Annotated in this window: 63 protein-coding genes and 4 tRNA genes; 8 read left to right on the forward strand and 59 right to left on the reverse strand. The window is 55.9% G+C overall.

From position 1 onward, the window contains the following. Positions 1-48: 48 nt before the first annotated feature. Genes K5D32_RS01640 through K5D32_RS01655 form a run of 4 tightly spaced genes read right to left on the reverse strand, consistent with a single transcriptional unit; the run spans position 49 to position 2864 of the window. Positions 49-396: a hypothetical protein gene (locus K5D32_RS01640; protein ID WP_221599065.1), complete on the reverse strand. Its 348-nt coding sequence runs from the start codon at positions 394-396 to the stop codon at positions 49-51. Between the two features lie 42 nt (positions 397-438). Further along, positions 439-855: a nuclear transport factor 2 family protein gene (locus tag K5D32_RS01645; RefSeq protein WP_221599066.1), complete on the reverse strand. Its 417-nt coding sequence runs from the start codon at positions 853-855 to the stop codon at positions 439-441. A gap of 12 nt (positions 856-867) precedes the next feature. After that, on the reverse strand, positions 868-1806 hold the full coding sequence (locus K5D32_RS01650) for an aldo/keto reductase (RefSeq protein ID WP_221599067.1): 939 nt from the start codon (positions 1804-1806) through the stop codon (positions 868-870). After that, positions 1803-2864 (reverse strand): type III polyketide synthase, encoded by a 1062-nt coding sequence (locus K5D32_RS01655; protein ID WP_221576671.1) that lies wholly within the window; start codon positions 2862-2864, stop codon positions 1803-1805. The genes K5D32_RS01650 and K5D32_RS01655 overlap by 4 nt, the downstream gene beginning before the upstream one ends. A 209-nt stretch (positions 2865-3073) precedes the next feature. Between K5D32_RS01655 and K5D32_RS01660 the strand changes: the two genes are divergently transcribed. From K5D32_RS01660 to K5D32_RS01680, 5 genes are all read left to right on the forward strand, one after another. Then, positions 3074-3661, forward strand: a complete 588-nt coding sequence (locus K5D32_RS01660) for a DUF2796 domain-containing protein (protein WP_198728191.1) — start codon at positions 3074-3076, stop codon at positions 3659-3661. Positions 3662-3741: 80 nt separating this feature from the next. Beyond that, complete coding sequence (locus K5D32_RS01665; RefSeq protein WP_221599068.1) at positions 3742-4452, forward strand: ABC transporter ATP-binding protein; 711 nt, start codon at positions 3742-3744, stop codon at positions 4450-4452. Position 4453: 1 nt separating this feature from the next. Next, positions 4454-5719: an FtsX-like permease family protein gene (locus K5D32_RS01670; RefSeq protein WP_221576673.1), complete on the forward strand. Its 1266-nt coding sequence runs from the start codon at positions 4454-4456 to the stop codon at positions 5717-5719. Positions 5720-5730: 11 nt separating this feature from the next. Beyond that, positions 5731-6252 (forward strand): DUF3299 domain-containing protein, encoded by a 522-nt coding sequence (locus K5D32_RS01675; protein ID WP_025262029.1) that lies wholly within the window; start codon positions 5731-5733, stop codon positions 6250-6252. Between the two features lie 104 nt (positions 6253-6356). Further along, the gene (locus tag K5D32_RS01680; RefSeq protein WP_221576674.1) at positions 6357-7043 is read left to right on the forward strand and encodes an OmpW family protein; all 687 of its coding nucleotides are present in this window, start codon (positions 6357-6359) and stop codon (positions 7041-7043) included. A gap of 59 nt (positions 7044-7102) precedes the next feature. On the opposite strand, the gene K5D32_RS01685 is transcribed toward K5D32_RS01680, so the two are convergent. The 4 genes from K5D32_RS01685 to K5D32_RS01700 form a co-directional block, all read right to left on the reverse strand. Beyond that, positions 7103-7585, reverse strand: a complete 483-nt coding sequence (locus K5D32_RS01685; RefSeq protein WP_221599069.1) for a hypothetical protein — start codon at positions 7583-7585, stop codon at positions 7103-7105. A gap of 178 nt (positions 7586-7763) precedes the next feature. Next, the gene (locus K5D32_RS01690; protein WP_221576676.1) at positions 7764-8693 is read right to left on the reverse strand and encodes an NAD-dependent epimerase/dehydratase family protein; all 930 of its coding nucleotides are present in this window, start codon (positions 8691-8693) and stop codon (positions 7764-7766) included. After that, the gene (locus K5D32_RS01695) at positions 8686-9570 is read right to left on the reverse strand and encodes a sugar nucleotide-binding protein (RefSeq protein WP_095067798.1); all 885 of its coding nucleotides are present in this window, start codon (positions 9568-9570) and stop codon (positions 8686-8688) included. Before K5D32_RS01695 ends, K5D32_RS01690 begins: the two co-directional genes overlap by 8 nt. Before the next feature lie 122 nt (positions 9571-9692). Then, the gene (locus K5D32_RS01700) at positions 9693-11861 is read right to left on the reverse strand and encodes a mechanosensitive ion channel family protein (RefSeq protein WP_409372851.1); all 2169 of its coding nucleotides are present in this window, start codon (positions 11859-11861) and stop codon (positions 9693-9695) included. 161 nt (positions 11862-12022) lie between these two features. On the opposite strand from K5D32_RS01700, the gene K5D32_RS01705 reads away from it, so the two are divergent. Both K5D32_RS01705 and K5D32_RS01710 read left to right on the forward strand, forming a co-directional pair. Next, entirely contained in the window at positions 12023-12604 is a 582-nt protein-coding gene (locus K5D32_RS01705) for a TetR/AcrR family transcriptional regulator (RefSeq protein WP_221599071.1), read from the forward strand. A 24-nt stretch (positions 12605-12628) separates the two neighbouring features. Beyond that, positions 12629-13108, forward strand: coding sequence for a nuclear transport factor 2 family protein (locus K5D32_RS01710; RefSeq protein ID WP_221599072.1), 480 nt, complete (start codon positions 12629-12631; stop codon positions 13106-13108). 136 nt (positions 13109-13244) lie between these two features. Here K5D32_RS01710 and K5D32_RS01715 read toward each other — a convergent pair whose 3' ends face one another. Next, positions 13245-13790, reverse strand: coding sequence for a single-stranded DNA-binding protein (locus K5D32_RS01715; protein ID WP_198728184.1), 546 nt, complete (start codon positions 13788-13790; stop codon positions 13245-13247). Positions 13791-13799: 9 nt separating this feature from the next. Further along, a complete protein-coding gene (locus tag K5D32_RS01720) occupies positions 13800-15194 on the reverse strand; it encodes an MFS transporter (RefSeq protein WP_221599073.1) in 1395 nt (464 codons plus the stop codon). Between the two features lie 140 nt (positions 15195-15334). On the opposite strand from K5D32_RS01720, the gene uvrA reads away from it, so the two are divergent. After that, entirely contained in the window at positions 15335-18169 is a 2835-nt protein-coding gene (gene uvrA / locus K5D32_RS01725; RefSeq protein ID WP_221593343.1) for an excinuclease ABC subunit UvrA, read from the forward strand. An 84-nt stretch (positions 18170-18253) separates the two neighbouring features. On the opposite strand, the gene bfr is transcribed toward uvrA, so the two are convergent. From bfr to birA, 49 genes are all read right to left on the reverse strand, one after another. Further along, positions 18254-18718, reverse strand: a complete 465-nt coding sequence (bfr, locus tag K5D32_RS01730) for a bacterioferritin (RefSeq protein ID WP_221576681.1) — start codon at positions 18716-18718, stop codon at positions 18254-18256. 155 nt (positions 18719-18873) lie between these two features. After that, the gene (locus K5D32_RS01735; protein WP_221599074.1) at positions 18874-20322 is read right to left on the reverse strand and encodes a catalase; all 1449 of its coding nucleotides are present in this window, start codon (positions 20320-20322) and stop codon (positions 18874-18876) included. Between the two features lie 164 nt (positions 20323-20486). Continuing rightward, the gene (rplQ, locus tag K5D32_RS01740; RefSeq protein WP_025262043.1) at positions 20487-20873 is read right to left on the reverse strand and encodes a 50S ribosomal protein L17; all 387 of its coding nucleotides are present in this window, start codon (positions 20871-20873) and stop codon (positions 20487-20489) included. A gap of 42 nt (positions 20874-20915) precedes the next feature. Beyond that, positions 20916-21917, reverse strand: coding sequence for a DNA-directed RNA polymerase subunit alpha (locus K5D32_RS01745; protein ID WP_025262044.1), 1002 nt, complete (start codon positions 21915-21917; stop codon positions 20916-20918). 22 nt (positions 21918-21939) lie between these two features. Further along, the gene (gene rpsD / locus K5D32_RS01750; RefSeq protein WP_025262045.1) at positions 21940-22560 is read right to left on the reverse strand and encodes a 30S ribosomal protein S4; all 621 of its coding nucleotides are present in this window, start codon (positions 22558-22560) and stop codon (positions 21940-21942) included. A gap of 18 nt (positions 22561-22578) precedes the next feature. Beyond that, entirely contained in the window at positions 22579-22968 is a 390-nt protein-coding gene (rpsK, locus tag K5D32_RS01755; protein WP_002555466.1) for a 30S ribosomal protein S11, read from the reverse strand. A gap of 30 nt (positions 22969-22998) precedes the next feature. Continuing rightward, complete coding sequence (gene rpsM / locus K5D32_RS01760) at positions 22999-23355, reverse strand: 30S ribosomal protein S13 (RefSeq protein ID WP_004883692.1); 357 nt, start codon at positions 23353-23355, stop codon at positions 22999-23001. 130 nt (positions 23356-23485) lie between these two features. Continuing rightward, a complete protein-coding gene (rpmJ, locus tag K5D32_RS01765; RefSeq protein ID WP_002555468.1) occupies positions 23486-23602 on the reverse strand; it encodes a 50S ribosomal protein L36 in 117 nt (38 codons plus the stop codon). 28 nt (positions 23603-23630) lie between these two features. Then, positions 23631-24965 (reverse strand): preprotein translocase subunit SecY, encoded by a 1335-nt coding sequence (secY, locus tag K5D32_RS01770; RefSeq protein ID WP_025262046.1) that lies wholly within the window; start codon positions 24963-24965, stop codon positions 23631-23633. Beyond that, positions 24966-25400, reverse strand: coding sequence for a 50S ribosomal protein L15 (rplO, locus tag K5D32_RS01775; protein ID WP_007924183.1), 435 nt, complete (start codon positions 25398-25400; stop codon positions 24966-24968). 3 nt (positions 25401-25403) lie between these two features. Then, a complete protein-coding gene (gene rpmD / locus K5D32_RS01780; RefSeq protein ID WP_010220317.1) occupies positions 25404-25580 on the reverse strand; it encodes a 50S ribosomal protein L30 in 177 nt (58 codons plus the stop codon). A 2-nt stretch (positions 25581-25582) separates the two neighbouring features. Next, a complete protein-coding gene (gene rpsE, locus K5D32_RS01785; protein WP_024687031.1) occupies positions 25583-26083 on the reverse strand; it encodes a 30S ribosomal protein S5 in 501 nt (166 codons plus the stop codon). A 3-nt stretch (positions 26084-26086) separates the two neighbouring features. Continuing rightward, entirely contained in the window at positions 26087-26437 is a 351-nt protein-coding gene (gene rplR / locus K5D32_RS01790) for a 50S ribosomal protein L18 (protein ID WP_002555473.1), read from the reverse strand. Between the two features lie 10 nt (positions 26438-26447). After that, positions 26448-26981, reverse strand: coding sequence for a 50S ribosomal protein L6 (gene rplF / locus K5D32_RS01795; RefSeq protein ID WP_200994439.1), 534 nt, complete (start codon positions 26979-26981; stop codon positions 26448-26450). Positions 26982-26993: 12 nt separating this feature from the next. Beyond that, positions 26994-27386 (reverse strand): 30S ribosomal protein S8, encoded by a 393-nt coding sequence (gene rpsH / locus K5D32_RS01800; RefSeq protein WP_025262048.1) that lies wholly within the window; start codon positions 27384-27386, stop codon positions 26994-26996. A gap of 213 nt (positions 27387-27599) precedes the next feature. After that, the gene (rpsN, locus tag K5D32_RS01805; RefSeq protein ID WP_025262049.1) at positions 27600-27905 is read right to left on the reverse strand and encodes a 30S ribosomal protein S14; all 306 of its coding nucleotides are present in this window, start codon (positions 27903-27905) and stop codon (positions 27600-27602) included. Between the two features lie 13 nt (positions 27906-27918). Then, positions 27919-28458, reverse strand: a complete 540-nt coding sequence (gene rplE / locus K5D32_RS01810; protein WP_004883677.1) for a 50S ribosomal protein L5 — start codon at positions 28456-28458, stop codon at positions 27919-27921. 20 nt (positions 28459-28478) lie between these two features. After that, entirely contained in the window at positions 28479-28793 is a 315-nt protein-coding gene (rplX, locus tag K5D32_RS01815) for a 50S ribosomal protein L24 (protein WP_002555478.1), read from the reverse strand. Between the two features lie 11 nt (positions 28794-28804). Then, positions 28805-29173 carry a 50S ribosomal protein L14 gene (gene rplN / locus K5D32_RS01820; RefSeq protein ID WP_002555479.1) on the reverse strand — a complete coding sequence of 123 codons (369 nt, stop codon included), beginning with the start codon at positions 29171-29173 and terminating at the stop codon, positions 28805-28807. A 23-nt stretch (positions 29174-29196) separates the two neighbouring features. Continuing rightward, a complete protein-coding gene (rpsQ, locus tag K5D32_RS01825) occupies positions 29197-29463 on the reverse strand; it encodes a 30S ribosomal protein S17 (RefSeq protein ID WP_002555480.1) in 267 nt (88 codons plus the stop codon). 2 nt (positions 29464-29465) lie between these two features. Then, on the reverse strand, positions 29466-29657 hold the full coding sequence (gene rpmC / locus K5D32_RS01830; RefSeq protein ID WP_002555481.1) for a 50S ribosomal protein L29: 192 nt from the start codon (positions 29655-29657) through the stop codon (positions 29466-29468). Further along, complete coding sequence (gene rplP, locus K5D32_RS01835; RefSeq protein WP_025262050.1) at positions 29657-30070, reverse strand: 50S ribosomal protein L16; 414 nt, start codon at positions 30068-30070, stop codon at positions 29657-29659. Before rplP ends, rpmC begins: the two co-directional genes overlap by 1 nt. Positions 30071-30082: 12 nt before the next feature. Then, entirely contained in the window at positions 30083-30769 is a 687-nt protein-coding gene (gene rpsC / locus K5D32_RS01840; protein WP_025262051.1) for a 30S ribosomal protein S3, read from the reverse strand. Positions 30770-30782: 13 nt separating this feature from the next. Then, a complete protein-coding gene (rplV, locus tag K5D32_RS01845; protein ID WP_002555485.1) occupies positions 30783-31115 on the reverse strand; it encodes a 50S ribosomal protein L22 in 333 nt (110 codons plus the stop codon). A gap of 13 nt (positions 31116-31128) precedes the next feature. Beyond that, entirely contained in the window at positions 31129-31404 is a 276-nt protein-coding gene (gene rpsS / locus K5D32_RS01850; protein ID WP_004883670.1) for a 30S ribosomal protein S19, read from the reverse strand. A 16-nt stretch (positions 31405-31420) separates the two neighbouring features. Next, positions 31421-32245, reverse strand: a complete 825-nt coding sequence (gene rplB, locus K5D32_RS01855; protein ID WP_007924198.1) for a 50S ribosomal protein L2 — start codon at positions 32243-32245, stop codon at positions 31421-31423. 14 nt (positions 32246-32259) lie between these two features. Then, complete coding sequence (gene rplW, locus K5D32_RS01860; protein WP_002555488.1) at positions 32260-32559, reverse strand: 50S ribosomal protein L23; 300 nt, start codon at positions 32557-32559, stop codon at positions 32260-32262. Then, positions 32556-33158 carry a 50S ribosomal protein L4 gene (gene rplD / locus K5D32_RS01865; RefSeq protein WP_025262052.1) on the reverse strand — a complete coding sequence of 201 codons (603 nt, stop codon included), beginning with the start codon at positions 33156-33158 and terminating at the stop codon, positions 32556-32558. Before rplD ends, rplW begins: the two co-directional genes overlap by 4 nt. A gap of 12 nt (positions 33159-33170) precedes the next feature. Next, positions 33171-33806 carry a 50S ribosomal protein L3 gene (rplC, locus tag K5D32_RS01870; RefSeq protein WP_025262053.1) on the reverse strand — a complete coding sequence of 212 codons (636 nt, stop codon included), beginning with the start codon at positions 33804-33806 and terminating at the stop codon, positions 33171-33173. Positions 33807-33887: 81 nt separating this feature from the next. Further along, positions 33888-34199, reverse strand: a complete 312-nt coding sequence (gene rpsJ / locus K5D32_RS01875) for a 30S ribosomal protein S10 (RefSeq protein WP_003186070.1) — start codon at positions 34197-34199, stop codon at positions 33888-33890. Positions 34200-34339: 140 nt separating this feature from the next. Next, positions 34340-35533: an elongation factor Tu gene (gene tuf, locus K5D32_RS01880; protein WP_221576683.1), complete on the reverse strand. Its 1194-nt coding sequence runs from the start codon at positions 35531-35533 to the stop codon at positions 34340-34342. A gap of 31 nt (positions 35534-35564) precedes the next feature. Continuing rightward, positions 35565-37667: an elongation factor G gene (fusA, locus tag K5D32_RS01885; RefSeq protein WP_095067809.1), complete on the reverse strand. Its 2103-nt coding sequence runs from the start codon at positions 37665-37667 to the stop codon at positions 35565-35567. Positions 37668-37697: 30 nt separating this feature from the next. Next, the gene (gene rpsG / locus K5D32_RS01890; RefSeq protein WP_010490886.1) at positions 37698-38168 is read right to left on the reverse strand and encodes a 30S ribosomal protein S7; all 471 of its coding nucleotides are present in this window, start codon (positions 38166-38168) and stop codon (positions 37698-37700) included. Positions 38169-38290: 122 nt separating this feature from the next. Continuing rightward, a complete protein-coding gene (rpsL, locus tag K5D32_RS01895; protein WP_002555494.1) occupies positions 38291-38662 on the reverse strand; it encodes a 30S ribosomal protein S12 in 372 nt (123 codons plus the stop codon). A 197-nt stretch (positions 38663-38859) separates the two neighbouring features. Continuing rightward, positions 38860-43059: a DNA-directed RNA polymerase subunit beta' gene (gene rpoC / locus K5D32_RS01900; RefSeq protein ID WP_025262056.1), complete on the reverse strand. Its 4200-nt coding sequence runs from the start codon at positions 43057-43059 to the stop codon at positions 38860-38862. 64 nt (positions 43060-43123) lie between these two features. Next, positions 43124-47197, reverse strand: a complete 4074-nt coding sequence (gene rpoB, locus K5D32_RS01905) for a DNA-directed RNA polymerase subunit beta (RefSeq protein ID WP_221576684.1) — start codon at positions 47195-47197, stop codon at positions 43124-43126. 219 nt (positions 47198-47416) lie between these two features. Beyond that, positions 47417-47782 carry a 50S ribosomal protein L7/L12 gene (gene rplL / locus K5D32_RS01910; RefSeq protein ID WP_025262058.1) on the reverse strand — a complete coding sequence of 122 codons (366 nt, stop codon included), beginning with the start codon at positions 47780-47782 and terminating at the stop codon, positions 47417-47419. 78 nt (positions 47783-47860) lie between these two features. Then, positions 47861-48361: a 50S ribosomal protein L10 gene (rplJ, locus tag K5D32_RS01915; protein WP_025262059.1), complete on the reverse strand. Its 501-nt coding sequence runs from the start codon at positions 48359-48361 to the stop codon at positions 47861-47863. A gap of 194 nt (positions 48362-48555) precedes the next feature. After that, positions 48556-49251, reverse strand: a complete 696-nt coding sequence (gene rplA, locus K5D32_RS01920) for a 50S ribosomal protein L1 (RefSeq protein ID WP_025262060.1) — start codon at positions 49249-49251, stop codon at positions 48556-48558. Further along, a complete protein-coding gene (rplK, locus tag K5D32_RS01925; RefSeq protein ID WP_025262061.1) occupies positions 49251-49682 on the reverse strand; it encodes a 50S ribosomal protein L11 in 432 nt (143 codons plus the stop codon). The genes rplA and rplK overlap by 1 nt, the downstream gene beginning before the upstream one ends. A gap of 118 nt (positions 49683-49800) precedes the next feature. Next, the gene (gene nusG / locus K5D32_RS01930; RefSeq protein WP_025262062.1) at positions 49801-50334 is read right to left on the reverse strand and encodes a transcription termination/antitermination protein NusG; all 534 of its coding nucleotides are present in this window, start codon (positions 50332-50334) and stop codon (positions 49801-49803) included. Positions 50335-50343: 9 nt separating this feature from the next. After that, the gene (gene secE / locus K5D32_RS01935) at positions 50344-50712 is read right to left on the reverse strand and encodes a preprotein translocase subunit SecE (RefSeq protein WP_025262063.1); all 369 of its coding nucleotides are present in this window, start codon (positions 50710-50712) and stop codon (positions 50344-50346) included. 46 nt (positions 50713-50758) lie between these two features. Then, positions 50759-50834, reverse strand: a tRNA-Trp gene (locus K5D32_RS01940). Positions 50835-51005: 171 nt separating this feature from the next. Further along, positions 51006-51081, reverse strand: a tRNA-Thr gene (locus tag K5D32_RS01945). 26 nt (positions 51082-51107) lie between these two features. Then, positions 51108-51181 (reverse strand) — tRNA-Gly (locus tag K5D32_RS01950). A 24-nt stretch (positions 51182-51205) separates the two neighbouring features. Continuing rightward, positions 51206-51290: transfer RNA gene (locus tag K5D32_RS01955), tRNA-Tyr, on the reverse strand. Positions 51291-51432: 142 nt separating this feature from the next. Further along, positions 51433-51861 (reverse strand): hypothetical protein, encoded by a 429-nt coding sequence (locus tag K5D32_RS01960; RefSeq protein ID WP_221576685.1) that lies wholly within the window; start codon positions 51859-51861, stop codon positions 51433-51435. Between the two features lie 7 nt (positions 51862-51868). After that, positions 51869-52618, reverse strand: a complete 750-nt coding sequence (locus K5D32_RS01965) for a pantothenate kinase (RefSeq protein ID WP_198728175.1) — start codon at positions 52616-52618, stop codon at positions 51869-51871. Beyond that, positions 52608-53567: a bifunctional biotin--[acetyl-CoA-carboxylase] ligase/biotin operon repressor BirA gene (birA, locus tag K5D32_RS01970; protein WP_221599075.1), complete on the reverse strand. Its 960-nt coding sequence runs from the start codon at positions 53565-53567 to the stop codon at positions 52608-52610. The genes K5D32_RS01965 and birA overlap by 11 nt, the downstream gene beginning before the upstream one ends. Positions 53568-53769: the final 202 nt, after the last annotated feature.

Genomic DNA, 53769 nt, shown 5'->3' on the forward strand with positions numbered 1-53769 from the left:
GGACGCGACTTCAGTCCGTCGCGGCCAAGGCCCCTCCCACATGATTCTTCAAACGTCGACCCAGCTATAAAGCGGTGCATCCGCGCCGCTTTCGACTTTCACATTGGCGCTATGGCGCAGACGCACCAGCAGGCGCTTGCCAGCGGCGGTGCTGCCGGTCAGCCCTTCCAGTTTCCCCAGCAGATCCGGCCCGCTGAGTTGTCCGGCCTTTTGCAGCAGATCCCTGGCGGCCTGCCAGGTCCTGTCGTCCTGATTGATCGGTCTGTTTTCCACGACGCTGCTCACCTCGGGGGCGGCAGCCTTGAGCTGGGCACCCAGTTGCGCCCAGTCTCCGTCGTCCAGTTCCAGCGTCAAATCCACAGGCCATTGCCCGATGGTTCCACGAATACGCAACATGCTCTGTCTCCTCGCTTGGCTGGAGTACATGCTCCCACAGCATCAGACACAGAGCCAGCGAGCGGCCCGCGCATCATCTCCCATCAGAAAGCCAGCAAAAGCCCCGACGTCATAGGCGTTTTCCCAATGCTCGATGACCTTTCCCTCACGAAAACGCCACAGCCCGCAAAACGGTATACAGATGCTCTTGTCGGCGGACGTTGCGCGCAGGTTGCCGAGAACCGTACCGAAATACTCATTGGCGATGATTTCCTGCACATCCATATGAAGCGAAGAGTGCGTCATAGCGATGAGTTCGACTTCATGACTGCGCACCGCCTGCTTGCCAATGGCAGTGGGCGGACGGGCATTGCGGTCAGCCTTGTGCAGCACAATGTCATCGTCCGCAAATTCGGCAATGCGGGTCAGGTCTTCGTAGATAGCTCGCAGGGTTTCGATATTTCGCTGGCAGGTGCTCATGATAATTCCCCCTCAACGCTCGGGACGCCAGACCGGCAGCGAGAGCTGATCGAGTTCCCGGGCAATCGCTGACAATTGGTTTTCATCCAGCTGAACACTGGCAGCCTTGGCGTTTTCGTCCAGATGAACGAGAGAGGTGGTTCCGGGAATCAATACCGTGTTCGGGGCATGATTGAGCAACCACGCCAGAGCCAGTTGTGAAGGTGTCAGGCCATATTGGCTCGCAAGCGGCTGCAACGCACTGCCCGGACTGACAAGAGCGCCATGACCAAGCGGGAACCATGGAATGAACGCGATATTCAATGCCTGGGCCCGCTGCAATACCGGTTCATCGGTGCGATCGGCAATGTTGTAGAGGTTCTCGATGGCGGCAATGTTCGCCACACGATGGGCCTGCTCCAGTTGCTCCAGAGTCACGCCTGGCTGGTTGGATAATCCGATGTGGCGGATCTTGCCCTGCTCGCGCAAACGGACAAGCTCGCCCAAGGATTCGGCAAGCGGCACTTGCGGGTCGATGCTGTGCAATTGATACAAGTCGAGACGCTCGACCTGAAGGCGGCGCAGGCTCATTTCAACCTGCTGGCGCAGATACTCGGGCCGCCCCAAGGGCACGATATACGGAGCGCCCGGCGCGCCATGAATCCAGTCGTTGGGGCCGGACCTCAGCATTCCGCCCTTGGTGGAAATGACCAGATTCTCAGGATAGGGGTAAAGCGCATCGCGAATGATGTCTTCGTTATTGCCCGGCCCGTAGGAGTCTGCCGTGTCGATAAAGGTGACACCCAGGTCATGAACGGCATGGCGCAATACCGCCTTGGCCTGCTCAGTATTCTCCGCAGGCCCCCACATGCCATAACCGGTCAGGTGCATGGCTCCATAACCCATGCGTTTGATGGGCGTGTCGCCTCCCAGCAAAAAAGTATCTGGCACTAAAGCTGCTGTGGCAGTCATGGTAAAACCTCCCTGTTGTTCCATGTACCCAAGGTTATTTCCGCAGTGATACCGGGACCGAACCCGGCAATGATTCCGCGTGCGCCCTGATGAGCACCGCCAGTCTCGAAAAGCCGGCGCAATGCATCCAGCACAACGGCCGATGCAATGTTGCCGTACTCGGTTAATGTGGCCCGGCTGTGCATGAACAGAGCGCCGTCCACGCCCAGGTAATGCGACAGGTCATCAAGAATCCGCGGGCCACCGGCATGAATGATGTAGAAGTCCAGATCGTCGGCCTGCCAGCCATGATCTGCGGCTACCGAACGAAGCTCCGGCGCCAGTTGCTCCATGGTTCCGGGCACACGTCGGTCAAGGCAGAAATGAAAGCCGGTGGCTTTGACGGCGTAGCTGATCCAGTCTTCGGTGCCCAGCACCAGACGCGAGCCATTACCCACCAACTGGATGCCCTCACCGCCCTGACCTCGCACCACCGCAGCCGCCAGCGCATCGCCGAACAGGCCATTGGACAGCAGATTGCCGACCGTCATGTCCGTGGGCTGATAACACAGCGAACAGAACTCGCAGGCCACAATCAACACGTTGGCATCCCGATAAGCCAGGCAGAAATCATGGGCACGATTGATGGCCGAGCCGCCCGCCGCACACCCCAGTTGGGCGATGGGTATCTGCCGTGTATCGGTGCGAAATTCCAGCTCATTGATCATCCAGGCCGTCAGCGAAGGCATCATGAAACCGGTACAGGACACATAAATGATCGCGTCGATCTGCCGGGGAAGCAGTTGGGCATTGGCCAGCGCCCGGCTCACGACATCGGGAATGCGGGCCTTGGCTTCACGTTCATGGATCCGGTTACGCACCTCGAAACCCGGATGCTCCAGGGTCTGCGCTATCGGTTGCACCAGATGGCGTTTTTTTACTCTGGTATTGCGGATAAGACGCCTTGCAAGCGCCAGTTGAGGATGATGCGGATGCAGACTGGAAACGAGTGCCAGAGTCTCTTCAAGGCTGATCGTGAACGCCGGAACACCGACAGCCGGGCAACAAAGCGTTGGCATGGCTCTCTCCCTGAGACTCGGTAACGGACCGATGAAATGCCTTCTTCATTTGACGTTAGGAGGAATTTCAGGCGCCATGAGATTGCTTCGTCATAACTTGAGTACCGCGTATGCCAAATCGAAGACCCGGAGAAAAAACAGGTCACTCGCGCCATCAATTGTTATAAGATCACATAACAGATTTTTTCAAATCATGTCCGGAGTCCTTCATGCGCCGTCTGCTTCTCGCCCTACCCTTCGCGTTGCTGCCACTGGCCGTTGCCAATGCTGCCGAACCACACGATCACGAACACGAACATGGCAGCCTGGGTGCGCATGAGCACGGCGTGGGTCGTCTGGATGTGGTCCTGTCGGGCAAGACACTGGAACTGGAGTTCGAGAGCCCGGCGATGAACATCGTGGGCTTCGAACATGAAGCGACTTCCGCCGAAGACAAGGCCAAGCTGGCCAAGGCTCGCGAGCAACTGCTCAAGCCCAATGCACTGTTCAGCATCTCGGATGCGGCCAACTGCTCGGCCACTTCGGTGAAGCTCGAAAGCCCGCTGTTCGGCGACAAGGATGACGATCACGACGAAGACGACCACGCCAAGGGCGGTGATGAACATCATCACGAACACAGCGAAATCAAGGGCCATTACAAGTTCGTCTGCGACGCTCCGGCCATTCTGAAAAAGCTGGACCTGAGCCAGATTTTCCTGACCTTCCCCGATACCAAGAAACTCCAGGTACAGCTGATCTCACCAAGCGGCCAGTCTGGCGCAGAAGTGATTGCATCGAACCCGTCGATCAAGTTCTGATTGCCGCACGCTGCAGAACGACCGGGCCTGGCCCGGTCTTTTACTTTTCATGTACACCTCAACACACCGCGAGTCAGGCTATGACCCAAGCACTTATCGAGCTGTCGGACCTGAGCTTCAACTGGCCGGGACATCCGCAATTGCTGGATATCCCGGCCTTTCGCCTGGAGCCTGGAGAAACACTGTTCCTCAAAGGCCCGAGCGGCAGTGGCAAGACCACCTTGCTGGGCCTGCTGGGTGGCGTACAGAAACCGGGGAGCGGCAGCATCCGGTTGCTGGGACAGGACCTGTCGCAATTGTCGGCTGGAGCACGGGACCGCTTTCGGGTCGATCACACCGGTTACATCTTCCAGCAGTTCAACCTGCTGCCGTTTCTTTCGGTGCGGGAGAACGTCGAGTTGCCCTGTCACTTCTCCAGCGTCCGTGCCGCACGCGCCAAGCAGCGCCATGGCAGCGTCGAACAAGCCACCAGCACGCTGCTTGCGCACCTGGGCCTGAAAGATCCGGCCTTGCTGAGCCGCCGTGCCGGTTCCCTGTCCATCGGCCAGCAACAGCGGGTGGCGGCAGCTCGCGCCTTGATCGGCCAGCCGGAACTGGTGATCGCCGACGAACCCACCTCGGCTCTGGATGCCGATACCCGGGAATCCTTCATTCGCCTGTTGTTCGCCGAATGCCGCGAAGCCGGTTCCAGCCTGTTGTTCGTGAGCCATGACCAGAGCCTGGCGCCGCTGTTCGACCGCAACCTGTCGCTGTCCGAACTCAATCGCGCTGCCGTCGACGTGGAGATTTGAGATGTATCTGTTTCGTCTGGCAATGGCCAGCCTGGCCAACCGCCGCTTCACCGCCTTCCTCACTGTTTTCGCCATTGCCCTGTCGGTCTGTCTGTTGCTGGCCGTCGAGCGGGTGCGCACCGAAGCCCGCGCCAGCTTCGCGAGCACCATCAGCGGCACGGACCTGATCGTCGGCGCCCGCTCCGGCTCGATCAACCTGCTGCTCTACTCGGTGTTCCGCATCGGCAACGCCACCAACAACATTCGCTGGGACAGCTTCGAGCATCTGGCCAATCATAAGCAGGTCAAATGGGCGATTCCGATTTCACTGGGCGACTCCCATCGCGGCTATCGGGTAATGGGCACCAACGAATCCTATTTCGAGAATTATCAGTACGGCCGCCAGCAACACCTGACACTGGCCGATGGTCGTGCCTTCCAGACCGACCCGTTTGAAGTGGTCCTGGGCTCGGAAGTCGCCAAGGCCCTGCATTACAAGCTGGGCGACAAACTGGTCCTGGCACACGGCGTGGCCGCGATCAGCCTGGTCAAGCACGACGACAAGCCATTCACGGTGGTGGGCATTCTGAAACCCACCGGCACACCGGTCGACCGCACGCTGCATATAAGCCTGGGCGGTATGGAGGCCATTCACATTGACTGGCACAACGGCGCACCAGCCCGAGGCAATGAGCGCATCTCCGCCGATCAGGCGCGCAACATGGACCTGACGCCGACGGCAATCACAGCCGTCATGCTGGGCCTGAACAGCAAGATTGCAACGTTCAGCCTGCAACGCGAGATCAATGAGTTCCGCGGCGAGCCATTGCTGGCAATATTGCCGGGTGTTGCCTTGCAGGAGTTGTGGAGCCTGATGGGCACGGCCGAAAAAGCCCTGTTCGTGATATCACTGTTCGTGGTGCTCACCGGCCTGATCGGTATGCTGACGGCTATTCTGACCAGCCTGAACGAACGTCGTCGTGAAATGGCGATCCTCAGATCAGTTGGCGCAAGACCCTGGCACATCGCAAGCCTGTTGATCTTCGAAGCCTTTGCCCTGGCACTGGCGGGCGTCATCAGCGGCCTTGCACTGCTCTATCTCGGCATCGCGCTGGCCCAGGATCATGTACAAAACAGTTACGGTTTATACCTGTCGACTATGCCACCTGGCCAATATGAATGGAAATTGCTCGGTGGCATCCTTGCTGCCGCGCTGTTGATGGGGACTATCCCGGCATGGCGAGCCTACAGGCAATCGCTGGCCGATGGCCTGTCGATTCGCTTATGAGGAGCTTCACCATGCGGCGCCTGCTGATAACCCTGCTGTTCTCGGCCAGCACTTCGGTGTGGGCCGTCGAGCCGCGCGAGCTGACCTGGAACGACATGATTCCACCCGATGCACCTGTCGTGGCGCCGATTACAGCGCCGATGCACGACATGTCGAAGCTGTCCGATGCACTGGCCATGGAGTCAGCACCGGCAGCCAGACAACTGGCTCCCCATGCACCTGTCGTCAAGGCACTGGATGGCAAGCTGGTACGCCTGCCGGGTTACATCGTGCCGCTCGAGGTCAGCGAGGAAGGTCGAGTGACGGAGTTCTTGCTGGTGCCGTATTTCGGTGCCTGCATCCATGTTCCGCCACCGCCCGCAAACCAGATCGTACATGTCACCAGTGAACTGGGCGTGAAGGTCGATGAGCTGTATCAGCCTTACTGGATTGAAGGGCCGATGCAGGCAAAATCATCGACCAGCGAGCTGGCCGAGGCGGGTTATCAAATGCAGGCAGACAAGATTTTTGTCTATGAATTGCCGGATTCGTGAGGTTCCAGAGGGCTCTCAACCGTTTCATTGAGCTGTATCAAAGTCGCCTCAAAACAGCGCTTTAACATTAGCCCATAAAACTTATTGACCCCTTGGAGCCACTCATGAAAACGTCCTTGCTTCGCGCTTCTCTGATAGCCCTGGCCATCGCTGCTCCCACTGCCGCACAAGCCTATGAAGCGGGTGACTTCATCGTCCGCGCCGGTGCCGCACATGTTGACCCTCAAGAAGAGAGTGGTGAGCTGAAGTTCGATGGCAACAAAGTCTCCGGCACCAAGGCAAGCCTCAATGGCGATACTCAGCTCGGCCTGACCTTTGCCTACATGCTGACTAACCATATCGGTATCGAGCTGCTGGCAGCGACCCCTTTCAACCACACCGTTTCGGTCAGCGGCCTGGGCCCAGGACTCGACGGCAAGCTGGCCGATGTAAAGCATTTGCCACCGACCCTGTCCCTGCAGTACTACCCAATGGCGCCTTCGTCGAAGTTCCAGCCTTATGCGGGCATCGGCATCAACTACACCACATTCTTTGACAACGACCTGACCAGCAACCGCAAGGATCAGGGCTTCAGCAACCTCAAGCTCAAGGACTCGGTTGGCCTGGCCGGACAGCTGGGCATGGACTACCTGATCACTGACAACGTTCTGCTCAACGCCTCGGTCTGGTATGTCGACATCGACACCGAAGCCACCGTAGACGGCCCGGCCGGGCTGGGCTTCAACAAGACCAAGGTCAGCGTGGACATCGACCCATGGGTCTACATGGTCGGCGTGGGCTACAAGTTCTGATACCTGCGACACGCATCGAGCAATACACAAAGGCACCCGAAACGGGTGCCTTTGTCGTTTCAGGACGGATCGCTGGCCATCAGGAACAAGTCGCCGCCTGCGTACACAATGGAGAGTCCGCTCAGGTCCTCCCGGCCGTCAGGCAATTGCAACTCATAGAACGCCAGCAGAAAAAGCTCGGGACGCAGCAGGTCACCAGACTTCCCCGAGTCAAAAAACTGCCCTGCGATCAGCAGCAAAAAACCTACCGAGACAATAGGACCGGGATACAGCTGGATAAACTGGAAAAAAGTCGGCCCGCACCCGATGCTATACGTGACGCTATCAGGACCGAAGAGCAGCGTCAGGCCACCGACCACGAGCATCAGCCAGGCAACGATACCAAGCAGGAGAGGAAGTATTGAAGCCGAGGGCTGGGCAGTACCGGCGTGGCGCCCCAGGTATCTGGAATATTCATCCACAAAACCATCCACGACCAGCTCACACGGCAATGAGCTTACTACGATCGTTTTAACAACACCGACGCCACTGTCATCCTGCATACCATACGCTCCATGTGAGAAGGCGCTGGATGCTAAAGGCTATTCGGACGTTTTAAAATTTCAAAAATACCAATTACAAAAAACTCGGAAACGTCCTACTACCACCGAGGAAATACCGCCACTCGAAGTGGCGGTTAGTCGTAGTAGCAATCTGAAAAGAGTCATCAATCCAAGCGAATTAACGCCCCAGCAAACGCGCCAGTCCGACACTCAGCGGTGTCGTCTCTTCCAGCGTGAAACGCTCCAGCAGACGCCGGTTATCCGCCCGCGAATGACGAATGTCACCGGAACGCGGAGCCTGATGGCTGACCGGCGGCAAACTCCCGACTACATCTGACAGAGCCGCCAACAGCTCATTGAGCGAAGTGGCCTTGTTCAAGCCGACGTTGATAGCGCCTTCAGCCGGGCTGGTCTGCTCCAGAGCCTGGGTCAGCAGTTTGGCCAGATCGCCGATGTAGAAAAAGTCCCGGGTCTGCTCGCCATCACCAAACACCGTGATCGGCAACCCTTTCTCGGCACGCTCGGCAAAGATACTGATCACACCGGAATAGGGTGACGATGGATCCTGACGCGGGCCGAAGATATTGAAAAAGCGGAAGATGACCGGCTCGAAACCGTGCTGACGGCGGTAGAAGTCCAGGTATTGCTCGCTGGCCAGCTTGTCCGAAGCGTAAGGCGTCAACGGCGACTTGGGCGTATCTTCAGTGATTGACTCACCTTCGCCATTGTTGCCGTACACCGCAGCACTGGAAGCGAACAGCACGCGTTTGATGCCCGCCTCACGCATGGCTTCGCAGACATTCAAGGTGCCGATGAAGTTGCTCTGGTGGGTTTTGACCGGGTCTTCTACCGAGGCCTGGACCGAAGCGACTGCCGCCAGATGCACGACGGCCTGACACCCCCGGGCTGCACGAGTGACCAGGGCACTGTCGGCGACATCGCCTTCGATCAGCTCGATACGAGCATTATCCAGCGGCAGATTGCTGCGCTTGCCGGTCGAGAGGTCGTCGAGGATGCGTACCGCATACCCTTGGGCCAGCAAGGCATCAGCCAGATGGGAGCCAATGAAGCCAGCACCGCCGGTAATCAGGATTGGAGCGTCAGACATGTCGATAGTACCGATCCAGCAGGCTTGGCAACCCCGCACGCCAGGCGCGGGGCTTGATGCCGAAGGTATGGAGAATTTTCTTGCAGGCCAGCACGCCATGCTGCGGCTCTTGCGCGGCATCGGGCCGTGCAGCGTGGGCCTGGGCAGTAGGCGATTCGATGGCCAGAGGATGCAGCAGGCGTGCCTCGGTGAGAACAGCCTGCCCCAACGCCAATGGCGTCGTGGCCTCGTGACCGGCGTAGTGGTAGGTCCCCCACAACGGCGCCTCGCAGTCGAGCTGCTTGAGAACCGAAATGATGACCCGGGCAGCATCGTCGACCGGCGTCGGATTGCCGCGCCGATCATCGGCCAGCAGCAATTCTTCGGGCTGTTCGGCGCGGGTCAGGAAGCGGCCCAGCACACCATCGGCGCTGTCATCCAGCAACCAGCCAAAGCGTACCAGCAGATGTTGCGGGCAGGCCGCACGCACGCTCTGCTCGATACGCCACAAGGCCTGACCACGCAGCCCCAAAGGCACGGGATCGTCCTTTTCGCTGTAGGCAGTCGCCCGCGAGCCATCGAACACTCGGTAGCTGGAAGGCTGAACAAGAATGATGTTGTGGTGCTGACACAATTCGGCCAGGCGCTCCACGGAGCGTTCCTGGTGGGTCAGACGCGCTTCACTCACTGTCTCCGCCTGAAACCAGTCGAAGTAGTAAGCAAGGTTGATCAAGGCATCGGGACGGGTGTCATCGAGCAGTTGCGTCAGGCTCGCTGCGTCCCAACCGTCTTGCGGTGGACGCGGCGCGAGGAAACCAATGTCTTCCTCGGCACCCAGACGAATCAGCGCTTGCCCGAGGGCATTCCCGCCGCCCAATAGCATAAGGCGCATTCGCATAGAGTCAGCAGGCTCGGTAAATCATCAAGTAATCAGGTGAAAAACGCCTGCAAACATATCACGTTGACCGCTAACCCCCAACACTTGCAGCCAAGGAGCGAATTCATTGGCCGATGAATTCGCTACTCGGGAGCCGGAGCAGGTGCAGGCACCGGAGCCTGTGCCTGACCCGGACTCATGACCACCTGTGGATAAGTCTGGGCAAAGCGCACATCCGGGTGTTTATCCACAAGTCGCTTGAGCCGTTCGTTGAAGGCACGACCTACGCTGTACTGCCCGCCCGACGAGGTGCGGAACTGGGCGGTCAGGACCACGCCATTGAGGTCCATGCGCTCCACACCGAATACTTCCAGCGGTCCTTGCAGATTGTTCTTGAGCAGAATGTCCTCGGTGATCGACTGCCCTGTTTCACGAATCAGCGCCAGGGCTTCGTCGATATCGGAGTCATAAGTGAACTGCACCGAGAAGAACGCATAGGCAAACTGCCGGGACTGGTTGGTGACGGCCTTGATCTGCCCGAACGGCACAGAATGCACGAAGCCTTTGCCGTCACGCAGGCGCACGGTACGAATCGTCAGGCTTTCCACCGAGCCGGAATGGCCAGTGCTGAGCACCACCCAGTCGCCGACGGAAAAGGTGTCCTCGATGATAATGAACAGGCCGGTGATGACATCCTGCACCAATTGTTGCGAACCGAAGCCGATGGCCAGGCCCACCACACCGGCACCGGCCAGCAATGGCGCGACGTTGATCCCCAGGTTGGCCATGGTGGTAATCGCACAGATCACCACCAGAATGATTTTCACCGCATTGCGCAACAACGGCAGGATGGTCTTGATTCGCGTGCTGGGCTGACGCCCGTTGCGATGGTTGACCGGTGGTTTGAGAGCTTCCTGAATGGCCGTGTCGAGCACCACCCACAGCAACCAGGTCACCAGAAAGATCAGACCGATGCTGCTCAGCGAATCGCTGATCACCCGGCCAAGGGTATTGCGCTGGGCGAACTCGAACATCGAGAAGCCCCAGATCCGCCCCAGTATCTCGATGAACGCCACCGCCAGCGTAATCCGCAACATCGCATACACCAGCCGCAGCAGGCGCGCCTTGTACACATGCCCGCCGCGCCCGCCTTCTTCGGCAGGTTTGAATATGTGCTCGAATACCGTGCTCAGGAATACTGTCGCGATCAGCAACAGCGTGGTGAACAGCGCACAACGCAGGGTTTGCTGACTGTCCTCGCCAGCACCGATCAGGTTGATGGCCGAAACCAGGATCATCAGCAGGATCGGCAAGTGCCAGAGGTTGGAGAATATTTTCAGGGATCGCTGCAATGCAGGCCTTTGCATGCGGCTGCTCAGGGAGCGGTTGCGAATCAGGTGGGCAATCGGGCGACGCACCTTGATCACCAGCATGCAGAACACGACCGAAGCGAACAACCCGGTGAACACCGACACGCTGGTGGTGAAGTTACTGCCCAACTGGCGGGCGATCTGCGGGCTGGTCAGCGCATCGCTCAGTGCCGCCAGAAAGCCGATGATGAACAGCGGGCGCGGGCTGTAGCGACGAATCATGCGTACCGCTGCACGCTTGTGTCCCGAGTTGAACATGACGATGACGCACAACAGCACCGACGTGGAAACGATGCCGCTGCTGGTCGCGTAGGCAAAACAGAGCGACAGCGCACGCCCCACGGAGGACGGCATGAAGTGGCTGACGTACAGCGTCAGCGGCAGGCAGATCACGGCAGGCAGCGTGAAAGGCAGCACATATTTCAAAAGCGCCTGGCTGCGCTCACGAACCTGAAGAAACGGGCGTCGACTCAGACGGACTGCCAGAAAACGTCCCAATGTCGTCAGCACCGCAAACGCACCGATCCACACCACCGACAGAATCAGGAAATCGCCCACTACGCTCCACGGAGAACGTGCCGTGCGCTTGTTGACCAGATCACCAATCTCGTCGGCCGCACGGTCGGCCCGCAAACGCCAGGCATCCCACAGGCTTTCATCCAGATTGAGGGTCTTTTGAATGTCATCGATGCTGGTGCTGATTGCACCGAGCAGACCGCCTTGCACCAGAATCTCGGCAGCCGGTGGTTCGGTCTCTGCAACTTTTTCCTCGGGCTTCTCAGCGGCCTTCTCGTCAGGTTTGTCAGCCTTTTTCTCAGCAGACTTGTCATCGACAGGAGCCGCTGCCGCCATAGGGAGTGCCGGCACGTCGGCAGCCTGAACATGAAAACTGCCTGCGCAAAACAGGAGCCCCAACAGGATCAAGGTTCTTAACTGAGACACCGGGCAGCTTCTCCTTCGTTGAATGGCAGACAGAGCAAAAACTCCATGCAACTGATCCCGGTTCGGGCCGCAAGTTCGATCACAACTGCAAATGCATGGCATTTCAGAATCAAACTGAAGGGGCTTGACTGAGGTAGAACGATCGTTCTACTCTTTTACCCATGACGACTAAAACACCCTCCCCTGTGCAAGACAAGATTCTTCAAACCGCCGAAGCGCTGATCTATCGCGTCGGTATTCACGCCATGGGCATGGACTTGCTGGTGCGTACCTCTGGCGTGGCTCGCAAGAGCATCTATCGCTACTTCACAACCAAGGACGAGATTGCCGCACAGGCATTGAGTGCCCGCGATATCCGCTGGATGCAGTGGTTCAGAACTGAAACCGACAAGGCCGAAACACCCGAGGAACGCATCCTCGGCATGTTTACAGTGCTCACCGGCTGGTTCGAGTCCGAAGGCTTTCGGGGCTGCGCCTTTATCAATACCGCAGGCGAAATCGGCGATCCTGAAGACCCCGTGCGCCTGATTGCCAAGGATCACAAGCAGAAGCTGCTCGATTACGTGATCGAACTGTGTGAACAACTTTCCGTGCCGACGCCTGAAGCGCTGGCCAGGCAACTGCTGATCCTGATTGATGGAGCCATTACCCAGGCTCTGGTGATGGGCGATCACGCGGCTGCCGACAATGCCCGTGAGGTGGCCCGCCTTCTGCTCAAGACCGCCAGCCTCTCAACTCCCTGACACCCACCACTCCGAGGTTCCGCCATGTCCGCCACCGCTCAGCCACGCCCGCCGTTACCGCCCTTCAACCGCGAAACCGCCCTTCAGAAAGTCCGCCTGGCTGAAGATGGCTGGAACAGTCGGGACCCGGAAAAAGTATCCCTGGCCTACACCGAAGATACCCAATGGCGAAACCGCGCCGAATTTGTCACCAATCGTGAACAGGCCCGGGATTTCCTCGCCCGCAAATGGGCAAAGGAGCTGGACTATCGCCTGATCAAAGAGCTGTGGGCCTTCACCGACAACCGCATCGCCGTGCGCTATGCCTACGAATGGCATGACGATTCGGGCAACTGGTTCCGTTCCTATGGCAACGAAAACTGGGAGTTTGAAGAGAACGGGCTGATGGCCAGACGTTTTGCCTGCATCAACGACCTGCCGATCAAAGAGTCGGAACGCAAGTACCACTGGCCGCTGGGTCGCAGGCCGGATGGCCATCCGGGGCTTTCGGAATTGGGGTTGTAATAACGTTGATCAAGACTTTGCTGTGACGGGTAAGGCTTGAGCGATTCAGTGCCACCTGAAGACTTACTGTCTATGAAATAAAAAAGCGAAGCCTGAGGGCTTCGCTTTTTATTTTCAGTTCTGAAAAAAGTCGAATTCAGAACGGAATATCATCATCAAAGCTGTCGAAATCAGCAGCCGGCTGTGGCGCTTGCTGTTGCGGAGCCGGGCGGGATTCGCGTTGTGGCTGTTGCGAATACGACTGCTGTGGCGGAGCCGATTGCGGGCGCGACTGTTGTGGACGTGGTGCGGAGTTGCCGTAGCTGCCACCGCCCTGACCTTGTTGAGCATCGCCTTGTGGACGGCCGCCCAGCAGTTGCATGGTGCCTTGCATGTCGACGACGATTTCGGTGGTGTAGCGCTTGATGCCGTCTTTTTCCCACTCACGGGTTTGCAGCTTGCCTTCGATGTAGACCTGGGAACCCTTGCGCAGGTATTCGCCAGCGATCTCGGCAACCTTGCCGAACATCGAAACACGGTGCCATTCGGTCTTTTCGACTTTCTGACCGGTCTGCTTGTCAGTCCATTGTTCGCTGGTTGCCAGACTCAGGTTGGTCACGGCGTTACCGTTAGGCAAGTAGCGAACTTCGGGATCCTGGCCGCATGTACCGACCAATATGACTTTGTTAACCCCACGGGCCATAACGTTCTCCTAGGCTTCGCACGTTTCGGATGCCGGATTGACCAGCTTTTCCAGAGACGCACGATCCAATAATTTTGTATCGAGTTTGATATAGATGGCGCACTCTTCTGCGACCACCACTGCATCCGTCACGCCTGCTACGGACATTAAACGCTCTGCCAGGCCTGCTTCACGCTGGGCCTCGGCTGACAACGGCAGGCGCAGGCTCGTCACGTAAGGCGGTTCACGCATGGTTACCGCAAAGGCAAGCCAGATGGCGGCCATGCCGGCGCCTCCCAGGAAAACCACGTCGAGCCCACCATGCTGGAACAACCAGCCGCCGAGTATCCCACCTGCAGCCGAACCAAGGAACTGGCTGGTTGAATAAACTCCCATCGCCGTGCCTTTTCCGCCAGCCGGCGATACTTTGCTGATCAGTGACGGCAAGGACGCTTCCAGCAGGTTGAACGCGGTAAAGAATACCACTGTCCCTATCACCAGCGCCCGCAGCGTGTCGCCGAATGCCCAGAAGGATAGCTCAGAGAGCATCAGAACTGTGACGGCGCCGAGCAGCACACGCTTCATCTGACGCTTTTTTTCTCCGTAAATGATGAACGGGATCATCGCGAAGAAGGAGATAAGCAGCGCAGTGAGGTAGACCCACCAGTGCTGCTCCTTGGGCAGACCGGCTTTTTCCACCAGCGCCAGCGGTAATGCGACGAAACTGGACATCAGCATCGCATGCAACACGAAGATACCCAAATCCAGACGCAGCAGGTCCGGGTGACGCAGGGTCGCGCCCAAGGCCTGCTTGGCGACGCCCGACTCACGGTGCAATAACGGACCATTGGCTTTCGGGACGACGAACGCCACGATCAATATTCCCAGCAGCGCCATGCCGCCCGTCGCCAGGAACAGCCCCGAAAGGCCGAAAGACCCGGTCAGCAGAGGCCCGACCACCATGGCGATGGCAAACGACAGACCAATGGTCATGCCGATCATGGCCATGGCCTTGGTGCGATGCTGTTCACGGGTCAGATCTGACAACAAAGCCATGACCGCCGCAGAAATCGCGCCTGCACCTTGTAGGACACGTCCGAAAATAACGCCCCAGATCGAGTCGGCATTGGCGGCCACCAGACTGCCGAGCGCAAAGACGATCAGGCCCAGGTAAATCACCGGCCGTCGCCCGATCCGGTCGGAGATGACGCCGAACGGAATCTGCAACACAGCCTGGGTCAGCCCGTAGGCACCGATGGCCAGGCCAATGAGGGCCGGGCTCGCGCCCGCCAGGTCCATGCCGTAGGTCGCCAGGACCGGCAGAACCATGAACATGCCAAGCATTCGGAAAGCGAACACCAGGGCCAGACCGCCTGCTGCGCGTGTCTCACCGCTACTCATCCGTTCGCTATAAGGATCGTGCATGGAAAAACCTCGTGTGAACCGGCGGCGATTCTACCAGTCCCATCGTGGTACAGCACATACACGAGATGTACGCGACGCTTTGCCGCGTAATGGCATGCAGCCGTATACTCCGATGTTTATGCCCGCCAAGCGAGGCCGCAGTGGACAAGATCCTGATACGTGGGGCACGAACCCACAACCTGAAGAACATAGACCTGACCCTTCCGCGCGACAAACTGATCGTCATTACCGGCCTGTCCGGCTCCGGCAAGTCATCGCTGGCATTCGATACGCTGTATGCCGAAGGCCAGCGTCGCTATGTCGAATCTCTTTCAGCCTACGCCCGCCAGTTTCTATCGATGATGGAAAAACCGGACGTCGACACCATCGAAGGCCTGTCGCCTGCGATTTCCATCGAGCAGAAATCCACGTCACACAACCCGCGGTCGACCGTCGGCACCATTACCGAGATCTATGACTACCTGCGCCTGCTGTATGCGCGAGTCGGTCAACCTCGCTGCCCGGATCACGATATTCCGCTGGAGGCCCAGACCGTCAGCCAGATGGTCGATCTGGTACTGGCGCAACCTGAAGGCAGCAAGTTGATGCTGCTGGCTCCAGTCATTCGTGAGCGCAAGGGTGAGCATCTTTCGGTGTTCGAGGAGCTGCGCGCTCAGGGCTTCGTCCGGGCCCGGGTCAATGGCAAGCTGTTCGAGCTCGATGAACTGCCCAAGCTGGATAAACAGAAGAAGCACTCCATTGATGTGGTCGTGGATCGCTTCAAGGTGCGTCCGGACTTGCAGCAGCGTCTGGCCGAGTCGTTCGAGACGGCATTGAAGCTGGCCGACGGCATTGCGCTGGTCGCGCCGATGGACGATGAGCCTGGCGAAGAGATCATTTTCTCTGCGCGCTTTGCCTGCCCGATCTGCGGCCATGCCATCAGCGAGCTGGAACCCAAGCTGTTCTCCTTCAACAACCCGGCCGGCGCATGCCCGACTTGTGACGGGCTGGGCGTGAAGCAGTTCTTCGATGTGAAACGACTGGTCAACGCCGAACTGACGCTGGCAGAAGGCGCGATACGCGGCTGGGACAGGCGTAACGTCTATTACTTCCAGATGCTGGGCTCGCTGTCCAAGCACTACGATTTCAGCCTGGAAGTGCCATTCAAGGAGCTGGCTGCCGAAACGCAGAAAATCCTGCTCAACGGCAGCGGCACGCAGAATGTCGACTTCCGTTATCTGAATGATCGCGGCGATATCGTCAAACGTGCGCATCCGTTTGAAGGTATCGTGCCGAACCTTGAACGCCGCTACCGGGAAACCGAGTCGGCAACCGTCCGTGAAGAACTGGCCAAGTTCCTCGGTACTCAGCCTTGCCCGGACTGCCGTGGCACTCGTCTGCGCCGTGAAGCGCGTCACGTATGGGTCGGCGAGAAGACCCTGCCTGCGGTCACCAACCTGCCGATTGGCGATGCCACCGACTATTTCAGCGGCCTGAAGCTGACCGGACGCCGTGGCGAGATTGCCGACAAGATTCTCAAGGAGATCCGCGAGCGCCTGCAGTTCCTGGTCAACGTCGGACTGGATTACCTGACCCTGGATCGCAGCGCCGACACGCTCTCGGGCGGCGAAGCGCAGCGTATTCGTCTGGCGAGCCAGATCGGTGCCGGCCTGGTGGGTGTGATGTACATCCTCGACGAGCCGTCGATTGGTCTGCACCAACGCGATAACGACCGCTTGCTGGGCACGCTCAAGCATCTGCGGGATATCGGCAATACCGTGATCGTGGTCGAACACGATGAAGACGCTATCCGCCTGGCGGACTATGTCGTTGACATCGGTCCGGGCGCTGGCGTGCATGGCGGTAATATCGTCGCCGAGGGTACGCCTGACGAGGTCATGAGCCATCCAGACTCGTTGACCGGCAAGTACTTATCAGGTCGGGTCAAGATTGAAGTGCCGGCCAAACGTACGCCGCGCAACAAGAAACTGTCGCTCACGCTCAAGGGCGCACGCGGCAACAACTTGCGCAACGTGAACCTGGACATCCCGATTGGCTTGCTGACCTGCGTGACCGGTGTTTCCGGCTCGGGCAAGTCGACGCTGATCAACAACACCCTGTTCCCGCTCAGCGCCACGGCGCTCAACGGCGCAACGACGCTGGAAGCCGCGACCCACGACAGCATCAATGGCTTGCAGCATCTGGACAAGGTTGTGGACATCGACCAGAGCCCTATCGGCCGCACGCCACGCTCGAACCCGGCGACCTACACGGGTTTGTTCACACCTATTCGTGAGCTGTTTGCCGGTGTGCCGGAGTCGCGTTCTCGCGGTTATGGTCCTGGGCGCTTCTCGTTCAACGTCAAGGGCGGACGCTGCGAAGCGTGCCAGGGTGATGGCCTGATCAAGGTCGAGATGCACTTCCTCCCGGACATTTACGTGCCGTGCGACGTGTGCAAGAGCAAGCGCTACAACCGCGAAACCCTTGAAATCAAATACAAGGGCAAGAACATCCACGAAGTGCTGGAAATGACCATCGAAGAAGCTCGTGAATTCTTCGATGCCGTTCCGGCTCTGGCGCGCAAGCTCCAGACATTGATGGATGTCGGGCTTTCCTACATCAAGCTAGGGCAGTCGGCGACAACCTTGTCGGGCGGTGAGGCACAACGGGTCAAGCTGTCTCGCGAGCTCTCCAAGCGTGATACCGGCAAGACGCTGTATATCCTCGACGAACCCACCACCGGCCTGCACTTTGCCGATATCCAGCAACTGCTCGATGTCTTGCATCGTCTGCGCGATCACGGCAACACAGTGGTCGTGATCGAGCACAATCTGGACGTCATCAAGACAGCCGACTGGCTAGTGGATCTCGGGCCGGAAGGTGGCTCAAGAGGTGGACAGATTATCGCCACCGGCACGCCGGAAGAAGTGGCAGAGATGGAGCAGTCCTATACCGGACACTATCTCAAGCCGCTTTTGATCAGGGACCGCGCTTGAGCTGGCGGTTTGCGTAGACACGCAAAATGAAAAAGCCCCTGCCACATCAGTGCGCAGGGGCTTTTTGCTATACGGGCTGCGGAATCAGAACTGCGATTGCAGGTAGTTTTCCAGACCGATAGCCTTGATCAGACCTTTCTGCTGCTCAAGCCAGTAGGTGTGGTCTTCTTCGGTATCAGCCAGTTGCAGACGCAGGATGTCGCGGCTGATGTAATCCTTGTGCAGTTCGCACAGCTCGATGCCTTTGCACAGCGCAGCACGCACCTTGTACTCAAGACGCAGGTCGCTGGCGAGCATTTCAGGCACCGTGGTACCGATATCCAGATCATCCGGGCGCATGCGCGGCGTACCTTCGAGCATCAGGATACGACGAATCAGCGCATCGGCATGTTGCGCCTCTTCTTCCATTTCATGATTGATACGTTCGTAGAGCTTGGCGAAACCCCAGTCTTCGTACATGCGCGAATGGATGAAATATTGGTCACGAGCAGCCAATTCGCCAGTGAGCAACGTGTTCAGATAATCGATTACTTCTGGATGGCCTTGCATCGCACCAGATCTCCCTGCTGAAAGGCCATAGTTTGAACCAAGCTGACTGTCAGGTCACTTCCAAAAACGCAATAATCCGATAAAAAGCGGCGAAAAACGGGCTATAAGAAGCGAAAAACCGCCCAAATGAGGGCGGTTCTGTTTCTCACTTCGAGTTAGCCCAGTTTGACGCCCAGAGCTTTGGCAATACTTTCACCATAAGCCGGGTCGGCCTGGAAGAAGTACTGCAACTGACGCTGTACCACATCACTGGAAACCCCCTGCATCGCACCGGCAATATTGCCGATCAGCAACGCCTTTTGGTCGGCGTCCATGAGGTTGAACAACTTGCCAGCCTGGCTGTAGTAATCGGTATCTTCACGATGGTCGTGACGATCGGCAGCTCCACTCAGGGCCAGAGCCGGTTCAGCATAACGAGGCGCCTGCTTTGGCGCATCGCCATAGCTGTTTGGCTCGTAGTTCGGAGCCGCACCGCCGTTAATGCCAAGCGCCATGGCACCGTCACGCTGATAGCTGTTTACCGGACTTTTCGCAGCATTGATCGGCAAGTGCTGGTGGTTGGTGCCTACACGGTAGCGATGAGCATCGGCGTAAGCGAACACACGTCCCTGAAGCATGCGGTCAGGCGACAGGCCCACACCTGGCACCATATTGCTCGGGCCGAAAGCAGCCTGCTCGACTTCAGCAAAGTAGTTGAGCGGGTTACGGTTGAGTTCCAGCTCACCGACTTCGATCAACGGGAACTCTTTCTGCGACCAGGTCTTGGTCACGTCGAACGGATTTTCGTGATGATTGGCGGCCTGGGCTTCGGTCATCAACTGGATGCACACCTGCCATTTCGGGAAATCACCACGCTCGATGGCGGTGAACAGGTCGCGCTGCGCGTAGTCCGGGTCAGTACCTGCCAGGCGCGCAGCATCAGCCGGCGTCAGGTTCTTGATGCCCTGTTTGGACTTGTAGTGCCATTTGACCCAGTGACGCTCACCTGCTGCGCTGATCAGGCTATAGGTGTGACTACCGAAGCCGTGCATATGACGGTAGCCATCAGGGATGCCGCGATCAGAGAACAGAATAGTGATCTGGTGCAAAGCCTCTGGAGAGTACGACCAGAAGTCCCACATCGCTTGTGCACTTTTCAGGTTGCTCTGGGGCAGACGCTTTTGGGTGTGGATGAAGTCCGGGAATTTCAGTGGATCACGGATAAAAAACACAGGCGTGTTGTTACCCACGATGTCCCAGTTACCTTCCTCGGTGTAGAACTTCACAGCGAAACCACGTGGGTCACGCTCGGTGTCAGCCGAGCCACGTTCACCACCGACAGTGGAGAAGCGCAGGAATATAGGCGTCTGCTTGCCGATAGACTCGAAGAGCTTGGCGCTGGAGTATTGGGTAATGTCGCGGGTGACTGTGAAAGTACCGTGAGCCCCCGATCCCTTGGCGTGTACACGACGCTCCGGGATGTTCTCGCGGTTGAAGTGGGCAAGCTTCTCGATCAGGTGAAAGTCGTCCAGCAGCAACGGGCCACGAGGACCGGCGGAGCGAGAGTTCTGGTTATCCGCGACAGGCGCGCCACTGGCAGTGGTAAGCGTTTTGGTCTGGCTCATTGGATTCTTCCTCAGTCTTATAGGCTGGCTAATGGTCTGGGGAGGATTATTGGTCAGAACTGAAACACTCTCAAATTTATTAAATTATGCGAGCTGATAGTTTTTACGAATTTAAAAAACAAAAAACCGGGCACAAGGCCCGGTTCTTTGTTCAGACTGACGTCTTATTCAGCAGCTTCTACAACACCACCGACAGGACGATCAACCAGCTCGACGTACGCCATTGGCGCGTTGTCGCCAGCGCGGAAACCGCACTTGAGGATACGCAGGTAGCCGCCCTGACGGGTTGCATAGCGCTTGCCCAGATCGTTGAACAGCTTACCAACGATTTCTTTCGAACGAGTACGGTCGAAAGCCAAACGACGGTTAGCAACGCTGTCTACCTTGGCCAAAGTGATCAGCGGCTCGGCAACGCGGCGCAGTTCCTTGGCTTTCGGCAGGGTAGTTTTGATCAGCTCGTGCTCGAACAGCGACACCGCCATGTTCTGGAACATAGCCTTGCGGTGAGAGCTGGTACGGCTCAGGTGACGTCCACTTTTACGATGACGCATGGTTCATTCCTTACCAAACACAACGTTCGGTGATTACGACGATCAGGCAGTCGCCTTGTCGTCCTTCTTAAGACTTGCAGGCGGCCAGTTGTCGAGGCGCATGCCGAGGGAAAGACCACGAGAAGCCAGGACATCCTTGATCTCGGTCAAGGATTTCTTGCCCAGGTTCGGAGTCTTCAACAGTTCTACTTCGGTACGCTGAATCAGGTCGCCGATGTAGTAAATGTTCTCCGCCTTAAGGCAGTTGGCCGAACGCACGGTCAGTTCCAAATCGTCAACCGGACGGAGGAGGATCGGATCGATCTCATCTTCCTGTTCGATTACCACTGGTTCGCTGTCACCTTTGAGGTCGACGAACGCAGCCAACTGCTGTTGCAGAATGGTTGCAGCACGACGGATAGCCTCTTCAGGATCCAGAGTACCGTTGGTTTCCATATCAATAACCAGCTTGTCCAGGTTGGTACGCTGCTCGACACGGGCGTTTTGCACCTCGTAGGCGATGCGACGTACTGGGCTGAACGAAGAGTCAAGCTGCAGACGACCAATGCTGCGGCTTTCGTCCTCATCGCTCTGACGCGAGTCTGCCGGTTCATAACCACGACCACGAGCTACTACGAGCTTCATGTTCAAGGCGCCGTTAGACGCCAGGTTAGCGATTACGTGATCGGGATTAACGATCTCGACATCATGATCCAGCTGAATATCGGCAGCGGTAACCACCCCCGAACCCTTCTTCGACAAGGTCAGCGTAACTTCGTCTCGACCGTGCAGCTTGATAGCCAGACCTTTAAGGTTCAACAGGATTTCAATGACGTCTTCCTGTACACCTTCGATGGCGCTGTACTCATGGAGTACACCGTCAATCTCGGCCTCGACTACTGCACAGCCGGGCATGGAGGACAACAGAATGCGGCGAAGCGCGTTGCCCAGGGTATGGCCAAAACCACGCTCGAGAGGCTCGAGAGTAATCTTGGCGCGGGTTGGACTGACAACCTGCACATCAATGTGGCGGGGTGTCAGGAACTCATTTACCGAAATCTGCATGGATGCACCTATTTTCTAGCCCTTACTTGGAGTAGAGCTCGACAATCAGGCTTTCGTTGATGTCGGCGGATAGATCACTGCGAGCTGGAACGTTCTTGAAAACGCCCGATTTCTTCTCAGTGTCTACTTCTACCCATTCTACGCGGCCACGTTGGGCACACAGATCGAGAGCCTGGACAATACGCAGTTGGTTCTTGGCCTTCTCGCGAATAGCGACTACGTCACCAGCACGAACCTGGTAAGAAGGAACGTTAACGGTTTTGCCGTTGACGCTGATCGACTTGTGCGAAACCAGTTGACGGGATTCGGCACGAGTCGAGCCGAAGCCCATACGATATACAACGTTGTCCAGACGGCATTCGAGCAATTGCAGCAGGTTTTCGCCTGTTGCGCCTTTCTTGCCGGCAGCTTCTTTGTAGTAGCCGCTGAACTGACGCTCGAGAACGCCGTAGATACGACGGACTTTTTGCTTTTCACGCAGCTGAGTACCGTAATCGGACTGGCGACCGCGGCGTTGACCGTGGATGCCTGGAGCTGCTTCGATGTTGCACTTGGATTCGATAGCGCGAACGCCGCTCTTCAGAAAGAGATCGGTGCCTTCACGACGAGCAAGTTTGCATTTTGGACCAATGTAACGAGCCATTTCTTACAGTCTCCTGGATTACACGCGGCGCTTCTTCGGCGGACGGCACCCGTTGTGCGGGATTGGCGTCACGTCGGTGATGCTGGCGATCTTATAGCCACAGCCGTTCAATGCACGGACAGCGGATTCACGACCTGGGCCTGGACCCTTGACATTGACGTCGAGGTTTTTCAGACCGTACTCCAGCGCGGCTTGACCAGCACGCTCGGCAGCTACTTGAGCAGCGAACGGGGTGGACTTGCGTGAACCACGGAAACCCGAACCGCCGGAGGTAGCCCAGGAAAGAGCGTTACCTTGACGATCGGTAATGGTGACGATTGTGTTGTTAAACGACGCGTGGATGTGGGCGATGCCATCAACCACTGTCTTTTTAACTTTTTTACGAGGACGAGCAGCAGGTTTTGCCATGACTAAATTCCTGTCGAAACGCTGGAGCGATTACTTGCGGATCGGCTTACGCGGACCTTTGCGAGTACGCGCATTGGTCTTGGTACGCTGACCGCGTACTGGCAGACCACGACGATGACGCAGACCGCGGTAGCAGCCCAAATCCATCAAGCGCTTGATTTTCATGTTGATTTCGCGACGCAGGTCACCTTCAGTGGTGAACTTCGCCACTTCGCCACGCAGCTGTTCAATCTGCTCGTCGCTCAGATCTTTGATCTTTGCCGCTGGGTTAACCCCAGTGGTTGCACAAATTTTCTGTGCAGTTGTGCGACCAACACCATAGATGTAGGTCAGCGAGATAACAGTATGCTTGTTATCTGGAATGTTAACGCCTGCAATACGGGCCATTCAGTGGGACTCCAATTGACAGCTACCTACGCCCCGGAAGCCAAGAAATAGGGCGCGAGATAATATCGCTGTAGGAACAAATAATCAACCCAGCAGCGCACTAGCTGCTGGGCTTAAGCACAAATCACAATCAGCCTTGGCGCTGCTTATGACGTGGTTCCGCGCTGCAAATTACTCGAACCACACCTTCGCGGCGAATAATCTTGCAGTTACGGCACAGCTTTTTCACCGATGCACGAACTTTCATCACCAACTCCTCGAACCTTATGGGTACCTCAGCGCAGCATTCCGCCGCCGCTGCCGTAACCCTTCAGGTTGGCTTTCTTCATCAGGGATTCATACTGGTGCGAAACGAGGTGAGATTGTACTTGCGACATAAAGTCCATCACAACCACGACCACGATCAGCAACGAGGTCCCGCCAAGGTAGAACGGTACGTTTGCTGCAACCACCAGAAACTGGGGAAGCAGGCACACGGCCGTCATATAAAGAGCACCGAACATGGTCAAGCGGGTCAGGACGCCATCAATATAGCGTGCCGACTGCTCACCTGGACGGATACCCGGAATAAAGGCACCGGACTTCTTCAGGTTTTCCGCTACGTCTTTCGGATTGAACATCAACGCCGTATAGAAGAAGCAGAAGAAAATAATCCCTGCACTAAACAGCAGAATATTCAACGGCTGACCAGGAGCGATCGACTGCGAGATGTCCTGCAACCAGCCCATACCTTCAGACTGACCGAACCAGGAACCCAGCGAAGCCGGGAACAGCAAGATGCTGCTCGCGAAAATGGCAGGAATAACACCAGCCATATTCACTTTCAGCGGCAGGTGGCTGGTCTGCGCAGCGAAGACCTTACGGCCCTGCTGACGCTTGGCGTAGTGAACAGCAATACGACGCTGACCACGCTCAATGAACACCACGAAACCGATGATCGCTACTGCCAGCAAACCGATCGCAACCAGGGCGAAGATATTGATATCACCCGTGCGTGCAGACTCGAAAGACTGCCCGATCGCTCTCGGAAGACCGGCGACGATACCTGCGAAAATCAACATCGAGATACCGTTACCAACACCGCGCTCGGTAATCTGCTCGCCCAGCCACATCATGAACATTGCACCAGCCACGAAGGTGGTGACAGCCACGAAGTGGAAGCCGATATCTGCAGAGAAAGCAACGCCCTGACTGGCCAGGCCAACGGACATGCCGATAGCTTGAACCAATGCCAGGACGACGGTGCCGTAGCGGGTGTACTGGCTGATCTTGCGACGGCCAGCTTCACCTTCCTTCTTCAACTGTTCCAGCTGCGGGCTGACGGCGGTCATCAGCTGCATGATGATCGATGCCGAAATGTACGGCATGATCCCCAGTGCAAAGATGCTCATCCGCTCCAGCGCGCCGCCGGAAAACATGTTGAACAAGCTAAGAATGGTCCCCTCATTCTGTCGAAACAGGTCTGCGAGTCGATCCGGGTTGATACCTGGAACCGGGATGTGTGCGCCTATTCGGTAGACGATAATCGCCAGGAACAGAAAACGCAGACGAGCCCAGAGTTCAGACATACCGCCTTTGCCGAGCGCAGAGAGAGCACCTTGCTTAGCCATTTATTCCTCGAACTTGCCGCCAGCTGCTTCGATAGCCGCACGCGCACCTTTGGTGGCTGCGATACCTTTGATGGTGACAGCGCGAGTAACTTCGCCGGACAGCATGATTTTCACACGCTGTACGTTCTGGTTAATCACGTTGGCATCCTTCAGGGACTGCACAGTTACGATGTCGCCTTCCACTTTGGCCAGTTCGGACAGACGCACTTCTGCGCGGTCCATGGCTTTCAGGGAAACGAAACCGAATTTTGGCAGACGACGATGCAACGGCTGTTGGCCGCCTTCAAAGCCCGGAGCAATGGTGCCACCGGAGCGGGAGGTCTGACCTTTGTGACCACGGCCACCAGTCTTACCCAAACCACTACCGATACCACGGCCCGGACGATGCTTTTCGCGACGGGAACCCGGCGCTGGACTCAGATCATTGAGTTTCATCGATTAACCCTCGACTCGCAGCATGTAGTAAGCCTTGTTGATCATCCCGCGATTCTCGGGAGTATCCAGGACTTCTACAGTGTGACCGATGCGACGCAGACCCAGACCCTTAACACACAGTTTGTGGTTAGGGAGACGGCCGGCGGTGCTTTTGATCAGCGTTACTTTAACGGTAGCCATGATCAGATGATCTCCTCAACACGCTTGCCACGTTTGGCCGCGATGGACTCAGGAGACTGCATGCCCTTCAGACCTTTGAAAGTGGCGTGAACCACGTTTACCGGGTTAGTAGAGCCGTAGCACTTGGCCAATACGTTCTGGACACCAGCAACTTCCAGCACTGCGCGCATAGCGCCGCCAGCGATGATACCGGTACCTTCAGAAGCAGGTTGCATGTACACCTTCGAAGCGCCATGGGCAGACTTCATTGCGTACTGCAGGGTAGTGCCGTTCAGATCGACTTGGATCATGTTGCGGCGAGCAGCTTCCATCGCTTTCTGGATTGCAGCAGGCACTTCACGTGACTTGCCACGGCCGAAGCCAACGCGCCCTTTACCATCACCCACTACGGTCAACGCAGTGAAAGTGAAGATACGGCCGCCTTTTACGGTTTTGGCCACGCGGTTAACTTGAACCAGCTTCTCGATGTAGCCTTCGTCGCGTTTTTGGTCGTTATTTGCCATAACTTAGAACTCCAGCCCGCCTTCACGAGCAGCATCAGCCAGCGCTTTGACACGGCCGTGGTACTTGAAGCCAGAACGGTCGAAAGCCACTTGCGATACGCCAGCGGCTTTTGCACGCTCGGCGACCAGCTTGCCAACCTTAGTGGCCGCGTCGATGTTGCCAGTGGCGCCATCACGCAGTTCTTTGTCCAAAGTCGAGGCGCTTGCCAGGACTTTGCTGCCGTCGGCCGAAATGACCTGGGCATAAATGTGCTGCGAAGAGCGGTGCACGCAGAGACGCACGACTTCTAGCTCGTGCATTTTCAGGCGTGCTTTGCGAGCGCGACGCAGTCGGGTAACTTTTTTGACGGTCATTTGCTATGCCCTACTTCTTCTTGGCTTCTTTACGGCGGACGACTTCGTCTGCGTAACGCACACCTTTGCCTTTGTACGGCTCAGGACGGCGGAAGTCGCGGATCTCAGCGGCCACTTGACCAACCAACTGCTTGTCGATACCACGAATGAAGATATCGGTTTGGTTGGGGGTCTCAGCGGTAATGCCATTCGGCAATTCGTAATCCACCGGGTGCGAGAAGCCAAGTGCCAGGTTCAGGACCGAGCCTTTTGCTTGCGCTTTGTAACCAACACCGACCAGCTGGAGCTTGCGCTCGAAGCCTTGGCTTACGCCCTGGACCATGTTGTTAACCAGTGCACGAGTTGTGCCTGCCATTGCGCGAGTCTGTTGATCGCCATTGCGAGCAGCGAAACGCAGCTCACCAGCTTCTTCAACAATTTCAACGGACGAATGGACGTTCAGTTCCAGAGTACCCTTGGCACCCTTCACCGAAAGCTGCTGGCCAACGAATTTGACTTCGACACCGGCTGGCAACTTAACGGGGTTCTTAGCTACGCGTGACATGCTTATCCCCCCTTAGAACACAGTGCAAAGCACTTCGCCACCGACACCGGCAGCGCGCGCAGCACGATCCGTCATCACACCTTTGTTGGTGGAGACGATAGACACACCAAGACCGCCACGAACTTTTGGCAGATCATCGGAGGACTTGTACTGACGCAAGCCTGGGCGGCTGACGCGCTTCACTTCTTCGATGACTGGACGGCCTTCGAAGTACTTCAGCTCGATGGACAGCAGTGGCTTGATTTCGCTGCTGATCTGATAACCCGCAATGTAACCTTCGTCTTTCAGAACTTTGGCTACAGCAACCTTCAACGTGGAAGATGGCATGCTTACGACGGGCTTTTCAGCCATCTGGGCATTACGGATACGAGTTAGCATGTCCGCTAACGGGTCCTGCATACTCATGGGCTAGACGCTCCTAATACAAAATAATTAGCCTTGCGGCTACAGCTTGTCGCCGAGATATTCCGGGCAAGTAAAAACACGGGCTCAGGCGAGCCGGCAATTCTAGACCTACCGCAGAAACGAATCAAGCCCCAAAAGGGGCTTGATTTGATTTCCCGACTCACCTGGCATCGATTTCTTGCGAAACCGACGACAGGTAGCGAGAGGTACGTCTTACCAGCTGGCTTTAACCAGACCCGGTACGTCGCCACGCATTGCTGCTTCACGCAGCTTGTTACGGCCCAGGCCGAACTTGCGATAGACACCGTGTGGACGACCGGTGATGCGGCAACGGTTACGCATGCGCGAAGCGCTTGCGTCACGTGGTTGCTTCTGCAGAGCTACGGTAGCTTCCCAACGCGCTTCTGGACTTGCGTTCAGATCAACGATGATTGCTTTGAGCGCTGCACGCTTCACGGCGAACTTGGCAACGGTGAGCTGACGCTTCAGCTCACGGTTTTTCATGCTCTTCTTGGCCATTTTCCTACTCCAATCAGTTGCGGAACGGGAATTTGAAAGCACGCAGCAGTGCGCGACCTTCATCATCGTTCTTGGCAGTGGTGGTCAGGGTAATGTCCAGACCGCGGAGAGCATCGATCTTGTCGTAGTCGATTTCCGGGAAGATGATCTGCTCTTTTACGCCCATGCTGTAGTTGCCACGACCATCGAAGGACTTGGCATTCAGGCCGCGGAAGTCGCGAACCCGAGGCAGGGAGATCGACAGCAGACGATCCAGGAACTCGTACATACGATCGCGGCGCAGAGTTACTTTGACGCCGATCGGCCAACCTTCACGGACTTTAAAGCCAGCGATGGATTTCCGAGCGTAAGTCACAACAACTTTTTGACCGGTGATCTTTTCCAGGTCAGCAACAGCGTGCTCGATGACTTTCTTGTCACCGATCGCTTCGCCCAGACCCATGTTCAGGGTGATTTTGGTAACGCGCGGAACTTCCATCACGTTCGCCAGCTTAAGTTCTTCCTTAAGCTTCGGAGCGATTTCCTTCCGGTAAATCTCTTTTAGTCGTGCCATGGTCTTCTACCTAGCAGTGTTCAAGCATCAACCGCTTTTTGGGTCGACTTGAAGACACGAATTTTCTTGCCGTCTTCAACTTTGAAACCAACGCGGTCAGCCTTGTTGGTTGCGCCGTTGAAAATGGCGACGTTGGAAGCGTGCAATGGCGCTTCTTTCTCGACGATACCGCCCTGTACGCCCGACATCGGGTTTGGCTTGGTATGACGCTTCACCAGGTTGATCCCACCAACGACCAGACGGTCGTCAGCGAGAACCTTGAGCACCTTACCGCGCTTACCTTTGTCTTTGCCGGCGATCACGATGATCTCGTCGTCACGACGAATCTTTTGCATGTCGGATCTCCTTACAGCACTTCTGGGGCGAGCGAGACGATCTTCATGAACTTCTCAGTACGAAGTTCACGGGTCACTGGCCCAAAGATACGGGTACCGATCGGCTCTTGCTTGTTGTTCAGAAGAACAGCAGCGTTGCCATCGAAGCGGATGATGGAGCCGTCTGCACGACGAACACCGTGGCGAGTGCGGACTACAACAGCAGTCATCACTTGGCCTTTTTTCACCTTACCGCGCGGAATTGCTTCCTTGACGGTCACTTTGATGATGTCACCGATACCAGCGTAACGACGATGGGAGCCACCCAGCACCTTGATGCACATAACGCGGCGAGCGCCGCTGTTATCGGCCACATCGAGCATGGATTGAGTCTGAATCATATAATTTCTCCGACCCCTAGTCCTTAGACTTCCACAGCGCGTTCGAGGATATCAACCAATGCCCAAGACTTGGTCTTGGCTACCGGACGAGTTTCACGAATAGTGACTTTGTCGCCGATATGGCACTGATTGGTTTCGTCGTGCGCGTGCAGCTTAGTCGAACGCTTAACGTATTTACCGTAGATCGGGTGCTTTACGCGACGCTCAATCAGAACGGTGATGGTCTTGTCCATCTTGTCGCTGACAACACGGCCAGTCAGCGTACGGACGGTTTTTTCGGCTTCAGCCATGATTACTTACCTGCCTGCTGGTTGAGCACAGTCTTCACGCGAGCGATGTCACGCTTAACTTGCGAGAGCAGGTGAGACTGCCCCAACTGGCCAGTTGCTTTCTGCATACGCAGATTGAACTGGTCGCGCAGCAGGCCGAGCAGTTGCTCGTTCAGCTGCTGTGCTGATTTTTCACGAAGTTCATTCGCTTTCATCACATCACCGTCCGCTTAACAAAGGAGGTGGCGAGCGGCAGCTTTGCAGCAGCCAGGGCGAAAGCCTCACGCGCCAGCTCTTCAGTAACACCCTCGATTTCATACAGGACTTTGCCTGGCTGAATCTGGGCAACCCAGTACTCGACGTTACCCTTACCTTTACCCATACGAACTTCTAGGGGCTTTTTGGAAATAGGCTTGTCCGGGAATACACGGATCCAGATCTTGCCGCCACGTTTAACGTGACGGGTCAGAGCACGACGCGCTGACTCGATCTGACGAGCGGTGAGACGACCACGAGCTACAGACTTCAGCGCGAACTCGCCGAAGCTGACTTTGCTACCGCGCAATGCCAGACCACGGTTGTGGCCAGTCATTTGCTTGCGGAACTTCGTACGCTTTGGTTGCAACATTTGGCGTACCCCTTACTTAGCAGCTTTTTTACGAGGCGCTGGTGCTTGTGGTTTCAGTTCTTCTTGGCGACCACCAATTACTTCGCCTTTGAAGATCCAAACCTTTACACCGATCACACCGTAGGTGGTGTGAGCTTCGTAGTTGGCATAGTCGATGTCGGCACGCAGGGTGTGCAGTGGCACACGACCTTCGCGATACCATTCAGTACGTGCGATTTCAGCACCGCCGAGACGACCGCTCACTTGGATTTTGATGCCTTTGGCACCAATGCGCATGGCGTTCTGTACAGCGCGCTTCATGGCGCGACGGAACATTACACGACGCTCCAGCTGCTGAGCTACGCTCTGCGCAACCAGCATACCGTCGAGCTCCGGCTTGCGGATCTCTTCGATATTGATGTGCACAGGCACACCCATTTGCTTGGTCAGGTCCTGACGCAGTTTCTCAACATCTTCACCTTTCTTCCCGATAACGATACCTGGACGAGCGGTGTGGATGGTGATACGTGCTGTCTGAGCCGGACGATGGATATCGATACGGCTTACGGACGCGCTTTTTAGTTTGTCTTGGAGGTACTCACGCACCTGCAGATCTGCCAGCAGGTAGTCTGCGTAAGTGCGACCGTCTGCGTACCAGACGGAGGTGTGCTCCTTGACGATTCCCAGGCGAATGCCAATGGGATGTACTTTCTGACCCATCTCTTCGACTCCGTTACTTGTCAGCGACCTTGACAGTGATATGGCAAGACCGCTTGACGATGCGATCAGCACGGCCTTTGGCACGTGGCATGATGCGCTTCAGCGAACGCCCTTCGTTGACGAAAACGGTGGAGACCTTCAGGTCATCAACGTCTGCGCCTTCGTTATGCTCGGCGTTGGCTACAGCCGACTCCAGCACTTTCTTCAGGATCTCGGCGGCTTTCTTACTGCTGAAAGCCAACAGGTTGAGCGCTTCGCCCACCTTCTTCCCGCGGATCTGGTCGGCGACCAAGCGGGCTTTCTGGGCGGAGATTCGAGCGCCCGACAACTTAGCGGCTACTTCCATCGTTCCTTACCCCTTAACGCTTGGCTTTCTTGTCTGCCACGTGCCCACGATAAGTGCGGGTACCGGCAAACTCGCCCAGTTTATGGCCGACCATGTCTTCGCTCACGAGAACTGGGACATGTTGACGACCGTTATGCACAGCAATGGTCAGACCGACCATTTGTGGCAGGATCATCGAACGACGCGACCAGGTTTTCACTGGTTTGCGATCGTTCTTTTCCGCCGCCACTTCGATCTTCTTCAGTAGGTGAAGATCAATAAAAGGACCTTTTTTCAGAGAACGTGGCACTGTCGTATCCCTCTATTTACTTGCGACGACGGACGATCATTTTGTCGGTACGCTTATTACCACGAGTCTTCGCGCCCTTAGTCGGGAAGCCCCACGGCGATACCGGATGACGACCACCAGAGGTACGACCTTCACCACCACCATGTGGGTGGTCAACCGGGTTCATGGCAACACCACGAACGGTTGGGCGAACGCCACGCCAGCGTTTGGCACCAGCTTTACCCAGGGAACGCAGGCTGTGCTCGGAGTTCGAGACTTCACCAAGCGTTGCACGGCATTCAGCCAGTACTTTACGCATCTCACCGGAGCGAAGACGCAGAGTAACGTACACACCTTCACGAGCGATCAGCTGTGCAGAAGCACCAGCGGAACGAGCGATCTGTGCGCCTTTACCTGGCTTCAGTTCGATGCCGTGTACGGTGCTACCAACTGGAATGTTGCGCAGTTGAAGAGCGTTGCCCGGCTTGATTGGAGCCAGAGCACCAGCGATCAGCTGGTCGCCAGCACTCACGCCTTTAGGGGCGATGATGTAGCGACGCTCGCCGTCTGCGTACAGCAGCAAAGCGATGTGAGCAGTACGGTTTGGATCGTATTCGATACGCTCGACAGTGGCAGCGATGCCATCTTTGTCGTTGCGACGGAAGTCAACCAAACGATAATGCTGCTTATGACCACCACCCACGTGACGTGTAGTGATACGGCCATTGTTGTTACGACCACCAGACTTCGATTTTTTCTCGAGCAGCGGTGCGTGAGGAGCGCCTTTATGCAGCTCCTGGTTGACCACCTTGACCACAAAACGGCGGCCAGGGGAAGTCGGTTTGCATTTAACGATTGCCATGATGCACCCCTTCCTTACTCAGCACTGCTGCTGAAATCGAGATCTTGGCCTGGCTGAAGGGAGATAACTGCCTTCTTCCAGTCATTACGCTTGCCCAGACCGCGAGCAGTGCGCTTGCTCTTACCCAGAACATTCAGGGTAGTAACACGCTCTACTTTCACGCTGAACAGGCTTTCGACGGCCTTCTTGATTTCCAGCTTGGTTGCGTCAGTAGCAACCTTGAAAACGAACTGGCCTTTCTTGTCAGCCAGAACCGTGGCCTTCTCGGAAACGTGCGGGCCAAGTAGAACTTTAAATACGCGTTCCTGGTTCATCCCAGCAGCTCCTCGAATTTCTTCACGGCCGACACAGTGATCAACACTTTGTCGTATGCGATCAGACTAACTGGATCGGAACCTTGAACATCACGCACGTCGACGTGAGGCAGGTTACGAGCAGCCAGGTACAGATTCTGGTCAACAGCGTCAGACACGATCAGAACATCGGTCAGACCCATGCCATTCAGCTTGCCCAGCAGGTCTTTGGTTTTCGGTGCTTCGACAGCGAAGTCCTGAACCACGACCAGACGATCAGTACGGACCAGCTCACCAAGAATGGAACGCAGAGCAGCGCGATACATCTTCTTGTTGAGTTTCTGGGTGTGATCCTGAGGACGAGCTGCGAAAGTGGTACCGCCGCCACGCCAGATTGGGCTACGGATAGTACCGGCACGAGCGCGGCCAGTACCCTTCTGACGCCATGGGCGCTTACCGCCACCGGAAACGTCGGAACGGGTCTTTTGCTGCTTGCTGCCCTGACGACCGCCAGCCATGTAGGCTACGACTGCCTGGTGCACCAGTGTCTCGTTGAATTCGCCGCCAAATGTCAGTTCGGAAACTTCGATTGCTTGAGCGTCATTTACATTTAATTGCATGTCAGCTTCCCCTTAACCGCGAGCCTTGGCTGCTGGACGTACAACCAGATTGCCGCCAGTAGCGCCAGGAACAGCGCCCTTGACCAACAACAGATTGCGTTCAGCGTCCACGCGCACTACTTCGAGGGACTGCACGGTCACGCGCTCAGCGCCCATATGACCGGACATTTTTTTGCCCTTGAATACACGACCAGGAGTCTGGCACTGGCCGATAGAGCCTGGGACGCGGTGGGATACGGAGTTACCGTGGGTGTTATCCTGACCACGGAAATTCCAGCGCTTGATCGTACCCTGGAAGCCTTTACCTTTGGACTGACCGGTTACATCAACCAGTTGACCAGCAGCGAAGATTTCAGCGTTGATCAGATCGCCAGCCTTGTATTCGCCTTCTTCAAGACGGAATTCAAGAACAGTGCGACCAGCAGCTACGTTCGCCTTGGCGAAGTGGCCAGCTTGGGCAGCTGTAACACGCGAAGCACGACGCTCGCCGACAGTGACTTGCACTGCACGATAGCCATCGGTTTCTTCGGTTTTGAACTGAGTGACGCGATTCGGCTCGATCTCAATGACCGTGACCGGAATGGAGACACCTTCTTCGGTGAAAATACGGGTCATACCGCATTTACGACCGACTACACCAATAGTCATGTTGTAAACCTCATGAGTGTACGGGGCTTTCACCCGCTATGGCCGCCCATTTCAGAGCGTTACACGACTAAGACCCGAGTCTTAGCCGAGGCTGATCTGCACTTCCACACCGGCCGCAAGATCAAGCTTCATAAGAGCATCAACGGTTTTATCCGTTGGCTGGACGATGTCCAGAACGCGCTTATGAGTGCGGATCTCGTACTGGTCGCGCGCGTCTTTGTTGACGTGCGGAGAAACCAGAACGGTGAACCGCTCTTTACGGGTCGGCAGTGGAATTGGACCACGCACCTGAGCACCAGTACGTTTCGCGGTTTCCACGATTTCCTGGGTTGATTGGTCGATCAGGCGATGGTCAAAAGCCTTCAACCTGATACGGATTTGCTGATTTTGCATTGGATTTCAGACTCCAGATTGCTGTTCCCACCGAGCGCAATACGCCCGTTAAAAGGAGGCGCAATTCTATAGACGAGCTAACAGAGTGTCAACCCAATAAAAAAGCCCCCGCAAGCGGAGGCTTTTTCTTGAATCAACGCTTAAGCGATGATTTTGGCTACGACGCCAGCGCCGACGGTACGACCGCCTTCACGGATAGCGAAACGCAGACCGTCTTCCATTGCGATTGGCTTGATCAGGGTAACGGAAACTTTCACGTTATCACCTGGCATTACCATCTCAACGCCTTCCGGCAGTTCGCAGCTACCAGTTACGTCGGTAGTACGGAAGTAGAACTGTGGACGGTAGCCTTTGAAGAACGGAGTGTGACGACCGCCTTCTTCTTTGCTCAGAACGTAGATTTCAGCTTCGAACTGAGTGTGCGGCTTGACGGTGCCTGGCTTGACCAGAACCTGGCCACGCTCAACGTCGTCACGCTTGGTGCCACGCAGCAGAACGCCGCAGTTCTCACCAGCACGGCCTTCGTCCAGCAGCTTGCGGAACATCTCAACGCCAGTGCAAGTAGTTTTGGTAGTGTCACGCAGACCTACGATTTCTACTTCTTCCTGGATCTTGATGATGCCGCGCTCAACACGACCAGTTACAACAGTACCGCGACCGGAGATCGAGAATACGTCTTCGATTGGCATCAGGAACGGCTTGTCGATAGCGCGCTCAGGCTCTGGGATGTAGCTGTCCAGAGTCTCAACCAGCTTCTTGACAGCAGTGGTGCCCATCTCGTTGTCGTCTTGGCCGTTCAGAGCCATCAGAGCCGAACCGATGATGATCGGGGTGTCGTCGCCCGGGAAGTCGTAAGTGCTCAGCAGATCGCGCACTTCCATCTCAACCAGTTCCAGCAGCTCAGCGTCGTCAACCATGTCAGCCTTGTTCAGGAAGACAACGATGTACGGAACGCCAACCTGACGGGACAGCAGGATGTGCTCACGAGTTTGCGGCATCGGACCATCAGCGGCCGAGCAAACCAGGATCGCGCCGTCCATCTGGGCAGCACCGGTGATCATGTTTTTTACGTAGTCGGCGTGACCTGGGCAGTCAACGTGTGCGTAGTGACGCACGGACGAATCGTATTCAACGTGAGCGGTGTTGATGGTGATACCGCGAGCTTTCTCTTCCGGGGCGCTGTCGATCTTGTCGAAGTCAACCTTTGCGGAACCGAAAACTTCGGAGCAAACGCGAGTCAGAGCAGCGGTCAGAGTGGTTTTACCGTGGTCAACGTGACCGATGGTGCCAACGTTGACGTGCGGTTTGTTACGTTCAAATTTTTCTTTAGCCACGACAGTGAACTCCTAGCCTAAAGGGGCTGAATCAGCCTTGTTTTTTAACGATAGCTTCGACGACATTCGACGGAGCTTCGGAGTATTTGGAGAATTCCATAGAGTAGCTCGCGCGACCCTGAGACATGGAGCGGACGTCGGTCGCATAACCGAACATCTCACCCAACGGAACTTCGGCGCGGATAACCTTGCCGGAAACCGTATCTTCCATACCCTGGATCAGACCACGACGACGGTTCAGGTCACCCATCACGTCACCCATGTAGTCCTCAGGTGTTACAACTTCAACCTTCATGATCGGCTCAAGAACAACACCGCCACCTTTGGTAGCCAGTTGCTTGGTCGCCATGGAGGCCGCCACCTTGAACGCCATCTCGTTGGAGTCGACGTCGTGGTAAGAACCATCGAAAACGGTAGCCTTCAGGCCGATCAGCGGATAGCCGGCAACAACACCGTTCTTCATCTGCTCTTCGATACCCTTCTGGATAGCCGGGATGTATTCCTTAGGAACAACACCACCCACTACTTCGTTCACGAATTGCAGACCTTCCTGACCTTCGTCAGCAGGGGCAAAACGGATCCAGCAATGGCCAAACTGACCACGACCGCCGGACTGGCGAACGAACTTGCCTTCGATCTCACAAGCCTTCGTGATCTTCTCACGATAGGAAACCTGTGGTTTACCGATGTTGGCTTCGACGTTGAACTCACGGCGCATCCGGTCAACCAGGATGTCCAGGTGCAATTCGCCCATGCCAGAGATGATCGTTTGACCAGTCTCTTCATCAGTCTTGACGCGGAAAGACGGGTCTTCCTGAGCAAGTTTGCCCAGAGCGATACCCATTTTTTCCTGGTCATCCTTGGTTTTTGGCTCAACGGCAACCGAAATAACCGGCTCCGGGAAGTCCATACGAACCAGGATGATTGGCTTTTCAGCGGAGCAGAGGGTATCACCAGTGGTGACGTCCTTCATGCCGATCAGGGCCGCGATGTCGCCAGCGCGAACTTCCTTGATCTCTTCACGGGTGTTTGCGTGCATTTGCACCATACGACCCACGCGCTCTTTCTTGCCTTTTACCGAGTTGATCACGCCGTCGCCGGAGCTCAACACGCCCGAGTAAACACGAGCAAAGGTCAAGGTACCCACGAATGGGTCGGTAGCGATCTTGAACGCCAGAGCCGAGAACGGCTCGTTGTCGTCTGCATGACGCTCCATTTCAACAGTCTCGTCATCCGGATCGGAACCCTTGATGGCAGGAATGTCGACTGGCGCAGGCAGATAGTCGATAACGGCGTCGAGAACCAGGGGAACACCCTTGTTCTTGAAGGAAGAACCACAAACAGCAAGAACGATTTCGCCAGCGATTGTGCGCTGACGCAGTGCGCCCTTGATTTCCTCGATGGAAAGCTCTTCGCCTTCGAGGTACTTGTTCATCAGCTCTTCGTTGGCTTCAGCAGCAGCTTCAACCATGTTGCTGCGCCACTCTTCAGCCAATTCCTGCAGTTCAGCAGGGATCGCTTCGCGACGAGCAGCCATACCCTTGTCAGCATCATCCCAGTAAACAGCTTCCATGGTCATCAGATCGATCTGACCCTGGAAATTGTCTTCTGAACCGATAGCCAACTGGATTGGCACTGGAGTGTGACCCAGGCGCTGCTTGATCTGACCGATCACGCGCAGGAAGTTCGCACCAGCACGGTCCATCTTGTTTACATAAACAAGACGCGGAACGCCGTACTTGTTGGCTTGACGCCATACGGTTTCCGACTGAGGCTCAACGCCCGAAGTACCGCAGAAAACCACGACAGCACCGTCGAGAACACGCAGCGAACGCTCTACTTCAATAGTGAAGTCAACGTGGCCGGGGGTATCGATGATGTTGAAGCGATACTTGTCGAATTGTTTGGCAGAACCAGCCCAGAAGGCTGTGGTTGCAGCGGAAGTAATGGTAATACCCCGCTCCTGCTCTTGAACCATCCAGTCCATGGTCGCGGCGCCATCATGCACCTCGCCCATTTTGTGGTTTACGCCCGTGTAAAAAAGGACGCGCTCGGTGGTCGTGGTTTTACCAGCGTCCACGTGAGCAACGATACCGATGTTACGGTAGCGGTTAATCGGAGTAGTACGAGCCATAAAGCCCTCGCAAAATTAGTGACGCCGGAATTAGAAGCGGTAGTGCGAGAAAGCTTTGTTGGCTTCAGCCATACGGTGCACGTCTTCACGCTTCTTAACTGCAGCACCTTTACCTTCGGCGGCGTCCAACAGTTCGCCAGCCAAACGCAGAGCCATAGACTTTTCGCCACGCTTGCGCGCGAAGTCTACCAGCCAGCGCATTGCCAATGCATTACGACGGGACGGACGAACTTCAACCGGAACCTGGTAAGTAGCACCGCCTACACGGCGCGACTTCACTTCGACCAGCGGAGCGATGGCGTCGAGAGCTTTCTCGAAGATTTCCAGGGGGTCGCTGTTCTTGCGTTCTTTAACCTTGTCCAGCGCGCCATAAACGATACGCTCGGCAACGGCTTTCTTGCCGCTTTCCATCACGTGGTTCATGAACTTGGCCAGGATTTGGCTTCCGTATTTTGGATCGTCAAGCACTTCGCGCTTGGCTGCTACGCGTCTTCTTGGCATGGATAAGCCCTCAAACGGTCTTCAGGTTAGCTCGGAACCACCATCCCCTGAGGAATGCGTCCGACCTTACTCTTATCGACTCAGAAAAATAGAAATCTGCAAACTCAATCAGAAGCCGAATACTACTTAGGCTTCTTGGTACCGTATTTCGAGCGACCCTGGTTACGACCTTTAACGCCGGAAGTATCCAAAGAACCACGAACGGTGTGATAACGAACACCTGGCAAGTCTTTTACACGACCGCCACGGATCAGTACCACGCTGTGCTCTTGCAGGTTGTGACCTTCACCACCGATGTACGAGGAAACCTCGAAACCGTTGGTCAGGCGCACACGGCAGACTTTACGCAATGCCGAGTTAGGTTTTTTCGGCGTGGTGGTATACACACGAGTGCACACACCGCGACGTTGCGGGCAGTTCTGCAGCGCAGGCACGTCGGATTTCTCGACGATACGCTTACGCGGCTGACGTACCAGCTGGTTGATAGTTGCCATCTACTAGCTCCACTGTTGTCTTGCGACGCTATTGTCTTACAAGAAAGCAAATGACAGGGCGTAAGCCCCGCCAAATTTAGGGGTACAAGAGTCTAAAGAGGATCCTGCCCCCAGTCAAGACAAAGCCCCGACCTCTTCACCCGGCGACCACAGCAAAATACTGTGGTCGCCGGAAGAAAAATGCCGAGGCTTTACTCTTAATTACCGCTGGAGTTCAACGCTTCAGTCAGAGCGGCTTCTACTTCGCTCGCGCTGACACGCAACGGTTTGTCGATATCACGGCGACGCTTGCGCTCGCTGTGGTATGCCAGACCGGTACCAGCCGGGATCAGACGACCCACGACTACGTTTTCCTTCAGGCCGCGCAGGTAGTCACGCTTGCCGGTTACCGCCGCTTCGGTCAGTACGCGGGTTGTCTCCTGGAAGGAGGCCGCGGAGATGAACGACTCGGTGGACAGGGAAGCTTTGGTGATACCCAGCAATACACGAGTGAACTTGGAGACAAACTTGTCTTCCGTGCTCAGACGCTCGTTCTCTACGAGAACGTGAGTCAGCTCCATCTGGTCGCCCTTGATGAAACTGGAATCGCCGGATTCGGCAATCTCAACCTTACGCAGCATCTGACGCAGGATCGTCTCGATGTGCTTGTCGTTGATCTTCACGCCCTGCAGACGATAAACGTCCTGGATCTCGTTGACGATGTACTTGGCGAGAGCACTTACACCCAGCAGACGCAGGATGTCGTGCGGATCGCTAGGACCGTCGGAAATAACTTCACCACGGTTGACCTGTTCACCTTCGAACACGTTCAGGTGACGCCATTTCGGGATCAGCTCTTCGTACGGATCGCTACCGTCGTTCGGAGTGATGACCAGGCGACGCTTGCCCTTGGTCTCTTTACCGAACGCGATGGTGCCGCTGACTTCAGCAAGAATCGACGCCTCTTTCGGACGACGGGCTTCGAACAGGTCGGCAACACGCGGCAGACCACCGGTGATGTCACGGGTTTTCGAAGTTTCTTGCGGGATACGAGCGATAACATCACCGATCGCGATCTGCGCACCGTCCGCCACGCCGACCAGGGCGTTGGCTGGCAGGAAGTACTGAGCCGGTACGTCAGTACCTGGCAGCAACAGATCCTTACCATCCAGACCCACCATCTTGACGGCAGGACGAATGTCTTTGCCGGCAGCTGGACGGTCCTTGGCATCAAGAACTTCAATGTTGGTCATACCGGTCAATTCGTCTGTCTGACGCTTGATCGTGATGCCTTCTTCCATGCCCACGTAGGTCACGGTACCTTTCATTTCGGTAACGATCGGGTGGGTGTGCGGATCCCACTTGGCCACGATCGAACCAGCGTCGACCTTGTCGCCTTCCTTCACCGAAATCACAGCACCGTAAGGCAGCTTGTAACGCTCACGCTCACGACCGAAGTCATCAGCGATAGCCAGCTCACCGGAACGGGACACGGCTACCAGGTGGCCATCCACTCGCTCAACGTGTTTCAGGTTGTGCAGACGAACAGTACCGCCGTTCTTGACCTGGACGCTGTCGGCAGCCGAAGTACGGCTTGCAGCACCACCGATGTGGAACGTACGCATTGTCAGCTGGGTACCAGGCTCACCGATCGACTGGGCGGCGATAACGCCGACAGCTTCACCGATGTTGACCTGATGACCACGAGCCAGGTCGCGACCGTAGCACTTGGCGCAGATGCCGTAGCGGGTTTCACAGCTGATTGGCGAGCGAACGATCACTTCGTCGATGCTGTTCAGCTCGATGAATTCGACCCACTTCTCGTCTACCAGCGTGCCAGCAGGCACGATGACGTCTTCGGTACCCGGCTTGAATACGTCACGGGCGATGACTCGACCCAGAACGCGCTCACCCAGAGGCTCTACAACGTCACCGCCTTCAATGTGCGGAGTCATCAGCAGGCCATGTTCGGTACCACAATCAACTTCGGTAACGACCAGATCCTGGGCAACGTCCACCAGACGACGGGTCAGGTAACCGGAGTTCGCGGTTTTCAACGCGGTATCCGCAAGACCTTTACGAGCACCGTGAGTCGAGATGAAGTACTGAAGTACGCTCAGGCCTTCACGGAAGTTCGCAGTGATCGGCGTCTCGATGATCGAGCCGTCCGGCTTGGCCATCAGACCACGCATACCGGCCAGCTGACGAATCTGAGCAGCGGAACCCCGGGCACCGGAGTCAGCCATCATGTACATCGAGTTGAACGATTCCTGGTCAACAGTCTCACCGTGGCGGTCGACAACCTTCTCTTTCGAGAGGTTCGACATCATCGCCTTGGAGACTTCATCGTTGGCCTTGGACCAAAGGTCGATCACCTTGTTGTACTTCTCGCCCTGAGTTACCAGGCCCGAGGCGTACTGACTTTCGATTTCTTTAACTTCTTCGGTAGCAGCATCGATGATGCGAGCTTTTTCATCCGGGATAACGAAATCGTTAACACCGATCGAAACACCCGAAATGGTCGAATAGGCAAAACCGGTATACATCAACTGGTCAGCGAAAATGACGGTCTCTTTCAGACCAACCACGCGGTAGCACTGGTTGATCAGCTTGGAGATCGCCTTTTTCTTCATCGGCTGGTTGACGACGTCATAGGACAGGCCGGCCGGAACCACCTGGAACAGCAGCGCACGGCCGACAGTGGTGTCGACGATACGGGTGTTCTTGACGCTGCCGCCATCACGATCATTGATCGTTTCATGGATACGGACTTTGACCTTGGCGTGCAGAGCTGCTTCGCCGGCGCGGAATACGCGGTCGACTTCCTGCAGATCCGCAAACACACGACCTTCGCCCTTGGCGTTGATCGCTTCACGAGTCATGTAGTACAGACCCAGTACAACGTCCTGCGAAGGAACGATGATTGGCTCACCGTTCGCTGGCGAAAGGATGTTGTTGGTCGACATCATCAGCGCACGCGCTTCGAGCTGGGCTTCCAGCGTCAGCGGTACGTGAACGGCCATCTGGTCACCGTCGAAGTCGGCGTTATATGCCGCACAGACCAGAGGGTGAAGCTGGATTGCCTTGCCTTCGATCAGAACCGGCTCGAACGCCTGGATACCCAGACGGTGAAGCGTCGGAGCACGGTTGAGCAGGACCGGGTGTTCGCGAATCACTTCAGCAAGAACGTCCCAGACCTCTGGCAGTTCGCGCTCGACCATTTTCTTGGCAGCTTTGATGGTCGTGGCCAGGCCACGCATTTCCAGCTTGCCGAAAATGAACGGTTTGAACAGCTCAAGAGCCATTTTCTTCGGCAGACCGCACTGGTGCAGACGCAGGGTCGGACCAACGGTAATTACCGAACGACCGGAGTAGTCAACACGCTTACCGAGCAAGTTCTGACGGAAACGACCTTGCTTACCCTTGATCATGTCAGCCAGGGATTTCAGAGGACGCTTGTTGGAACCGGTGATAGCGCGGCCACGACGACCGTTGTCGAGCAGAGCATCGACAGCTTCCTGCAACATACGCTTTTCGTTGCGCACGATGATGTCCGGAGCAGACAGATCCAGCAGGCGCTTCAAACGGTTGTTACGGTTGATCACTCGACGATACAGATCGTTGAGGTCGGAAGTCGCGAAACGACCACCATCCAGCGGAACCAGAGGACGCAGGTCTGGCGGCAGAACCGGCAGAACGGTCAGGACCATCCACTCAGGCAGGTTGCCCGAGCCCTGGAAGGCCTCCATCAGTTTCAGACGCTTGGACAGCTTCTTGATCTTGGTTTCGGAGTTGGTTTGCGGAATCTCTTCACGCAGACGGCCAATCTCGTGCTCCAGATCGATAGCGTGCAGCAGTTCACGGACAGCTTCGGCACCCATGCGGGCATCGAAATCATCACCGAACTCTTCCAGCGCTTCGAAGTACTGCTCGTCGTTCAGCAGCTGACCTTTTTCAAGAGTGGTCATACCCGGATCGATAACGACATAGCTCTCGAAATAGAGAACGCGTTCGATATCACGCAGGGTCATGTCCATCAGCAGGCCGATACGGGACGGCAGGGACTTCAGGAACCAGATGTGGGCAACAGGAGAAGCCAGTTCGATGTGGGCCATGCGCTCACGACGAACTTTTGCCAGTGCAACTTCAACGCCGCACTTCTCGCAGATCACACCACGATGCTTCAGGCGCTTGTACTTACCGCACAAGCACTCGTAATCCTTGACCGGGCCAAAGATCTTGGCGCAGAACAGGCCGTCACGCTCAGGCTTGAACGTACGGTAGTTGATGGTTTCCGGCTTTTTAACTTCACCGAACGACCACGAACGGATCATCTCAGGCGACGCCAACCCGATACGGATCGCGTCAAACTCTTCGACTTGACCCTGGTTTTTCAGCAAATTCAGTAGGTCTTTCAAGGCTTTCCCTCCTGGCGGAGCAGGGAGCGGGCCATAAGGCACCGCTCCCGATTCGCGTCACGTGTTATTCGGTTTCCAGATCGATATCGATACCGAGCGAACGGATTTCTTTGATCAACACGTTGAAGGACTCGGGCATGCCCGGCTCCATACGGTGATCGCCGTCCACGATGTTTTTGTACATCTTGGTACGACCGTTCACATCGTCCGACTTCACTGTGAGCATTTCTTGCAGAGTGTACGCCGCGCCGTATGCTTCCAGCGCCCACACTTCCATCTCCCCGAAACGCTGACCACCGAACTGCGCCTTACCACCCAGCGGCTGCTGGGTAACCAGGCTGTAAGAACCAGTGGAACGCGCGTGCATCTTGTCGTCCACCAAGTGGTTCAGCTTCAGCATGTACATGTAGCCAACGGTTACAGCGCGCTCAAACTTGTTGCCGGTACGACCGTCAAACAGTTGCATCTGGCCGCTTTCCGGCATGTCTGCCAGTTTGAGCATTGCCTTGATTTCACTCTCTTTGGCACCGTCGAAAACCGGAGTAGCCATAGGCACGCCATTGCGAAGGTTCTTCGCGAGGTCTTGAACTTCCTTGTCGGACAGATCATCCAGGCTTTCCTGGCGACCGCCGATTTCGTTGTAGATCTCGTTGAGGAACTTGCGCAGTTCGGCAACCTTACGCTGTTCTTCGAGCATGCGATTGATCTTCTCGCCCAGCCCCTTGGCCGCGAGGCCCAGGTGAGTTTCGAGAATCTGACCAACGTTCATACGCGAAGGTACGCCCAGCGGGTTGAGTACGATGTCCACCGGTGTGCCATTGGCATCGTGTGGCATGTCTTCAACCGGCATGATCACGGAGACCACACCCTTGTTACCGTGGCGACCGGCCATCTTGTCGCCCGGCTGGATGCGACGACGGATTGCCAGGTAGACCTTGACGATTTTCAGAACGCCCGGAGCAAGGTCATCACCCTGCTGCAGCTTGCGCTTCTTGTCTTCAAACTTGTCATCGAGCAGGCGACGACGATCAACGATGTAAGCCTGTGCTTTTTCAAGCTGCTCGTTCAGAGCATCTTCAGCCATGCGCAGTTTGAACCACTGACCATGCTCAAGACCGTCCAGGACCTCATCGGTGATTTCCTGACCTTTCTTAAGGCCAGCACCGCCTTCAACCACGCGACCAACCAGAGCAGCACGCAGACGCTCGAAAGTTGCGCCTTCGACGATACGGAACTCTTCGTTCAGATCCTTGCGGATCTCGTCAAGTTGCGACTTCTCGATGGACAGTGCGCGAGCATCACGCTCAACACCATCACGGGTGAAGACCTGAACGTCGATGACAGTACCCTTGGTACCGGTAGGTACGCGCAGGGAAGTATCTTTAACGTCGCTGGCTTTTTCACCGAAGATGGCGCGCAGCAGTTTTTCTTCCGGAGTCAGCTGGGTTTCACCTTTAGGGGTGACCTTGCCAACCAGGATGTCGCCGGCGCCCACTTCGGCACCGACATAAACGATACCGGCTTCGTCCAGCTTGTTCAGAGCCGCTTCACCCACGTTAGGGATGTCAGCAGTGATTTCCTCTGGGCCAAGCTTGGTGTCACGAGCAACGCAAGTCAGTTCCTGGATATGGATCGTGGTGAAACGATCTTCCTGAACCACACGCTCGGACAGACAGATGGAGTCTTCGAAGTTGAAACCGTTCCAGGCCATGAACGCGATGCGCATGTTCTGACCCAGAGCCAGCTCACCCATATCGGTGGACGGGCCATCAGCCATGATATCGCTGCGCTGAACACGATCACCTTTGCTCACCAGCGGACGCTGGTTGATGCAGGTGTTCTGGTTCGAACGGGTGTACTTGGTCAGGTTGTAGATATCTACACCCGCCTCGCCCGTTTCAACTTCGTCATCAGCAACACGCACAACGATACGGCTTGCATCGACCGAGTCGATCACGCCGCCACGACGAGCCACGACGCAGACGCCGGAGTCACGAGCAACGTTGCGCTCCATGCCAGTACCTACCAGCGGCTTGTCGGCACGCAGGGTTGGTACAGCCTGACGCTGCATGTTCGAACCCATCAACGCACGGTTGGCGTCGTCGTGCTCAAGGAACGGAATCAGGGAAGCTGCGACCGAAACTACCTGCTTGGGCGAAACGTCCATCAGGGTTACGTCGGCAGGCGCCTTGACGGTAAATTCGTTCAGGTGACGAACGGCTACCAGCTCGTCGATCAGCTCATTCTTGTCGTTCATTGCGGCCGAAGCCTGTGCAATGACGTGGTCCGCTTCTTCGATTGCCGAAAGGAAAACGATTTCGTCGGTTACCAGGCCTTCCTTAACAACGCGGTACGGGCTCTCGAGGAAACCATACTGGTTGGTACGGGCGTAGGCCGCAAGGGAGTTGATCAGACCGATGTTCGGACCTTCCGGCGTTTCAATCGGGCATACACGACCGTAGTGAGTCGGGTGTACGTCACGAACTTCAAAGCCGGCGCGCTCACGAGTCAGACCACCAGGGCCGAGTGCAGAAACACGGCGCTTGTGGGTAATCTCGGACAGCGGGTTGTTCTGGTCCATGAACTGGGAAAGCTGACTGGAACCGAAGAACTCCTTGACTGCCGCAGCGACAGGCTTGGCGTTGATCAGGTCCTGAGGCATCAGACCTTCGCTTTCTGCCATGGACAGACGTTCTTTTACAGCACGCTCTACGCGGACCAGACCGACACGGAACTGGTTCTCGGCCATTTCGCCAACGCAACGAACACGACGGTTACCCAGGTGATCGATGTCATCGACAATGCCTTTACCGTTACGAATATCGACGAGAGTCTTCAGAACGGCAACGATGTCTTCCTTGCACAGGACGCCCGAACCTTCGATCTCGGTGCGACCGATACGACGGTTGAACTTCATGCGGCCTACAGCAGACAGGTCATAGCGCTCTGGGCTGAAGAACAGGTTGTTGAACAGTGTTTCAGCGGCATCTTTGGTCGGCGGCTCACCTGGACGCATCATGCGATAGATTTCGACCAGGGCTTCCAGTTGGTTGCCGGTAGAGTCGATCTTCAAGGTGTCGGAGATGAACGGGCCGCAATCGATGTCGTTGGTGTACAGAGTCTCGATCCGAACGACCTGGGCCTTGGCGATTTTTGCCAGGATTTCAGTGTTCAGTTCGGTGTTGCATTCAGCGATGATTTCACCGGTCGCAGGATGCACGATGACCTTGGCGGTAGTGCGGCCCAGGACGTAGTCCAGCGGCACTTCCAGCTCTTTGATCCCGGCCTTTTCCAGCTGATTGATGTGACGAGCGGTAATACGGCGACCTTGCTCGACAATAACCTTGCCGTTGCCATCCTGGATATCGAGGACAGCAATTTCACCACGCAGGCGCTGAGGCACCAGCTCCAGACTCAGGTTTTCACCGCGAACATGGAAAACGTTGGTGGTATAGAACGCATCAAGCACTTGCTCGGTCGTGTAACCCAGAGCGCGCAGCAGTACGGAAGCAGGCAGCTTGCGACGACGGTCGATACGGACGAATACGCAGTCTTTCGGATCGAACTCGAAGTCCAGCCACGAACCACGGTAAGGAATGATGCGAGCGGAGTACAGCAGCTTGCCGGAGCTATGCGTCTTGCCACGATCGTGGTCGAAGAATACGCCTGGCGAACGGTGAAGCTGGGACACGATCACACGCTCGGTACCGTTGATAACGAAGGTACCGTTTTCAGTCATCAGGGGGATTTCACCCATGTAGACTTCTTGCTCTTTGATGTCCTTGATCGCTTTGTTCGACGACTCTTTGTCGAAGATGATCAGACGGACCTTGACTCGCAGAGGTACAGCGTAAGTCACACCGCGCAGCACGCACTCTTTGACATCAAATGCCGGTTCGCCCAAGCGATAACCTACATACTCCAGCGCAGCATTGCCGGAGTAGCTGATGATCGGGAAAACGGATTTGAAGGCTGCATGCAGACCGACGTCGCGGAACTGATCTTTGGTCGCTCCCGCCTGCAGGAATTCGCGATACGAATCCAGCTGGATGGCCAGTAGATACGGCACATCCATTACGTCCGGCAACTTGCTAAAGTCCTTGCGGATACGTTTTTTCTCAGTATATGAGTAAGCCATCAGCGTTCCCCAGCTTGGTCACCTGCTTGTTTGGCTCCCTCCGACGGAAGCAGCCAGAAAATCGTGCAAACCCCTTGGTCTGCGCCACCATCTTGGTGGTTCTTGCACGTTATGGACGCTGGCAAAGCCAATCGTCCGTAACGGAAAAAGGCCGGTGGCAAAAGCCACCAGCCATCAGCCTTTCGCTTAACGCGTGGGCTGGACGTTCAAAATCGATGCTTATTTCAGCTCGACTTTGGCGCCTGCTTCTTCCAGAGCAGCTTTGGCTTTTTCAGCAGCGTCTTTAGCTACTGCTTCCAGAACCATTGCTGGAGCGCCGTCAACGACTGCCTTGGCTTCTTTCAGGCCCAGACCGGTCAGTTCACGAACTGCTTTAATGACGTTAACTTTCTTCTCGCCAGCTTCGGTCAGCATGACGTTGAATTCGGTTTGCTCTTCAACAACAGCAGCAGCAACAGCTGGGCCAGCCGAAGCAGCGGCAGCAGTTACGCCGAATTTCTCTTCGAAAGCCTTGATCAGTTCAACAACCTGCAGAACGGACATCTCGGCTACTGCGTTGAGGATATCGTCTTGAGAGATAGACATGAATCTAATTCCTGAATTGGGGGACGGCCTACGCGACCATCGAAATAAACAAAAATACGCGAGAGAAAATGCTCAGCCTTAGGCTGCGGCAGCTTCTTTCTGGTCGCGAACAGCCGCCAGAGTACGAGCCAATTTGCTGGTAGCGCCTTGAATCACGCTCATCAGCTGGGAAATTGCTTCGTCACGGGTCGGCAAGGTAGCCAGTACGTCGATCTGATTAGCTGCGAGGAACTTGCCCTCGAACGCAGCTGCCTTGATCTCGAACTTGTCCTGACCTTTCGCAAACTCTTTGAACAAACGCGCAGCAGCGCCTGGATGCTCGTTGGAGAAGGCGATCAAGGTCGGGCCTGTGAACGCATCGTTGAGGACACTGTATTCAGTACCTTCAACAGCGCGCTTGAGCAGGGTGTTACGTACAACACGTACGTATACGCCAGCTTCACGAGCCTCTTTACGGAGTCCGGTCATTGCGCCTACTGTAACGCCACGGGCATCAGCCACGACAGCGGACAGAGCGACTTTGGCAGCCTCGTTGACTTCAGCGACGATGGCCTTCTTGTCTTCGAGTTTAATTGCCACGGGTTTAACTCCTGCTTGTTACCGTTTCATCGGACCTAAGCCTGATGTCGTTTTGGTGTCTGATTCGGTAAGGAACCGGGAGCACCATCTGCGTAGGCTTGTGGTTTAAGACTTGCGTCGCCTACGGTCTTGGATAGCCCCCGCCAGGCAGGGACCCCAATCTTTTAGTAACACAAAACTGTGTTACTTCTGTCTTACGCGTCCAGGGAACCCTGGTCGATGACCAGGCCCGGGCCCATGGTGGTGCTCAGGGTAACGCGCTTGACGTAGATACCTTTCGAAGAAGCAGGCTTGATGCGCTTGAGATCAGCGATCAGGGCTTCAACGTTTTCCTTCAGCTTGACTGCGTCGAAACCGACCTTGCCAACGGAAGTGTGGATGATGCCGTTTTTGTCGGTGCGATAACGAACCTGACCAGCCTTCGCGTTCTTGACGGCGTTAGCGACGTCAGGAGTAACGGTACCGACTTTAGGGTTAGGCATCAGGCCACGTGGACCCAGAACCTGACCCAACTGACCAACAACACGCATTGCATCAGGAGAAGCAATGACTACGTCGTAGTTCAGGTCGCCAGCTTTCATTTCGGCAGCCAGATCGTCCATGCCAACGCGATCAGCACCGGCAGCCAGAGCAGCTTCAGCAGCCGGGCCTTGGGTGAAGACAGCAACACGTACGGTTTTACCGGTACCGTGCGGCAGAACGGTTGCGCTACGAACAACCTGGTCGGATTTACGAGGATCGACGCCCAGGTTAACAGCAACGTCTACGGACTCGCTGAACTTGACGGTAGACAGCTCGGTCAGCAGAGCAGCAGCGTCTACGAAGTTGTAGGCCTTGCCAGCTTCAAGCTTGCTAGCGATTGCCTTTTGACGTTTGGTCAACTTAGCCATTACACACCCTCCACGTTAAGGCCCATGCTACGAGCGGAACCGGCGATAGTACGCACGGCCGCTTCCAGGTCTGCAGCTGTCAGATCAGCGCTTTTTGCTTTAGCGATGTCTTCCAGTTGAGCACGAGTCACGGTGCCAACTTTAACGGTGTTCGGGCGAGCCGAGCCGCTGGTCAAGCCTGCAGCTTTCTTCAGCAGAACAGAGGCAGGAGTACTTTTTGTTTCAAAAGTGAAGCTACGGTCACTGTATACAGTGATGATCACTGGAGTCGGCAAGCCTGGCTCAAGACCCTGAGTACGGGCGTTGAATGCTTTACAGAATTCCATGATATTCACACCGTGCTGACCCAGAGCAGGACCAACTGGCGGGCTAGGGTTAGCCTGAGCGGCTTTCACTTGCAGCTTGATGTATGCGGTTATCTTCTTGGCCATGAGGCACTCCAATTACGGGTTCAAACGCCCTTTAAGGCTCCCCGGCTACTTACACGTATATCCCAGTGACGAAAAAACCCCACAGCCTTAGGCTGCGGGGTATGGGATTCCAGCTCAGTTATGCCTTTTCGACCTGACTGAACTCCAGCTCTACCGGAGTAGAACGTCCGAAAATGAGCACAGCCACCTGGATACGGCTCTTTTCGTAGTTAACTTCTTCGACCGTGCCATTAAAATCAGCGAACGGACCATCGGTGACGCGAACAACTTCACCTGGCTCGAACAGTGTTTTTGGCTTCGGCTTATCGCTGCCATCAGCAACACGACGCAGAATGGCTTCTGCTTCTTTGTCGGTGATTGGAGCTGGCTTATCAGCAGTACCGCCGATAAAGCCCATGACGCGAGGAGTATCCTTGACCAAGTGCCAAGTACCCTCATTCATTTCCATCTGTACAAGCACATAACCTGGGAAGAACTTACGCTCGCTTTTGCGCTTCTGGCCATTACGCATCTCAACCACTTCTTCAGTGGGAACCAGAATTTCGCCGAAGCCATCTTCCATGCCTGCCAGCTTCACACGCTCGATCAACGAGCGCATTACATGCTTCTCGTAACCCGAGTAAGCATGCACTACGTACCAACGCTTAGCCACGGGACACCCTTAGCCAACTATCAAGGAAACAAGCCAGCCGAGCAGGGAATCTAGCCCCCACAACAGCAACGCCATGACCAGAACGACAGCCACCACAATCAAAGTGGTCTGCGTGGTCTCTTGGCGAGTAGGCCATACGACTTTACGGATCTCTGCGCGTGCTTCTTTTGCCAAGACAAAGAAAGCCTTGCCTTTACCGGTTTGAAGAGCAACAAACGCAGCAACGGCAGCAATCACAAGAAGCACGAGAACACGATACAGAATCGGAGCGGACGAGTAATACTGATTACCGACGACACCAACCACAACCAAAGCGACTACCAAGAGCCATTTCAGCGAGTCAAAGCGCGAGTCTGATGCTTCAGCCTTGGGATTCATCTACGGAGATCCTGTGAAAAGAAAGCCAGATTACATCTAGGGAATCTGGCAGGTCAGGAGGGAATCGAACCCCCAACCTACGGTTTTGGAGACCGTCGCTCTGCCAATTGAGCTACTGACCTAAAAGCAAAATCAGGCCGACGATTATGCGGACCCGACAAGAGTTTTTCAACACTTCATTCAGAAACCATCAACAGATGCTGCTGACAGAGGCTGAAAGCTTTAAGTGAAACACTTCAAGAGTGAGACCACTTAAAACAAAGGCAGATATTTGCATATCTGCCTTTGAACAATGGAGCTCTTGAGCGGATTTGAACCGCTGACCTCACCCTTACCAAGGGTGTGCTCTACCAACTGAGCTACAAGAGCGAAACACGTTGCAAGAACCGCAAATATGGAGCGGGTAGCGGGAATCGAACCCGCATCATCAGCTTGGAAGGCTGAGGTTCTACCACTAAACTATACCCGCACAACTTGCAGCTCGCGCTAAATATGGTGGAGGGGGAAGGATTCGAACCTTCGAAGTCGTAGACGTCAGATTTACAGTCTGATCCCTTTGGCCGCTCGGGAACCCCTCCTAAGCGAGGCAGCATTCTCAATGCTTACTGCCCTTCTGTCAACCTTTTTCTCATTAAAAACCTGAGGTTACATGCGTTGACTACTGCTGCTTCACTTGCGAGGCTTACACCTCACTGCGAAGCGGGCGCCATTCTATGCAAACTAATCGGCAGTTGCAATGCCCTCACAAGACATTATTTTGTTTTTTAATTGCGGGAAATCCTGAAGCAACTGATTGAGCATTCCATCACCGACCAGACGACGACTTTCAGGGGAGATCCTGAGCCAGTAGCCTGTCACACCACCCGACGGCAAGACCTGAAACTGAGACTGCACATCCAGGCTATTGAGACGCTGCTCGACCGCACGCGCCTCCTCCTGGCGTGGGAAACCGCCAAGATACAGACAGCTACTTTCAGCGTCACGGGAGGCGTGCCCCACGTCGGACTCACTAAGCAGCCGGATATCCTGCTGAGGAGCACGGTACAACGACAAAGGCAGTACCTCCTTGGCACGCAAAGGAGCTTCTTGCTGATGCCAGATGTAATAAAAGGCATTGAGCATCAACAGCAAAAGGAATAGCCAACGCATAAAAACCTCAGCGCAACGGACAGGCTAGAGCCAGACCGACGAAAACCAGGTCAGGCACCACTCGAACATCAGTCAGGACATCCTCGACCAGCCCCGCATCGCCGCCGGTTACGAAGACACAAAAATCATCACCCCAATAAGTGCGCGCCAGTTCCAGCTGCGTCAGCGCAAAGCCTCGCAGCATCAGTGAACAACCGCGCTCAACCGCCTCGGAAGTTGCACGCCCCGGAACAAAGCTGACCAGCGCACGCTCGGCCGCAGCATCATCGTATCGGATCCGCCGCGTATGGGTGCGCAGCTGGTTACGCATCAACGGCATCCCCGGACATATGAAGCCTCCCAGGTGCCGACCATCTGCATCAACGAAATCAGAGGTTACAGCCGTACCGAGATCAATGACCAGGCACGCCCTTCGGGCTATGTGATAAGCACCGACAAAGGCAAGCCAGCGGTCGAGCCCCAGACGCTCGTAGTCGTCGTATCCATTCTCAACCCCCGCCAACTCTCTTGCGGGTGCTGCACAGACAGGATGAATCGCGAAAGCCTGGACAAGGGCCGCCACAAGCTTCTCGGTTTCCTCGGCGCTACGGACACTGACCAGGCGACAGGCACTCAACTTCAATCCTGGAAGGTGCAGCAAATGCTCCAGCAGGGCACTATCGGAATCAACGACGCCACCCGCAAATCGGGCCACACCTCCTACATCAATTACACGCCACTTGATGAAGCTATTCCCACAGTCGAGTTCAAGTATCATCACGCAACCTCAGGCTGAGCTCACCACCACTAAAGCTTTTCTCCACGCCACCTACATCGAGGCACAACGCACCCAGCACATCAACCCCCAAGACTATGCCCTCGACGACCTCGACACCCGAAAGCAGGGTGACAGCGCACCCCTGCCACAAGTGTCCTTGCTCCCACTCAGCCTGAAATGCCGCAAAACCTTTCTCACGATGCAAGACGAGCAAGGCATCAAGCTTTTGACTCAAACGGGCAGCAAGGCTATTGCGATCAGAAAGGGCGCCCGTCTCAAGACGCAGAGACGTCCAGGACTGATCCACGTCGACAGAGGTCTGCATATTGACGTTGACGCCTATGCCTATCACGACATGACACACATCTGCAGGATCACCAATCAACTCAAGAAGGATGCCGGCAATCTTGCGCCGCCCCACAAGAACATCATTAGGCCACTTGAGACCGGCCCCCTTGACTCCCGACTCACGCAGGACCTGCATGACAGCAAGCCCGACCAGCAGGCTGAGGCCTTCGAGCTGACGCATTCCGCCATCCACGCGCAACGCCAGACTGTAATACAGGTTCTCACCAAAGGGGCTCACCCACTTGCGACCACGACGCCCTCTTCCAGCCGTCTGGCTTTCTGCCAGTACCAGCATAGGCATGGCAGCGCCCTGGCCGATCTGACGCACCGCTTCGGCATTTGTAGAGTCGACCGAGTCTGAAACATGGACCGACCAGCCCGCAGGAAACCCCATTTGCGATATGGACGACGCAGACAGAAGAGAAACCGGACTGGCAAGCCGATAGCCACGGCCACGCACCTTATGAACCTCAACGCCCAACTCAGCCTCAAGCTGTTGAAGCCGCTTCCAGACGGCGCTTCGACTGACGCCGAGCACATCACCCAAAACCTGCCCGGAGTGAAACTCGCCATCGGCCAGAAGCCTTAACAAGGTCATCATGTAAATATCGCCTAGCAATGAGGCACGCATGATAGCCACGCAAGCCTGGGATGCATAGAAACGAAAAAGTGTTTTTCAAGCCAGAAAGACAAAACCCCCACCTGCGTGTGCAGATGGGGGTTTTGAATTTGAATCTTGACGATGACCTACTCTCACATGGGGAAACCCCACACTACCATCGGCGATGCATCGTTTCACTGCT

This window comes from Pseudomonas cichorii (assembly GCF_019719005.1).
Taxonomy (GTDB): domain Bacteria; phylum Pseudomonadota; class Gammaproteobacteria; order Pseudomonadales; family Pseudomonadaceae; genus Aquipseudomonas; species Aquipseudomonas cichorii_E.

What these genes read in the sequence shown, in the direction of transcription:
- K5D32_RS01640 (WP_221599065.1), bottom strand. Translation starts at nt 396, where the DNA reads ATGTTGCGTATTCGTGGAACCATCGGGCAATGGCCTGTGGATTTGACG.
- K5D32_RS01645 (WP_221599066.1), bottom strand. Translation starts at nt 855, where the DNA reads ATGAGCACCTGCCAGCGAAATATCGAAACCCTGCGAGCTATCTACGAA.
- K5D32_RS01650 (WP_221599067.1), bottom strand. Translation starts at nt 1,806, where the DNA reads ATGACTGCCACAGCAGCTTTAGTGCCAGATACTTTTTTGCTGGGAGGC.
- K5D32_RS01655 (WP_221576671.1), bottom strand. Translation starts at nt 2,864, where the DNA reads ATGCCAACGCTTTGTTGCCCGGCTGTCGGTGTTCCGGCGTTCACGATC.
- K5D32_RS01660 (WP_198728191.1), top strand. Translation starts at nt 3,074, where the DNA reads ATGCGCCGTCTGCTTCTCGCCCTACCCTTCGCGTTGCTGCCACTGGCC.
- K5D32_RS01665 (WP_221599068.1), top strand. Translation starts at nt 3,742, where the DNA reads ATGACCCAAGCACTTATCGAGCTGTCGGACCTGAGCTTCAACTGGCCG.
- K5D32_RS01670 (WP_221576673.1), top strand. Translation starts at nt 4,454, where the DNA reads ATGTATCTGTTTCGTCTGGCAATGGCCAGCCTGGCCAACCGCCGCTTC.
- K5D32_RS01675 (WP_025262029.1), top strand. Translation starts at nt 5,731, where the DNA reads ATGCGGCGCCTGCTGATAACCCTGCTGTTCTCGGCCAGCACTTCGGTG.
- K5D32_RS01680 (WP_221576674.1), top strand. Translation starts at nt 6,357, where the DNA reads ATGAAAACGTCCTTGCTTCGCGCTTCTCTGATAGCCCTGGCCATCGCT.
- K5D32_RS01685 (WP_221599069.1), bottom strand. Translation starts at nt 7,585, where the DNA reads ATGCAGGATGACAGTGGCGTCGGTGTTGTTAAAACGATCGTAGTAAGC.
- K5D32_RS01690 (WP_221576676.1), bottom strand. Translation starts at nt 8,693, where the DNA reads ATGTCTGACGCTCCAATCCTGATTACCGGCGGTGCTGGCTTCATTGGC.
- K5D32_RS01695 (WP_095067798.1), bottom strand. Translation starts at nt 9,570, where the DNA reads ATGCGAATGCGCCTTATGCTATTGGGCGGCGGGAATGCCCTCGGGCAA.
- K5D32_RS01705 (WP_221599071.1), top strand. Translation starts at nt 12,023, where the DNA reads ATGACGACTAAAACACCCTCCCCTGTGCAAGACAAGATTCTTCAAACC.
- K5D32_RS01710 (WP_221599072.1), top strand. Translation starts at nt 12,629, where the DNA reads ATGTCCGCCACCGCTCAGCCACGCCCGCCGTTACCGCCCTTCAACCGC.
- K5D32_RS01715 (WP_198728184.1), bottom strand. Translation starts at nt 13,790, where the DNA reads ATGGCCCGTGGGGTTAACAAAGTCATATTGGTCGGTACATGCGGCCAG.
- K5D32_RS01720 (WP_221599073.1), bottom strand. Translation starts at nt 15,194, where the DNA reads ATGCACGATCCTTATAGCGAACGGATGAGTAGCGGTGAGACACGCGCA.
- bfr (WP_221576681.1), bottom strand. Translation starts at nt 18,718, where the DNA reads ATGCAAGGCCATCCAGAAGTAATCGATTATCTGAACACGTTGCTCACT.
- K5D32_RS01735 (WP_221599074.1), bottom strand. Translation starts at nt 20,322, where the DNA reads ATGAGCCAGACCAAAACGCTTACCACTGCCAGTGGCGCGCCTGTCGCG.
- rplQ (WP_025262043.1), bottom strand. Translation starts at nt 20,873, where the DNA reads ATGCGTCATCGTAAAAGTGGACGTCACCTGAGCCGTACCAGCTCTCAC.
- K5D32_RS01745 (WP_025262044.1), bottom strand. Translation starts at nt 21,917, where the DNA reads ATGCAGATTTCGGTAAATGAGTTCCTGACACCCCGCCACATTGATGTG.
- rpsD (WP_025262045.1), bottom strand. Translation starts at nt 22,560, where the DNA reads ATGGCTCGTTACATTGGTCCAAAATGCAAACTTGCTCGTCGTGAAGGC.
- rpsK (WP_002555466.1), bottom strand. Translation starts at nt 22,968, where the DNA reads ATGGCAAAACCTGCTGCTCGTCCTCGTAAAAAAGTTAAAAAGACAGTG.
- rpsM (WP_004883692.1), bottom strand. Translation starts at nt 23,355, where the DNA reads ATGGCCCGTATTGCAGGCGTTAACATTCCAGATAACAAGCATACTGTT.
- rpmJ (WP_002555468.1), bottom strand. Translation starts at nt 23,602, where the DNA reads ATGAAAGTTCGTGCATCGGTGAAAAAGCTGTGCCGTAACTGCAAGATT.
- secY (WP_025262046.1), bottom strand. Translation starts at nt 24,965, where the DNA reads ATGGCTAAGCAAGGTGCTCTCTCTGCGCTCGGCAAAGGCGGTATGTCT.
- rplO (WP_007924183.1), bottom strand. Translation starts at nt 25,400, where the DNA reads ATGAAACTCAATGATCTGAGTCCAGCGCCGGGTTCCCGTCGCGAAAAG.
- rpmD (WP_010220317.1), bottom strand. Translation starts at nt 25,580, where the DNA reads ATGGCTACCGTTAAAGTAACGCTGATCAAAAGCACCGCCGGCCGTCTC.
- rpsE (WP_024687031.1), bottom strand. Translation starts at nt 26,083, where the DNA reads ATGGCAAATAACGACCAAAAACGCGACGAAGGCTACATCGAGAAGCTG.
- rplR (WP_002555473.1), bottom strand. Translation starts at nt 26,437, where the DNA reads ATGACCGTCAAAAAAGTTACCCGACTGCGTCGCGCTCGCAAAGCACGC.
- rplF (WP_200994439.1), bottom strand. Translation starts at nt 26,981, where the DNA reads ATGTCACGCGTAGCTAAGAACCCCGTTAAGTTGCCAGCCGGTGTCGAA.
- rpsH (WP_025262048.1), bottom strand. Translation starts at nt 27,386, where the DNA reads ATGAGTATGCAGGACCCGTTAGCGGACATGCTAACTCGTATCCGTAAT.
- rpsN (WP_025262049.1), bottom strand. Translation starts at nt 27,905, where the DNA reads ATGGCCAAGAAGAGCATGAAAAACCGTGAGCTGAAGCGTCAGCTCACC.
- rplE (WP_004883677.1), bottom strand. Translation starts at nt 28,458, where the DNA reads ATGGCACGACTAAAAGAGATTTACCGGAAGGAAATCGCTCCGAAGCTT.
- rplX (WP_002555478.1), bottom strand. Translation starts at nt 28,793, where the DNA reads ATGCAAAAGATTCGTCGTGACGACGAGATCATCGTGATCGCCGGCAAA.
- rplN (WP_002555479.1), bottom strand. Translation starts at nt 29,173, where the DNA reads ATGATTCAGACTCAATCCATGCTCGATGTGGCCGATAACAGCGGCGCT.
- rpsQ (WP_002555480.1), bottom strand. Translation starts at nt 29,463, where the DNA reads ATGGCTGAAGCCGAAAAAACCGTCCGTACGCTGACTGGCCGTGTTGTC.
- rpmC (WP_002555481.1), bottom strand. Translation starts at nt 29,657, where the DNA reads ATGAAAGCGAATGAACTTCGTGAAAAATCAGCACAGCAGCTGAACGAG.
- rplP (WP_025262050.1), bottom strand. Translation starts at nt 30,070, where the DNA reads ATGTTGCAACCAAAGCGTACGAAGTTCCGCAAGCAAATGACTGGCCAC.
- rpsC (WP_025262051.1), bottom strand. Translation starts at nt 30,769, where the DNA reads ATGGGTCAGAAAGTACATCCCATTGGCATTCGCCTGGGAATCGTCAAG.
- rplV (WP_002555485.1), bottom strand. Translation starts at nt 31,115, where the DNA reads ATGGAAGTAGCCGCTAAGTTGTCGGGCGCTCGAATCTCCGCCCAGAAA.
- rplB (WP_007924198.1), bottom strand. Translation starts at nt 32,245, where the DNA reads ATGGCAATCGTTAAATGCAAACCGACTTCCCCTGGCCGCCGTTTTGTG.
- rplW (WP_002555488.1), bottom strand. Translation starts at nt 32,559, where the DNA reads ATGAACCAGGAACGCGTATTTAAAGTTCTACTTGGCCCGCACGTTTCC.
- rplD (WP_025262052.1), bottom strand. Translation starts at nt 33,158, where the DNA reads ATGCAATTAAATGTAAATGACGCTCAAGCAATCGAAGTTTCCGAACTG.
- rplC (WP_025262053.1), bottom strand. Translation starts at nt 33,806, where the DNA reads ATGACTATTGGTGTAGTCGGTCGTAAATGCGGTATGACCCGTATTTTC.
- rpsJ (WP_003186070.1), bottom strand. Translation starts at nt 34,199, where the DNA reads ATGCAAAATCAGCAAATCCGTATCAGGTTGAAGGCTTTTGACCATCGC.
- fusA (WP_095067809.1), bottom strand. Translation starts at nt 37,667, where the DNA reads ATGGCTCGTACTACTCCGATTAACCGCTACCGTAACATCGGTATCGTT.
- rpsG (WP_010490886.1), bottom strand. Translation starts at nt 38,168, where the DNA reads ATGCCAAGAAGACGCGTAGCAGCCAAGCGCGAAGTGCTTGACGATCCA.
- rpsL (WP_002555494.1), bottom strand. Translation starts at nt 38,662, where the DNA reads ATGGCAACTATCAACCAGCTGGTACGTCAGCCGCGTAAGCGTATCGTC.
- rpoB (WP_221576684.1), bottom strand. Translation starts at nt 47,197, where the DNA reads ATGGCTTACTCATATACTGAGAAAAAACGTATCCGCAAGGACTTTAGC.
- rplL (WP_025262058.1), bottom strand. Translation starts at nt 47,782, where the DNA reads ATGTCTATCTCTCAAGACGATATCCTCAACGCAGTAGCCGAGATGTCC.
- rplA (WP_025262060.1), bottom strand. Translation starts at nt 49,251, where the DNA reads ATGGCTAAGTTGACCAAACGTCAAAAGGCAATCGCTAGCAAGCTTGAA.
- rplK (WP_025262061.1), bottom strand. Translation starts at nt 49,682, where the DNA reads ATGGCCAAGAAGATAACCGCATACATCAAGCTGCAAGTGAAAGCCGCT.
- secE (WP_025262063.1), bottom strand. Translation starts at nt 50,712, where the DNA reads ATGAATCCCAAGGCTGAAGCATCAGACTCGCGCTTTGACTCGCTGAAA.
- K5D32_RS01960 (WP_221576685.1), bottom strand. Translation starts at nt 51,861, where the DNA reads ATGCGTTGGCTATTCCTTTTGCTGTTGATGCTCAATGCCTTTTATTAC.
- K5D32_RS01965 (WP_198728175.1), bottom strand. Translation starts at nt 52,618, where the DNA reads ATGATACTTGAACTCGACTGTGGGAATAGCTTCATCAAGTGGCGTGTA.
- birA (WP_221599075.1), bottom strand. Translation starts at nt 53,567, where the DNA reads ATGATGACCTTGTTAAGGCTTCTGGCCGATGGCGAGTTTCACTCCGGG.